This is a genomic window from Paenibacillus sp. GYB003 (assembly GCF_036577625.1).
GTDB lineage: Bacteria > Bacillota > Bacilli > Paenibacillales > NBRC-103111 > Paenibacillus_AB.
In genome coordinates, this window is sequence record NZ_JARBDC010000064.1 from 1 (window position 1) to 57,671 (window position 57,671).

49 protein-coding genes and 2 riboswitches (1 of these 51 running past the window's edge) are annotated in these 57,671 nt (G+C 59.2%); of the genes, 34 read left to right on the forward strand and 15 right to left on the reverse strand.

The window, feature by feature from the left end; genetic code table 11:
• Positions 1-360 precede the first annotated feature (360 nt).
• The 4 genes from PV407_RS20055 (at position 361) to ltrA (ending at position 5,728) form a co-directional block, all read left to right on the forward strand.
• Positions 361-1,659 (forward strand): ABC transporter substrate-binding protein, encoded by a 1,299-nt coding sequence (locus PV407_RS20055; RefSeq protein ID WP_332091765.1) that lies wholly within the window; start codon positions 361-363, stop codon positions 1,657-1,659.
• A 48-nt stretch (positions 1,660-1,707) separates the two neighbouring features.
• On the forward strand, positions 1,708-2,541 hold the full coding sequence (locus tag PV407_RS20060; protein ID WP_332091766.1) for an AraC family transcriptional regulator: 834 nt from the start codon (positions 1,708-1,710) through the stop codon (positions 2,539-2,541).
• A gap of 98 nt (positions 2,542-2,639) precedes the next feature.
• Positions 2,640-3,872: an MFS transporter gene (locus tag PV407_RS20065; protein WP_332091767.1), complete on the forward strand. Its 1,233-nt coding sequence runs from the start codon at positions 2,640-2,642 to the stop codon at positions 3,870-3,872.
• A 464-nt stretch (positions 3,873-4,336) separates the two neighbouring features.
• Positions 4,337-5,728: a group II intron reverse transcriptase/maturase gene (ltrA, locus tag PV407_RS20070; protein ID WP_332091768.1), complete on the forward strand. Its 1,392-nt coding sequence runs from the start codon at positions 4,337-4,339 to the stop codon at positions 5,726-5,728.
• A 120-nt stretch (positions 5,729-5,848) separates the two neighbouring features.
• On the opposite strand, the gene PV407_RS20075 is transcribed toward ltrA, so the two are convergent.
• Positions 5,849-6,166: a hypothetical protein gene (locus PV407_RS20075; RefSeq protein WP_332091769.1), complete on the reverse strand. Its 318-nt coding sequence runs from the start codon at positions 6,164-6,166 to the stop codon at positions 5,849-5,851.
• Between the two features lie 115 nt (positions 6,167-6,281).
• Here PV407_RS20075 and PV407_RS20080 point away from each other — a divergent pair, with 115 nt between their 5' ends.
• The gene (locus tag PV407_RS20080; protein ID WP_332091770.1) at positions 6,282-6,458 is read left to right on the forward strand and encodes a hypothetical protein; all 177 of its coding nucleotides are present in this window, start codon (positions 6,282-6,284) and stop codon (positions 6,456-6,458) included.
• 201 nt (positions 6,459-6,659) lie between these two features.
• On the opposite strand, the gene ribD is transcribed toward PV407_RS20080, so the two are convergent.
• The 3 genes from ribD to PV407_RS20095 all read right to left on the reverse strand — a co-directional run bounded on the left by ribD (position 6,660) and on the right by PV407_RS20095 (position 10,071).
• On the reverse strand, positions 6,660-7,850 hold the full coding sequence (ribD, locus tag PV407_RS20085; RefSeq protein WP_332091771.1) for a bifunctional diaminohydroxyphosphoribosylaminopyrimidine deaminase/5-amino-6-(5-phosphoribosylamino)uracil reductase RibD: 1,191 nt from the start codon (positions 7,848-7,850) through the stop codon (positions 6,660-6,662).
• A 14-nt stretch (positions 7,851-7,864) separates the two neighbouring features.
• Positions 7,865-8,623 (reverse strand): GTP cyclohydrolase II, encoded by a 759-nt coding sequence (locus tag PV407_RS20090; protein WP_332091772.1) that lies wholly within the window; start codon positions 8,621-8,623, stop codon positions 7,865-7,867.
• Positions 8,624-8,727: 104 nt separating this feature from the next.
• The gene (locus PV407_RS20095; RefSeq protein WP_332091773.1) at positions 8,728-10,071 is read right to left on the reverse strand and encodes a pyridoxal phosphate-dependent aminotransferase; all 1,344 of its coding nucleotides are present in this window, start codon (positions 10,069-10,071) and stop codon (positions 8,728-8,730) included.
• Between the two features lie 323 nt (positions 10,072-10,394).
• Positions 10,395-10,489: riboswitch (cyclic di-GMP riboswitch) on the reverse strand.
• A gap of 157 nt (positions 10,490-10,646) precedes the next feature.
• On the opposite strand from PV407_RS20095, the gene PV407_RS20100 reads away from it, so the two are divergent.
• The 5 genes from PV407_RS20100 (at position 10,647) to PV407_RS20120 (ending at position 16,048) form a co-directional block, all read left to right on the forward strand.
• A complete protein-coding gene (locus PV407_RS20100) occupies positions 10,647-11,174 on the forward strand; it encodes a GNAT family N-acetyltransferase (protein ID WP_332091774.1) in 528 nt (175 codons plus the stop codon).
• A 126-nt stretch (positions 11,175-11,300) separates the two neighbouring features.
• The gene (locus PV407_RS20105) at positions 11,301-12,299 is read left to right on the forward strand and encodes a LacI family DNA-binding transcriptional regulator (protein WP_332091775.1); all 999 of its coding nucleotides are present in this window, start codon (positions 11,301-11,303) and stop codon (positions 12,297-12,299) included.
• 61 nt (positions 12,300-12,360) lie between these two features.
• Positions 12,361-12,528 (forward strand): hypothetical protein, encoded by a 168-nt coding sequence (locus PV407_RS20110; protein ID WP_332091776.1) that lies wholly within the window; start codon positions 12,361-12,363, stop codon positions 12,526-12,528.
• The gene (locus PV407_RS20115; RefSeq protein WP_332091777.1) at positions 12,522-13,859 is read left to right on the forward strand and encodes an ABC transporter substrate-binding protein; all 1,338 of its coding nucleotides are present in this window, start codon (positions 12,522-12,524) and stop codon (positions 13,857-13,859) included. The genes PV407_RS20110 and PV407_RS20115 overlap by 7 nt, the downstream gene beginning before the upstream one ends.
• Before the next feature lie 26 nt (positions 13,860-13,885).
• On the forward strand, positions 13,886-16,048 hold the full coding sequence (locus PV407_RS20120) for a glycosyl hydrolase family 28-related protein (protein WP_332091778.1): 2,163 nt from the start codon (positions 13,886-13,888) through the stop codon (positions 16,046-16,048).
• Between the two features lie 34 nt (positions 16,049-16,082).
• Here PV407_RS20120 and PV407_RS20125 read toward each other — a convergent pair whose 3' ends face one another.
• Positions 16,083-17,222, reverse strand: a complete 1,140-nt coding sequence (locus PV407_RS20125) for a THUMP domain-containing class I SAM-dependent RNA methyltransferase (RefSeq protein ID WP_332091779.1) — start codon at positions 17,220-17,222, stop codon at positions 16,083-16,085.
• Between the two features lie 194 nt (positions 17,223-17,416).
• On the opposite strand from PV407_RS20125, the gene PV407_RS20130 reads away from it, so the two are divergent.
• Together PV407_RS20130 and PV407_RS20135 are read left to right on the forward strand one after the other, a co-directional pair.
• Entirely contained in the window at positions 17,417-18,073 is a 657-nt protein-coding gene (locus PV407_RS20130; RefSeq protein ID WP_332091780.1) for an O-methyltransferase, read from the forward strand.
• Positions 18,073-18,873 carry a polysaccharide deacetylase family protein gene (locus tag PV407_RS20135; protein WP_332091818.1) on the forward strand — a complete coding sequence of 267 codons (801 nt, stop codon included), beginning with the start codon at positions 18,073-18,075 and terminating at the stop codon, positions 18,871-18,873. The genes PV407_RS20130 and PV407_RS20135 overlap by 1 nt, the downstream gene beginning before the upstream one ends.
• Before the next feature lie 67 nt (positions 18,874-18,940).
• On the opposite strand, the gene PV407_RS20140 is transcribed toward PV407_RS20135, so the two are convergent.
• On the reverse strand, positions 18,941-20,155 hold the full coding sequence (locus PV407_RS20140; RefSeq protein ID WP_332091781.1) for an MFS transporter: 1,215 nt from the start codon (positions 20,153-20,155) through the stop codon (positions 18,941-18,943).
• 304 nt (positions 20,156-20,459) lie between these two features.
• Here PV407_RS20140 and PV407_RS20145 point away from each other — a divergent pair, with 304 nt between their 5' ends.
• The 3 genes from PV407_RS20145 (at position 20,460) to PV407_RS20155 (ending at position 25,224) form a co-directional block, all read left to right on the forward strand.
• Entirely contained in the window at positions 20,460-22,001 is a 1,542-nt protein-coding gene (locus PV407_RS20145) for a PAS domain S-box protein (protein ID WP_332091782.1), read from the forward strand.
• 827 nt (positions 22,002-22,828) lie between these two features.
• Positions 22,829-24,538, forward strand: a complete 1,710-nt coding sequence (locus PV407_RS20150; protein ID WP_332091783.1) for an ABC transporter ATP-binding protein — start codon at positions 22,829-22,831, stop codon at positions 24,536-24,538.
• Positions 24,539-24,642: 104 nt separating this feature from the next.
• A complete protein-coding gene (locus PV407_RS20155; protein ID WP_332091784.1) occupies positions 24,643-25,224 on the forward strand; it encodes a spore coat protein in 582 nt (193 codons plus the stop codon).
• Positions 25,225-25,316: 92 nt separating this feature from the next.
• Here the strand turns inward: PV407_RS20155 and PV407_RS20160 are convergent, their stop codons facing one another.
• Positions 25,317-26,174 carry a helix-turn-helix transcriptional regulator gene (locus PV407_RS20160; protein WP_332091785.1) on the reverse strand — a complete coding sequence of 286 codons (858 nt, stop codon included), beginning with the start codon at positions 26,172-26,174 and terminating at the stop codon, positions 25,317-25,319.
• Positions 26,175-26,407: 233 nt separating this feature from the next.
• Between PV407_RS20160 and PV407_RS20165 the strand changes: the two genes are divergently transcribed.
• Positions 26,408-27,733, forward strand: a complete 1,326-nt coding sequence (locus PV407_RS20165; protein WP_332091786.1) for an extracellular solute-binding protein — start codon at positions 26,408-26,410, stop codon at positions 27,731-27,733.
• A gap of 52 nt (positions 27,734-27,785) precedes the next feature.
• Here the strand turns inward: PV407_RS20165 and PV407_RS20170 are convergent, their stop codons facing one another.
• The 3 genes from PV407_RS20170 to PV407_RS20180 form a co-directional block, all read right to left on the reverse strand.
• A complete protein-coding gene (locus PV407_RS20170) occupies positions 27,786-28,379 on the reverse strand; it encodes a response regulator transcription factor (protein ID WP_332091787.1) in 594 nt (197 codons plus the stop codon).
• Complete coding sequence (locus PV407_RS20175) at positions 28,366-29,640, reverse strand: sensor histidine kinase (protein WP_332091788.1); 1,275 nt, start codon at positions 29,638-29,640, stop codon at positions 28,366-28,368. The genes PV407_RS20170 and PV407_RS20175 overlap by 14 nt, the downstream gene beginning before the upstream one ends.
• A gap of 120 nt (positions 29,641-29,760) precedes the next feature.
• The gene (locus PV407_RS20180; protein WP_332091789.1) at positions 29,761-30,753 is read right to left on the reverse strand and encodes an alpha/beta hydrolase; all 993 of its coding nucleotides are present in this window, start codon (positions 30,751-30,753) and stop codon (positions 29,761-29,763) included.
• A 252-nt stretch (positions 30,754-31,005) separates the two neighbouring features.
• On the opposite strand from PV407_RS20180, the gene PV407_RS20185 reads away from it, so the two are divergent.
• The 11 genes from PV407_RS20185 to PV407_RS20235 all read left to right on the forward strand — a co-directional run bounded on the left by PV407_RS20185 (position 31,006) and on the right by PV407_RS20235 (position 43,678).
• Entirely contained in the window at positions 31,006-31,485 is a 480-nt protein-coding gene (locus PV407_RS20185; RefSeq protein WP_332091790.1) for a DUF3574 domain-containing protein, read from the forward strand.
• Positions 31,486-31,569: 84 nt separating this feature from the next.
• Positions 31,570-32,277 (forward strand): hypothetical protein, encoded by a 708-nt coding sequence (locus PV407_RS20190; protein WP_332091791.1) that lies wholly within the window; start codon positions 31,570-31,572, stop codon positions 32,275-32,277.
• Positions 32,267-34,063, forward strand: coding sequence for an NPCBM/NEW2 domain-containing protein (locus PV407_RS20195; protein WP_332091792.1), 1,797 nt, complete (start codon positions 32,267-32,269; stop codon positions 34,061-34,063). The genes PV407_RS20190 and PV407_RS20195 overlap by 11 nt, the downstream gene beginning before the upstream one ends.
• A gap of 50 nt (positions 34,064-34,113) precedes the next feature.
• A riboswitch (ZMP/ZTP riboswitch) is annotated at positions 34,114-34,197 on the forward strand.
• 67 nt (positions 34,198-34,264) lie between these two features.
• Positions 34,265-35,134 (forward strand): bifunctional 5,10-methylenetetrahydrofolate dehydrogenase/5,10-methenyltetrahydrofolate cyclohydrolase, encoded by an 870-nt coding sequence (locus PV407_RS20200; protein ID WP_332091793.1) that lies wholly within the window; start codon positions 34,265-34,267, stop codon positions 35,132-35,134.
• Positions 35,131-35,778, forward strand: coding sequence for a cyclodeaminase/cyclohydrolase family protein (locus tag PV407_RS20205; RefSeq protein WP_332091794.1), 648 nt, complete (start codon positions 35,131-35,133; stop codon positions 35,776-35,778). Before PV407_RS20200 ends, PV407_RS20205 begins: the two co-directional genes overlap by 4 nt.
• A gap of 11 nt (positions 35,779-35,789) precedes the next feature.
• Positions 35,790-36,398, forward strand: coding sequence for a phosphoribosylglycinamide formyltransferase (gene purN / locus PV407_RS20210; RefSeq protein ID WP_332091819.1), 609 nt, complete (start codon positions 35,790-35,792; stop codon positions 36,396-36,398).
• 338 nt (positions 36,399-36,736) lie between these two features.
• The gene (locus PV407_RS20215) at positions 36,737-37,546 is read left to right on the forward strand and encodes an AraC family transcriptional regulator (RefSeq protein WP_332091795.1); all 810 of its coding nucleotides are present in this window, start codon (positions 36,737-36,739) and stop codon (positions 37,544-37,546) included.
• A gap of 165 nt (positions 37,547-37,711) precedes the next feature.
• Positions 37,712-38,593: a phytanoyl-CoA dioxygenase family protein gene (locus tag PV407_RS20220; RefSeq protein ID WP_332091796.1), complete on the forward strand. Its 882-nt coding sequence runs from the start codon at positions 37,712-37,714 to the stop codon at positions 38,591-38,593.
• A 398-nt stretch (positions 38,594-38,991) separates the two neighbouring features.
• Positions 38,992-40,014 (forward strand): alpha/beta hydrolase family protein, encoded by a 1,023-nt coding sequence (locus PV407_RS20225; protein WP_332091797.1) that lies wholly within the window; start codon positions 38,992-38,994, stop codon positions 40,012-40,014.
• 181 nt (positions 40,015-40,195) lie between these two features.
• Positions 40,196-41,989, forward strand: coding sequence for an L-fucose isomerase (locus PV407_RS20230; RefSeq protein WP_332091798.1), 1,794 nt, complete (start codon positions 40,196-40,198; stop codon positions 41,987-41,989).
• 21 nt (positions 41,990-42,010) lie between these two features.
• Positions 42,011-43,678 (forward strand): ribulokinase, encoded by a 1,668-nt coding sequence (locus tag PV407_RS20235; protein WP_332091799.1) that lies wholly within the window; start codon positions 42,011-42,013, stop codon positions 43,676-43,678.
• 200 nt (positions 43,679-43,878) lie between these two features.
• Here the strand turns inward: PV407_RS20235 and PV407_RS20240 are convergent, their stop codons facing one another.
• Entirely contained in the window at positions 43,879-44,121 is a 243-nt protein-coding gene (locus PV407_RS20240; protein ID WP_332091800.1) for a hypothetical protein, read from the reverse strand.
• A 251-nt stretch (positions 44,122-44,372) separates the two neighbouring features.
• Here PV407_RS20240 and PV407_RS20245 point away from each other — a divergent pair, with 251 nt between their 5' ends.
• From PV407_RS20245 to PV407_RS20260, 4 genes are all read left to right on the forward strand, one after another.
• Entirely contained in the window at positions 44,373-45,941 is a 1,569-nt protein-coding gene (locus PV407_RS20245; RefSeq protein ID WP_332091801.1) for a sensor domain-containing diguanylate cyclase, read from the forward strand.
• Positions 45,942-46,078: 137 nt separating this feature from the next.
• A complete protein-coding gene (locus PV407_RS20250; protein WP_332091802.1) occupies positions 46,079-47,131 on the forward strand; it encodes an aldo/keto reductase in 1,053 nt (350 codons plus the stop codon).
• Positions 47,132-47,313: 182 nt separating this feature from the next.
• Positions 47,314-48,390, forward strand: coding sequence for a Gfo/Idh/MocA family protein (locus PV407_RS20255; RefSeq protein ID WP_332091803.1), 1,077 nt, complete (start codon positions 47,314-47,316; stop codon positions 48,388-48,390).
• A 64-nt stretch (positions 48,391-48,454) separates the two neighbouring features.
• A complete protein-coding gene (locus tag PV407_RS20260) occupies positions 48,455-49,297 on the forward strand; it encodes a sugar phosphate isomerase/epimerase family protein (protein WP_332091820.1) in 843 nt (280 codons plus the stop codon).
• A gap of 66 nt (positions 49,298-49,363) precedes the next feature.
• Here PV407_RS20260 and PV407_RS20265 read toward each other — a convergent pair whose 3' ends face one another.
• A complete protein-coding gene (locus PV407_RS20265) occupies positions 49,364-50,254 on the reverse strand; it encodes an AraC family transcriptional regulator (RefSeq protein WP_332091804.1) in 891 nt (296 codons plus the stop codon).
• A 296-nt stretch (positions 50,255-50,550) separates the two neighbouring features.
• On the opposite strand from PV407_RS20265, the gene PV407_RS20270 reads away from it, so the two are divergent.
• The 3 genes from PV407_RS20270 to PV407_RS20280 all read left to right on the forward strand — a co-directional run bounded on the left by PV407_RS20270 (position 50,551) and on the right by PV407_RS20280 (position 54,257).
• On the forward strand, positions 50,551-51,558 hold the full coding sequence (locus PV407_RS20270) for a 2-oxoacid:acceptor oxidoreductase family protein (protein WP_332091805.1): 1,008 nt from the start codon (positions 50,551-50,553) through the stop codon (positions 51,556-51,558).
• A 36-nt stretch (positions 51,559-51,594) separates the two neighbouring features.
• Positions 51,595-53,904, forward strand: coding sequence for a thiamine pyrophosphate-dependent enzyme (locus PV407_RS20275; protein ID WP_332091806.1), 2,310 nt, complete (start codon positions 51,595-51,597; stop codon positions 53,902-53,904).
• A 62-nt stretch (positions 53,905-53,966) separates the two neighbouring features.
• Positions 53,967-54,257: a hypothetical protein gene (locus PV407_RS20280; protein ID WP_332091807.1), complete on the forward strand. Its 291-nt coding sequence runs from the start codon at positions 53,967-53,969 to the stop codon at positions 54,255-54,257.
• Between the two features lie 348 nt (positions 54,258-54,605).
• On the opposite strand, the gene PV407_RS20285 is transcribed toward PV407_RS20280, so the two are convergent.
• The 3 genes from PV407_RS20285 to PV407_RS20295 all read right to left on the reverse strand — a co-directional run.
• Positions 54,606-55,094 carry an NUDIX hydrolase gene (locus PV407_RS20285; RefSeq protein ID WP_332091808.1) on the reverse strand — a complete coding sequence of 163 codons (489 nt, stop codon included), beginning with the start codon at positions 55,092-55,094 and terminating at the stop codon, positions 54,606-54,608.
• A 34-nt stretch (positions 55,095-55,128) separates the two neighbouring features.
• Positions 55,129-56,268 (reverse strand): MFS transporter, encoded by a 1,140-nt coding sequence (locus tag PV407_RS20290; protein ID WP_332091809.1) that lies wholly within the window; start codon positions 56,266-56,268, stop codon positions 55,129-55,131.
• A 343-nt stretch (positions 56,269-56,611) separates the two neighbouring features.
• A protein-coding gene (locus tag PV407_RS20295) for a helix-turn-helix domain-containing protein (protein ID WP_332091810.1) crosses the window boundary here: on the reverse strand, positions 56,612-57,671 show its 3' portion. Its footprint extends 122 nt past the window's final position; 1,060 of the gene's 1,182 nt are visible here — the last part of the coding sequence; its start codon lies off the right edge, out of view; it ends in the stop codon at positions 56,612-56,614.

Below are 57,671 nucleotides of genomic sequence, written 5' to 3' on the forward strand. Positions count from 1 at the left end.
AAAGGGCTGAAAAGTTTGCTTTCTCGTTATCTGGAACTTTGTTAACCTTTTGGAAACGCCTAGTGCGGACCCGCATGCTAGGTGTTGTGAGAGGACGGGGGTTAGCCGCCCCCTCCTACTCGATTGCTTCCGCAAGCCGCCGACGATCTGAGAATAATCCGGTTTTTTCGAAACTGGAGTTCATTTACTTTGACGGGGCGGGGACGTATATTCAGTTTACGATCGGCCGAATTTTTAAAAAAAGGATGCGCGAACAGTAGCGGCGGACTATCCGGCGCTGGACGGAATGCCGCGGGTTAACCGGTTACCCGGTATCCGACGGGCAAGTTCGAGATGACCATTTCAATGGGGGGGAGTACAATGAAGGTGTACGGGAAAATCGGGCGGCTGTCGCTCGGCGCATTGTTGACGGCGTTTTCGTTAAGCGGCTGCGGCGGCGGTAAAGACGGGGGCGGCGGATCGGGCGGGGAAACGGCGGCCGCGCCCGTGACGCTTACTTTTTTCGACAAGGCGAACATGACGGAGCCGTTTTTCAAATCGAATGTGGCCGATCCGGTTCGCGCCAAATATCCGCACATCACGATCACGTATATCAAAAACGAGAAGGGCACGACGCTCGAGGAGCTGCTGGCGGCCGGAACCGTTCCCGACATCATTTACAGCGGCTTCGGCGACATGCAGCATTTTCAAAAGCTCGATCTGCCTGCCGATTTGACGCCGCTGATGAAAAAGCACGGCTTCGATCCGGGAAAGCTCGACGCTTCGGCCATCGAAACGGTGAAAGCGTATTCGGACAAGGGCGAGCTGCTCGCGCTGCCGGGAAGCTTCAACGGAGCGGCGCTGTATTACAACAAAGATTTGTTCGACAAGTTCGGCGTCGCTTATCCGAAGGACGGCATGACCTGGGAGCAGACGCTCGAGCTGGCCAAAAAGCTGACGCGGACCGACGGCGGCGTTCAATACCGGGGCTTCCACGCCAACTACGCTTACCTGCTGCAGTACAATCAGCTGTCATTGCCGCTCGTCGATCCGAAGACGGATAAGGCGCTCGTCGGCAGCGATTCGTGGAAACGGTGGTTCGGGACGATGAAAGCGTTTCACGAGATCGAGGGCAACCAGGTGAACGAGAAAACGGTCGACGCGGAGCGGGATTTGTTTTTGACGGATAAGACGGTCGCGATGCGGGCCGGCCAGTTTTTTTTCGCCGCCATAACGCCGACCGGCATGAATTGGGATATGGTATCGCTCCCGACGTTTCCGGAAGCGCCGGGGACGGGCATACAGCTCAACTCGCCGTTTTTCGTCATCGCGAAATCGAGCAAGCATCCGGATCCGGCTTTTCAGGCGCTCGCCGTCGCGCTGTCCGAGGAGGTGCAGCTGAGCAATACGAAAGGCGGAAGGGCGTCCATCCTGAATCTCCCCGAAATCAAAAAGCAGTTCGGCGCGGAGTCCGTCGATTTGAAAGGGAAAAACACGCAGGGCGTCATCAATCAGAAAATCGCCAAAACGAGACCGATTTCCAAGTACGATTCGATCGCGAACGGCGTCATGACCGCCAGGCTCAAAGACGTTTTGACCGGCAAAAGCGACGTCAACACGGCGCTAAGGCAGGCGGAAGAAGAAATAACGAAAAAAATCGCGGAAGAGAAGGCGAAATGACGTCGGTCGCGCCGCGCTTCCGTCGAGCGGTAAGGGAGCTGGAGCAGCGTGGATTACGAATTTTTGTCCGGATTCCATCCGAAAATCATTAACGTCCTGGTGCGCGACCCCGCCTTTTGGGAGGCGGAGCGGTACGTTCGCAAAAACGATGTCACCCAGCTTCACGTTCTCGCGTACGTTTACGGCGGCGAAGGGACGCTCGAGCTCGACGACTTCTCGGGCGCCTTGCATGCGGGATGCATCTTTCAAATTTATCCCGGGAGGCGCATGTGCATAACGAGCTCCCGGGAGCGGCCTTTGTCGTTCTACTCGATCCACTTCCAGTACGGGATCGTTCGCTGGGACGGTATGGAGGGCAGCTTCCGAAGCTCCGCGGCCGGGCCGCTCCCGTTCCCCGATCTGCTGCGGGCCGAGGACGGCTTCGACCTGCAGGACGCTTTCGCTCGCGTGTTTCGCACGTGGAACGAGATGAAGGTCGGATACGAATGGTATGCCAAAACGGCGCTCATGACCGTTTTGGCCAAGCTGAGCTCCGCGTTGTCGTCGCCGGACGGCGCCGAAGACGATTCGAAGCGGCAAATCGCCGCCTCGATCGCCTATATCCGCGACCATTACAAGGAGCCGCTGCAGCGGGGCGATTTGGCGGCCGTGGCCGCCCTGTCGCCGGGCTACTTCAACGTCATGTTCAAACGGCATACCGGCTACACCCCCGTCGAGTACATTACGAAGGTGCGCATCGACAAAGCGAAGCAAATGCTGCACGGGAGCCGCATGCCGGTTCAAAAGATCGCCCAAGAGGTCGGCTACGCCGATTCGTACTATTTTTCCCGGGTGTTCAAGCAGGAGGTCGGACTTACTCCGCGCGAATACCGGAAAGCTTAGCCGAGCGGAACGTTATATCCAAATTCGGTATTGACGGCGAACCGCACTGTCGTGCTATAATCGCACAATCATTCGTTCGCCCGAACCCGGATAAGGAGATGACCCGCTTGGCCCGAAACGCCGCTCCGGCAGCAACGGCTTCGTCCGCTGCCGTTACCGTATTTCCGATCTTGTTCGCCATCAGCATCGTCCATTTGCTCAACGATACGATGCAGTCGACCGTGTCGGCGCTGTTTCCGATATTGAAAGACTCGCTGCAATTGTCGTACAAGCAGATCGGGTTTATCGCCTTCGCCATGAACATGACGGCCTCGATTTTGCAGCCGATCGTCGGCACGTACGCGGATATACGCCCGCGGCCGTACATTTTGCCGATCGGGGTATGCTTTACGCTGGCCGGCGTCGTGGCGCTCGCGCTCGCCCCGAATTTCGCGCTCATCGTGCTGGCCGTCGTCGCCATGGGCATCGGCTCGGCCGTCTTTCACCCCGAATCGTCCCGGGTCGCCTACTTGGCCGCCGGCGGCAAGCGGGGGCTCGCCCAATCGATTTTCCAGGTCGGCGGCAATATCGGCAGCTCGCTCGGACCGATCATGACGGCGGTGCTGTTCGTCCAGGTCGGCCAGCTCGGCGTCATTTGGTTCGCGTTCGCGGCCGTCGCCGGCATCGCGATCCAATATTACGTGGCGGGCTGGTACAAACGGCAGCCTGTCGAGCCGCGCTCGCCCGCCAAGCGCGCCGGCGGAGCGGGACAGCGTCTCGGGACGCTGACGCGCTTCCAAGTGACGGCCGCCATCGTCATTCTCGTGTTTCTCGTTTTCTCGAAGCATGTGTATATGTCCAGCATTACGAGCTTTTACTCGTTTTATTTGATCCACGACTACGGCGTTACGGTCGAGCATGCGCAGTGGTTTTTGTTCGCTTTTCTCGCCGCCTCGGCGGCCGGAACGTTTTTCGGCGGGCCGCTGGCGGACCGGTACGGCCGACGCAACATCATTTGGCTGTCGATCCTCGGGACCGCGCCGTTTTCCATCCTGCTGCCGTACGCCAGCCTGTTCTGGTCGGGCGTGCTGTGCGTCTGCGCCGGCTTCGTGCTGTCGTCGGCGTTTTCGATCATCGTCGTGTACGCGCAGGAGCTGCTGCCGGGCAACGTCGGGCTCGTCTCCGGGCTGTTTTTCGGCCTCGCGTTCGGCCTCGGCGGCCTCGGCTCGGTCGTGCTCGGCTGGGTTGCCGACGCGACCAGCATCGCCTTCATGATGAAGCTGTGCGCCTATTTGCCGCTGCTCGGCCTGCTCGCCGTGCTGCTGCCGAAGGACCGGCAGGCGGCGGCTTGAGCCGGATCGAATATTATATGCGAAAGGCGCAGCCCGAGCGGCTGCGCCTTCTTGTTGTACGCCCAGCATGGGCGTCATCTTTAGGGTGTAAGTCCTGAACGGGGGCTGGCGAGCGCCTACCGTTAGCTAAGGGCAAGGGTGTCTGTCGTGAGGCAGAATCTGAAGGAAGCCGGAGGCAAATGCACGGGCCAAGGTACACGAACCCAATTTGAGGCAATGTCAGTCGGATGAGTTGCCAATACACAACAAAATCCAAAGCCGCCAAGGGCTGGCGTTGTAAACTTGGGTGGTCGCGGGCAGAAAGATGACGTTCTTATCTGGGGAGGCCTGCAGGGTACGCGAAGTGTTTTCGTAACCGCGGTTGAGAAGCCGCGCTGAATCTGCAGGAGTCAGCAGAGGCCATAGTACGGAAGTACGGGACGCCGGAAACCGGAAGGGCCGAACCGAAAGGAGAGAGGAAACCGATGCGTTCGCGTGAAGAGCATAGACAGCCGAATATCTCGCAAGAGAGCTCACAGCAGAGAGAAGCGGTGAAGCCGTCAGGGTATGCTGGAGCGCCGAGTTCTTCACCGGCACAAGTCGCCCCTTCCTCTCGCGAAGTGAAGAACGACTTGCTAGAGAAGATGCTCGAAGGAGAAAACCTTCGGCTCGCATACAAGCGAGTGGTCCAAAACGGAGGAGCACCCGGTGTGGACGGTGTAACGGTAGCCGAGCTACAAGCTTACTTGAAAACCCACTGGGAACAGGTGAAAACCGACCTCCTGATGGGAACCTACAGACCCATGCCAGTCAAACGGGTGGAAATCCCCAAACCTGGAGGCGGCGTGCGGCTGCTCGGCATCCCGACGGTGATGGACCGATTTCTTCAGCAGGCTCTTCTGCAAGTGATGAATCCGATTTTCGACGCACATTTCTCGTGGTACAGCTACGGCTTTCGCCCGGGAAAACGGGCACACGATGCCGTGAAGCAGGCGCAGAGGTATATCCAGAGCGGCCTCAGGTGGGTCGTGGATATGGACCTGGAGAAGTTCTTTGACCGGGTGAACCACGACATGCTGATGGCGAGAGTAGCGCGGAAAGTACAGGACAAGCGTGTCCTTAAACTGATCCGCTCCTACCTGAATGCCGGAGTCATGTCGCACGGAGCGCTGGGGCGAACGGAGGAAGGAACGCCGCAGGGCGGTCCGTTAAGTCCGCTGCTGGGGAACATCCTGTTGGATGATCTGGATAAGGAATTGACAAAACGAGGACTGCGGTTTGTCCGCTACGCGGACGACAGCAACATCTTTGTCGCCAGCAAACGTGCCGGAGAACGCGTCATGGAATCGGTGATTCGCTTTGTGGAAGGAAAGCTGAAACTGAAAGTGAACCGGGACAAGAGTGCCGTGGATCGGCCATGGAACCGTAAGTTCCTTGGCTTCAGTTTCCTGTCGAACAAACAGGCGACGATTCGGCTGGCCCCGAAGACGATTTCTCGTTTCAAAGAGAAAATACGGGAACTGACGAACCGAACCAAACCTGTTCCGATGGAAGAACGGATCCGCCGCTTAAACCAGTACATGCTGGGCTGGATAGGATATTTCCGTCTAGCCTCGGCGAAGAAACATTGCCAATCCTTCGACCAGTGGATTCGGAGAAGACTCAGGATGTGCCTATGGAAACAATGGAAACGGGTACGTACACGTCTCCGCGAACTGCGTGCGCTAGGCGTTCCGGAGTGGGCCGCCCGAATGATGGCCAACTCTCGCCGAGGTCCGTGGGAAATGTCCCGGAACATAAATAACGCCCTTCCAACTCCCTATTGGGAAGTGAAAGGGCTGAAAAGTTTGCTTTCTCGTTATCTGGAACTTTGTTAACCTTTTGGAAACGCCTAGTGCGGACCCGCATGCTAGGTGTTGTGAGAGGACGGGGGTTAGCCGCCCCCTCCTACTCGATTACCGGGAAAACATACCCAAATGAAACTCCGCTGCTTGTCCTTAACGTATACGTGCGTTGGCATAATCGATGATGACGATCTCATTTTCCTCCGATAAACGAACGTTCCCCATCTTCGGTTTTATGCCGTCCCGTGAGATGACATCGGAAAGTTTCACGCCGTATTGACGAAACTTGTCACTCATGACCTTCGTTTTTTTATAATATTCATCCTTGCGTGGAGCCTTTCGATCCATCTTCTTCATTACGACCCAGCCTTCTCCGTAATCAGCGATTTTGCAAAGATGGTTTTTCAGCTCGGAAGGGACGCTGTGGTATAAGTTGACTTCGTTTCGATTGCGCTGTATGCCTTTCCTCATCCTGGCCACTTTTAGCACATAACCGTTATCCAGATCATAGACGATTCTGCATCCAACGGGGCGAATAACGGATTTCGATTACAGGAACATTAAATGCGGGAAGGAAGGAGGGCAAATGAAAACAAAAAATGAAATTAACGAATGTATTGGGGAGTGCGAACGAGCATTTACGAATCTCCGCAATGCTTTGGCACAGGTTCCGGACGGTCCGGGAAAAATCGTATTGGGAAATGCCGCCGATAATTTAGGTGCGTGCATTCAGGAGTGCCGCAATGCGCTGAATCAAATGTAAATTCAGTGTGGACGCCACGACCAGGCGTCTTTTTGCGCATTGGGTATGCCCCACGGGGTCCCGATGCCCGGACAAGAGGCTGGGGGACAGGTGCGGATTCGGCCCGTTCCACAGCCGCTTGCACCGATCCCACATCTCACGGTATAGAGGAAAAGCAAACCCATTGCTCCGAGGAGAATGTGCTTGCTTTTCCGGGATCCGTTAACGCTGCATGATTGGATCGTGGAAGATCCGCTCCATCGCATTCATTCCGGCAAAGTCCCCGGAATCATGACAAACGGCTTCATGACGGGAAGAGCGGTTTGCCGGATATGCGGTTATGCAAAGATCATCTCCCGCCTTTCGGATGGAGTGAATATGAACGTCCAAGGCGTCATCCATTTTTTCGACATCGGCACCGCCGAAAGGAGTCAGGGAATTCCTTCCTCCCAGAAGCTTCGGAGCGATGTAGATCACCCATTTGTCTATCAGACCGGCGCGAAGAAGAGAGCCGTTTATTTCGCTTCCCCCTTCCACCAACAGATCGGTGATCCCCTTTTCGTACAATAGGTCTGCCAAAGCGCGAAGGTCGAGTCCGTCCCGCCCTTCCGGAACAAACAGGATTTCGATCCCTCTCTGCCTTAACTCGTGCGCTTTGGCCGAATCGGCCCCTTCCTTCGCCGCGACCCATGTTTTCGCTTCGGTGCAATCGGCCACATGCGCGCTGACGGGCAGCCGCAAGTGCGAATCCAGTATAACGCGGACGGGATGCTTCCGATTGTCCGGCAATCGGGCGGTGAGCCGGGGATTATCCGCCAAAACCGTTCCGATTCCGACCAGTATCGCGTCGACTTCGCTTCGCAACCGATGGACCTCACAGCGCGCCTGCTCGCCCGTTATCCATTGCGAATGACCGGTTTGCGCAGCCAGTTTGCCGTCGAGAGTCATCGCCACCTTGGAAATAATGAACGGCCGCCGTTGCGTCATATTCAGCACAAAACGTTCATTGAGCCGTTCAGCCTCCGCCTTCATTACCCCTACCTCCACTTCGATCCCATGCCGCCTCAATATTTGAAATCCGCGCCCGGCCACAAGAGGATTCGGATCCTCCATGGCCGCAACTACGCGACGGACTCCAGAGCCGCAAATAAGCTCTGCGCAGGGCGGCGTTTTCCCGTAATGGGAGCACGGTTCCAGCGTAACATACAAGGTAGCGTCTTTGGCATGCTCGCCGGCCATGCGGAAGGCGTGTACCTCGGCGTGGGGTTCACCCGCCTTTCGATGGACTCCCGTGCCGACAATTTGTCCTTCTTTGACCAAAACGGCGCCGACAACGGGATTCGGCGATGTTTTTCCTTTGCAGGTTGCCGCCAGATCGAGTGCGATCTTCATAAAAGGCTCGTCCGTCTTCATTCCCGTTACCCCCCTCACGATCCGTGATCCAGGCTTTGCATCTGTATGCCGGGGGGGAGATGGCCCGATTTGGCAATTTTGGTTGCCAAATAACGTCTATTGTATTTGGACGGCTTTCCCCAAATCGGGTAATGATCGTTGGTGGACAGCCCTTGTTCTTGCAACGATTGCAATTTTTTAGGATTGTTCGTAATCAGGGTCACGGGCTTGGGCCGCAAGTAGCGAAGCACCCGTATCGCTTCGTCATAGGAGCGGTGATCGTCCGAAAACCCTAGTGCGACATTGGCTTCCACCGTATCGTACCCTTCTTCTTGAAGCACGTACGTCAAAGATTTGGCGAATAAACCAATTCCGCGTCCTTCGTGGTCGGCCAGATAGAACAGGGCACCGCTTCCGTTGTTCACCATCATGGACATGGAACGCCGCAATTGAAAGCCGCAATCGCACCGCTTGCTGCCGAATATATCTCCCGTATGGCAAATACTGTGCATCCGAACGAGCGTTTGCTCCGCGTTGGCGAAATCGCCGTAGACTAATACGGAGGATTGCTGATAGGACGCGAGATTCATCTGGGGAAGCACGGCGAGAAGATCTTCTTTTTGCAGCATGCTTTTCTCGATCTTTAACCATGCGTACCACTGGAACATTATTTCCCGATCGTCCAATTGAACGGGAAGTCGAACCGGACCGACCAGGCCGATATCCGGGCGCCCCGGTTCCCTAAGAATGGTCAGCTTGTCCGCCAACACGCTTCTGACTAGTCGTTTCATCATTGAATGTTCCGCTCCTTTATGAAGGAAAAGGAAGCAAGCGTTCCATTTTCGTCTCCTCCATGGATATGAGAATATCTCCGCAATCGGTTCCGGGGTACTAAGAGCTACGACATGACCAACGGGCGGAATTCCTGTTTTTGAAGCGGCTCGAACAATGCCGCCTTGCCGGGAAACCGATCGGACTGGCAGTAATGGAGGCCGGCGACCTGCCAGCGCCGCAGAAACTCGTCGATCACGTCGTAATGGCTGCCCAGATGAAGGCGCACATACGGCGCAGGCGCAGCCTGATTGAAGAGCGATGCGCATAAAAGCGTACCCGTGGCATAAAACAAGTCGTCGCGGAACAGGTCGATGCCGTTTTCGAGCGCTTGATATACTTTCGGCACCTCGAATAGCATGTAGGAGGTCGAGGGACCGACGCAAACGCTCTCGTTCGGCCAGCCCATTGCCTCGACCAGCTTTTGTCGCACGCGCTCCTTCTGGCGGGTGTAGAACATCCCGGTTTCCAATGTCCATTCGGCGGCTTCCCGGGTTGCAAGCCATGCGCACATCACTTCGGCGTTGTGAGTGTTGCAGTGGTACCGGTTTATCCACGACTCCCGGGCCAACCGGCGCAGCAGCATGGGCGAAGTTGTAATCGCGGCGACACCCATCGTGTTGCAGCTGAACTGTTTGCCGAAAGGTCGGGTCGCCATCCATCTCTCGAACATTCCGGATTGCACGATAGGGTTATCGCCTTCATTCTCGTCAAACAGATTCAATACGCTTTTCAAGGTGTTGACCACCGGAACACGCGGGTCGTGGACGTTGTAATAGGCGTCGTCGATCAGCAAATATCCCGATTCCTCCGCGCAAAGCCGGAGCAAATAGGCGGTTGCATCCGTCGGCCATTGCATTCCGGTCGGGTTGTGCTGCGGATTGCTCACCGCAATACCGATATGGACGTCGCGGCGCTGTCTGAGCTCCTGGACGACCGAGTCCCACTCGTTCAGATCGGGGAGCCATCCGTGTTTGGGACGAATCGGAAGATAGACGATGTCAAATCCGACATCCTTGAAAATCCCCCTGTAGTCCCACGACGGAGTAGGCACAAGCGCGACCGGTTTTTTGCCGGGATGCAGCTCCCGGGAATGGCGGATCGCGATTTTGGCCAGATCGTACATCGCCATTCTCGTGGTCATCGCCAGGCATCCGACATCGATGTCAAGCCCATTGCCGGCCCGGCGGTCTTCAAGCTCGTGTTCACTGATAATCAGATTACGCATGAACGTACGATGCCGCTGAATTCCGTAGCCGCACTCGGCATATCCCATCATCTCGCGCGTGAAGGTAAACTTGTTGAGAAATTCCAGGAAGCGGGGACTTACGCCGTTCCAATGCTCGCCTTTGACGGCGTAAAGAACCGGTCCGTGAGGCGATCCCGCTTTGACATACTCGTCGTAAAGCACTTGCTCCGGCGAACATTTGCGAAGCTCGTCAGACTCGTTGGCGAGATGATCGGCCGCTCCCGCGATATGGCTCCGAAGATGCGACGGCTGTACGCTTGCATGAATTTTCATATGAATATCCCTCCCTTGTTTTAGGCCAGGCCGTCGCCTGGCGGCTTGTCCGGAAAACGGATTTTCCCGGCTGCTTGTTCCTCCTCCGTATTATGGCGTTTTTAACGCGAGCGGCGCATCCCCCCTTTCAATGTCTTGGCAGAAAACGCAAAAAGCCTCCGTCCACTTTAATAAATCCATAAATAGAAAGATAGACGGAGGCTTCCGTCGTATTCGGCAGCTGGCTGGCATCGCGGCGGCAGATCGGCCCGCTTTAGCCCCTGTAGCTTTGCGTCGCCACTTTTCAGTGGGTTTGCTATTATCGTACGAAGTATTCAATTGTCAATCTATTCAGAATATACTACGTTTTCCATTGAGAATCGATAGGTCTTGTGTTTTATATTTCTGAGAGTTATTGTAAAATATAATTTTCGTTGCTCCGGTATGGTTAAGAACTGAAATTTACGTTCGGGAGGAAAAGTCCGATGGGAAACGAGCTGCGACTTGTAAGGCCGTCCGCCGAATACCGCGACGCTTACCTATCGTTTTATAACGAATGGCTGGGGAGCGGGGAAAAGATGGTGCCGTGGGTGATCGCAAGAGACCCGTCCGATTTCGCGGCGATGCTCGACTATTTGTTTTCGCAGGACAGCGAGGAAAAGCTCGACGACCCGAATTGGGTGCCGCATTCGACGTACTGGCTGATCGACGGGAGGAACGAAGTCGCGGGCGTAACGAACATTCGCCATCGGCTGAACCGGAAGCTGCTGAACAGCGGCGGGCATATCGGCTACGGCATTCGTCCGTCCGCGCGGCGGAAAGGGTACGCGACCGCTCTGCTTGCGCTTGCGCTGCAAAAGGCGAGGGAACTCGGCATTTCCGACGTTCTCGTCTGCTGCGACCGGAACAACGTCGGCTCGGAAAAAACGATATTGAAAAACGGGGGCGTATTCGAGTCGGAATATACGGAGGAGGACGGCGGCGCCGTCAAACGGTTTTGGATCGGTCCATAAGGCGCAGGAGAAAATACAAACAAACGTGTGAGTATATTTATGCCTTTATATTAAGCAATGGATTGATTATTACGCAAACGTGTGCTATTTTGAAATTGTACAGAAGCTGCGGAGGCTTGGAAAACGATGGTTACTATCAAAGATATTGCGAGAGCCGCAGGCGTCACGCATTCGACCGTATCCCGCGCTCTCAACAACGAAGCCGGCGTCAGCGAGAAGATGAGGCAAAAAATCGCCGATATCGCGAGGCAGATGAACTATGTTCCGAATGTGGCGGCCAAACGGCTGATTCGTAAAAAAACGAATTATATCGGTCTTATTTGGCCGAGAATGGAAGGGCTTTTCTTTTACAATTTGAGTCTGGCGTTGCATAAAGAGGGCAAAAAACGAGGCTACGATGTCATCATGACGATGGCCGATCCGGTAGAAGCGCTTCGCAGCTTCAATCAGTTGATGGTCGATTACGTCGTCTATTGGACCGGCTTCATCGACTGGGTCCCTTCGTTCGACTTTATCAAGGAGGCGGAACGATTCGACGGAAAAATGATTTTGCTTGGCGGAGGAAAGATGGAAGGGGCTCATTCGATCGAAATCAACCGAAGAGGCGGGATATACGAAGCCGTACGCTATTTGGCGGAACTAGGGCACCGTTCGATCGGGTTTGTCGGTTACCCGTCATTGGACAAATTCAACGGCTATATGCAAGGGATCACGGAATTCGGGCTGAATTACCGTCCGGATTTCATTGTCAATTCGACCGAATCTTCGAAGGAACAGGCATTCGAAGCGTTCATCGACAAGTCGGACAGGCCGTCCGCGCTAGTCGTCGATTGCCAAGGTACGCTCGTCTGGCTTAACCGGCTGTTGAAGCGGCATCGCTTGCACATTCCGGACGATATGTCGCTCATCGTTTACGATGACGTACCGGAGATGGAGATGTTCGATATTCCGCCCACGACGGTCGGTCCTTCGATCGATCGGCTTGTCGACCGCTCGCTGGAACTGCTGCTTCCGGGCGCTGCTACGGAACGGGCGGATGGGGACGAAGACGGAGCATGGACGCACGAAACGATGGAGCCGACTTTGACGGTGCGCCAATCGACCCGCGAAATCCATAACGGATAAGAGGGAAGTCGATAACGGCCATGGCCGTCTTTTCAGCCGGTCGGAAATCGATTGCTACCGTATGGAAGCGGTTGCAGAACAATTGACGCGCTTTGCCGCGAAAGGGGGGATGCCCGGCATTCAATACGATGATGACTGGCTGTCTTCAATCGAAAACGCGAACACCATGCAGGCGGAAAGTGATATTGCAATTCGCCACTTCGGAACGAACGGAGGACGACTATGTTGAACAGAAAGGTATCGGCCATAGCTGCCGGAACTGCGCTGATCGCGCTGCTGTCTTCTTGCGGAGGAAGCTCGGGCGGCAACGCCGGCGACGCGAACCCGAAAGAGGCCGGACCGGCGCCATCCAAGATCGATACGGACAAGCCGCTTGAAATCGTGTTTCATACGAACAGCGGCGATTCGGAAGAAGCCTTTAACGATTTGTACGGAAACGCACTGCGAAAAAAGTTCCCGAATTGGACGATCCGGTATGTTCAGTCCAAAGCGGGACAGACGCTTCCCGAGCTTCTTGCCCAAGGGCAGCAAATCGACGTGCTGTACGCATCCGCTCCGTACTTTTTCCAGCTCGTAACAAACGTCAATATGCAGTACGACATGACGGAGCTGGCCAAGACGCGGCAAGTCGATTTAACCAAATTCGAGCCGACGTTAATCGACGGTATCCGTTCGTCCGGCGACGGCAAGCTGTACGGATTGCCGATCACGAACATGAATCAGGTGTTGTTTTATAACAAAGGGATATTCAACCAATTCGGCGTGCCGTATCCGAAAGACGGGATGACTTGGGACGATGCGCTGGAGCTGGCGAAAAAAGTAACCCGGCGCGAAGGCGACCGGCAATACATCGGCTTGGCGGCTTCGCCGGCCCACATACTTGGTTCGAACCAGCTGTCCAAGCCCTATACCGATCCGGTCACGGATAAGCCGACGTTTCAGGACGACGCCTGGAAGCAGTTGATTCGGACATTGTTTCTTGCCCCGGCCGAAGACGAAGGATATAAGGCGAGGGCGACCGAGCTGAAGCGGATTCCGTACCGGCTGGAGCTGACGAACTCGCAGGAGCTGGCGATGTTTGTATTCAATTCGCAATTTCCGTTCATCGTGCCGAAAGATATGGAAAAAATCGAGTGGGACCTCGTCTCGCTGCCGACGTTCAAGGAAAAGCCGAAAGTGGGCTCTCAGGCGGCGCCGGTCGTGATGGGCGTTACGAGCTCGGCCAAAAACAAAGAAGCGGCAATGGAGGCGATCGCGTATTTGACCGGCGCCGACATCCAAATGTCGTACTCGAAGAAAGGCATCATGCCCGTCATCGACGAGGCTGCGGTCAAAAAAGCTTATGGTTCGGAATCCGCCTTCAAGGACAAAAACTGGCAAGCCGTCTTCTACAACGAATTCGCGCCGATGGCCAAAAAATCGAAGTACCAACTGCTTGTCGAAGGCAAGCTGACCCCGAATATCGTCGACGTTGTAACCGGCAAAACCGACCTGAATACGGCGCTCCGCAAATCGGCGGAAGAAGCTGAGAAAGCGATCGCCGAGGAAAAGCAAAAATAATTTCAATGTTGCCTGGAGGTGCAGCGATGGATCAGACAAGAAGAAAGCTGCTTGCTTCGCTGGGTATGGCGGGGGCTGGCGCCTTGTTTTCCAGCTCGATAAGCGGGGCGGCGGACGGGGTGTTCGGAAATTCGGTAACAGCCGTCGTATACGGCGGAGGCGGGTGCGCTCCGATACCTGATGCGGAAACGTGCGCAGCGATGTTTGTTGCGGACATTCGGTCGATGACGGACGTATGCGCATCCGCGGCATATTACGTACTTGACGGCGGAAAGGAAGGCTTTTTTCGATACGATGCCTCGGACACGAACTCTGCCGACAACGGAGGAACCGTATTGGTGACGGCTGCCGGCCATAGACTGAAGCGGGTCGTCACCGATGGCATCGTGCAAGTATCGTGGTTCGGCGCACGCGGCGACGGCAATGCGGACGACACCGATGCGATCCAGGCCGCGATCGATTTCGTGTCCGGGAAGAAGGACGGCGGTACGGTATATTTCCCGCCGGGTACGTATATTGTCTCCCCGACGATGACAAGACGGATCGTGCTTCGCAGCAACGTGCATGTAACGGGAAGCCGCAATGCAATCGTCAAAGTAAAGCCCGATGCAGGCAACTACTTGACGGTTTTCGGGCCGCAGAGCAATTCGACGATGTTGAAGAACGTATCGATTTCCCAAATATGCATCGACCAGAACGGAACGAACAACACGACGGGGTATGTGCAAGCGGGGGCGAATGCGGGGGCGCAGTTTGCGGTTATGGCTTTCCGATTCGAGGGCGTTACGATCGACAACGTCCGGTTCGAAACGGCATCCGGCATCAATACCGTCGTGTTGAACGGAAGCGGCTCGCGAGAGGCGGTTGTCCGCAACTGCTACTTCAAATTCGTTCGGGCGAACGGCGCGCCGAATTACGACCATGCTACCGTCTATTTCAACTGCGATAATCATTATGCCGTGAATAACGTATTTGTCGCGGACGTTGGCGATAAGGCATATGCTGCCATCGAAACGCATAACGGACTGAGCGTAATATCCGGCAATGTAATGGAAGGGTACTGCACGGGTGTAAACGTATGCAGCGCCAGCACCGGCCAGCCGATGGCGCGGGCGTCGTCCGATATTACCGTAGTCGGAAACACTATCGGTCGGACGAATCACGGCATCCGGTTATGGCCGTTTACCGGGCAACGTTTAAGCAATGTGACCATTGCCGCCAATACGATATCCGTCGCTTCCGCCGATCACCGGGAAATGACGAGTTCTGCGATCAGTATCGTTCCCGAAGGGGTGAATCAAACGTTAAGCGGCACGGTCGACAATTTGACGATATCGGACAATACGATCCGATTTCAGGTCGAGCCTGAAGCCAGGACGATGTCGGAATCGTTCGTCTATGCGATCGGGTTGGCGTCGTACGGTCATGTTCGAAATGTAAGCGTATACAACAATTCGATCGTCGGAGCGCCGCTCACCGCCATTCGGGTCGGAATCCGCAGCGTCCCGTATACGTACGAGAATATTCAATTGAAGCACAATATGATCGTCGATGCGGGAATTTACGCATTTGCCGCCAATGCCGGTTTTCGTAGCGCTATTTTTTTGGACGGACATTTAAGTCGCGTATACGCCGATGACAACGTCATTGTCGACACCGGCGAAACGATGAGAGGCTTTCAATCGTTTTATACGAATTCGATGAACGGCGCTTCGTTCAACGACGTTTCGATCCGAAACAATAAAGCGACTGCCAAACAAGGCGGCTACCTTCTAGCAATCCAGGCAGGGCAAGTCGATACGGGAAGCAAAACCGCGACGCATTACAGCGAGTCGATCCCGCCTTCGGCGAAAATGTCCGTCGAGTTGGGAGACGTAATCGTCCTTACGGGTCCGCTGACGACCGGACAATATTACGGTTACCGCGTCGGGAAAGCGGGAACGTTCGGAACGACCGGAAGTCTGACCGCTACCGGCGCGGGCGGAAACCGATATATCTCCGTAAGCGACGCGAGCGTGCTGGGTGTCGGCGACGTAATCCGGATAGCGGGTCTCGGCACAACGGATTTCAAAGTCATTTACGCTTCCGGAACGACCATCATGCTTGACACGGTTTTGAGTGCATCGGTCACCGACGCCTTCGTTACATATTCGGCGCCGGTATTGAATCCGTTCGGTCAGCTGGCTTGACGGTATACGTACATGCGAGCTACTACGGCCTCTCTCAATCGCGCCGCGGAGGAAGAGGCCCGTGATACATATTCAGGTTGCATTCGATCCGCCCGTTGAACAGCTTCCGCTTCTTGTCGGCGTGTTTGCCGAAATAATGCTCGAACTGCTTGCTCGGGCTCAGGGCGAACAGCGACCAGGTCGGCAAGTTGGCGAACACCGAGCCGAGCTGCCGGACCGCCTTCTCGACCTCGTCCTTCGAGCCGATCCGTTCCCCGTACGGCGGATTCGTGACGATGCAGCCGTAATCGCCGGCCGGCCACAGCTTCGCGACCGGAGCTTGATGAAACTTCAGCTCGCCGGCGAGGCCGGCTTTTTTCGCCGCCGCTTCGGCGACCTCGATCGCCGCCGGATCGATGTCCGAGCCGACGATGTCGAGCGGCTCGTCGTCTCGCAGCAGGTCGTACGCTTCTTCCCGCGCTTCGTCCCACAGCGCCCGGTCCAGCGTCGGCCACGCCTCGGCGGCGAATTCCCGGCGCAGCCCCGGCGCGATGTTCCAGCCGATCATGGCCGCCTCCACCGGTATCGTCCCCGACCCGCAGAACGGATCGACGAGCGGCCGGCCGGGACGCCAGCGGCTGAGCAGCACCATCGCGGCCGCCATCGTTTCCTTCAGCGGCGCTTCGGTGATGAGCTTGCGATAACCCCGCTTGTGCAGGCCGGGTCCGGTCGTATCGATCGTAAGCGTCGCGATGTCGCCGAGCAGCGCGACTTCGATGACGTAACGCGGGCCGTCCTCCGGAAACCACTCCGTCCCGTAGCGCGTTTTCATTTTTTCCACGACCGCTTTTTTCACGATCCCTTGGCATGCCGGCACGCTCGACAATTGCGACTTGTGCGAGCGGCCTTCGACGGGAAAGGCGGCGTCTTCCGGAATCCAGTCCGGCCAAGGCAGCGCCTTCGTTCCTTCGAACAGCTCGTCGAACGTCGTCGCCGGAAACTCGCCGAGCTTCAGCAGCACCCGGTCCGCCGTCCGCAGCCATAAATTGGCCCGGGCGATGGCCGACTTGTCCGCCTGAAACATGACTTTGCCGTTTTCGACCATGACGTCGTCGTAGCCGAGCTCGCGCACCTCGCGGGCGACGATCGCCTCGAGTCCCATCGGCGCGGTTGCGATCAATTGCACTTTATCCACGTGACAGCTCCAATCCATCCTAGATGTTTAACGGCGCCGGGCGCGCTCCCCCGGGCGACGCGGGCGCCGATTTTTTCGGGAGGCGATATCGGTACAATGTATTGTGTCCGTCCGGGCGAAACCATACAATTAGTATAGGCGAAACGCCGGAAGGATACAAACGCCGCGGAAGGCGGCGGGGAGCGGAGGACGACATGGAGGATCGGTATTTTCAAACGGCGGACCGGTACGTCGAATCGCTATACGAAGCCGATGGCGATCTGGAACGCGTGGCCGAGTCGATTCGGGAGCGCGGAATGCCCGAAATCAGCGTGGCGCCGGGCTACGGCAGATTGCTGACGATGCTCGTGCGCTTGTCGGGCGCAAAGCGCGTGCTCGAAATCGGAGCGCTGGGCGGCTACAGCGGCATTTGTCTCGCCAGAGGGCTCGGAGCGGACGGCAAGCTCGTCTCGCTCGAATTGAAGGAGGAGTTCGCCGCCGTCGCGCGCGCGAACGTCGAGCGGGCCGGCTTCGGAGGGAAGGTCGAATACCGGATCGGCGAGGCGCTGGCGAGTCTGGAGCGGCTTAAGGACGAAGGGGCGGCGTTCGACTTTTTTTTCATCGACGCGGATAAAGGGAATTACGTCAATTATTTGGACTTCGCGATCCGGCTGGCGAATCCGGGCGCCTTGATTCTGGGCGACAACGCTCTGCTGCACGGGAAAACGTTCGATCCGGGGGCGAACGGCGAATCGGCTCGAGTCATGCGCGAATTCAACCGGCGCATCGCCACCGATCCGCGGCTGGAAAGCACGATTTTGCCCGCCTACGACGGCTTGTGCATCGCGCGGGTGAAAGGGGCGTCGTCGTGATGCGCATCCGCTACGATCGCTTTCCCGGAGGCAAACGCAAGGCGGTCGCGCTGAGCTTCGACGACGGCCGGATCCACGATCGCCGGCTCGTGGCGCTGTGCAACGAGTACGGCCTGCGCGGCACGTTCCATTTGAATTCGGGCTTTCTGGGCCGGGACTCGTACGTCGAAGCTTCGGAAATCGCGGCCTTGTACGCGGGGCACGAAATATCGGCGCATACGGTCGATCATCCGTTTCTCGACATGTCGCCGCCGGACCAGATCGCCAGGGAAATTACGGCGGACCGGGAGGCGCTCGAGGCGCTGGCCGGCTATCCGGTGCGCGGCATGAGCTATCCGTTCGGCACGTGGAGCGAACGGCTCGTCGGCATGCTGCCGGCGCTCGGCATCGAGTACGCGCGCACGACGAGAAGCCACGGCGCGTACGACCTGCCGTCCAACCCGCTGCTGTGGCATCCGACCTGCCACCACAAGCAGATGGTCGAGCACGCCGCGGCGTTCGTCGAGCAGCAGCCGCGCCATTCGCGGATGCAGCTGCTTTACGTGTGGGGCCACAGCTACGAGTTCGAAAACGACGGCAACTGGGATTTGGTGAATCGGTTCGGCGAAACGATCGGCGGCCGGGACGATATTTGGTATGCGACCAACGCCGATATCGTCCATTACATGCGCGCCTTGAACGAGCTGCGCTTCTCCGTTTCGTGCCGGCTGATCCATAACCCGTCGGCGATCCCGGTATGGGTGAGCGCGGAAGGCGATGCGGTCGAAATCGCCGGCGGCGCGACGGTCAATTTGTCCTGACCGAAGCTTGTACATGGCTACGGCAGAAGGGGCACCCCACCGTTTGGAGCTATCGAACCCGCAGCGGTCAAGGGCGCCCTCTGTCGACGGCCGCCGTCCGTTTGATCAACGTTTGGCGCACCCACAGCGCATTGGCGGCCAGCATGACGGTCGCGATCAGGAAAATGCCGCGAATCGTAATGAGGCCGGACAAGGCCCCGCCGACGGTCGGGCCGATCATGTTGCCGAGGCTCAGGAAGCTGCTGTTGAAGCTGTACGACCGGCTCTCCATGCCTTCCGGCGTATATTTGCGGATCAGCGCGTTCACCGAAGGCAGCAGGCCGCCCATAAACATGCCGAGCATAAACCGCGCCGCGAACAGCTGCCATACGTTTTGGACGAGCGCCTGCGGAACGAACATGACGGCCGCGCCGACAAGCGACAGCCCGAGCACGCGCTCCTGGCCGATCCGGTCTCCGAGACGGCCGAGCAGCGGAGAGGCGATCATGTTGGAAAAGCCGGTGATCGAGCCGACGAGTCCGGAGAAAAACGCCAGCATTTCCCCTTCGCCGTGCAAATGCTGCACGAACAGCGGAATGAGCGGCATCGAGCTGAGCATCGAAAACTGGATCAGAAACGTAACCGTAAACAGCGACGTCAGCTGCGGAATTTTGCCCAGCTCCTTCAGGCCGGCCACGATGGAGACGTTCGGCTGCTTGGCGGCTTTGCCGGCATCGAATTTTTCTTTGACGACGACCATCGCCAGCACGGAGGCGACGAACAGCAGCGCTCCGGTTATGTAAAAGATCGGCCGGAAGCCGACCCATTCCGCGAGCAGCCCGCCGATAAACGGTCCGAGAATGCTGCCGGCCGTCCCCCCGGATTGCAGCGTCCCCATCGAAAAGCCCATTTTCTCCCGGGGCGTGTTCGTCGACATAAGCGCGACCGCGGCCGGCACGAAGCCGGATATCGTACCGTTCAGCATGCGCAGCAGGAACAGGTGCCATACGTTTCCCGCGAAGCCCATCAGCGTCATGACGAGCGCCATGCCGAAGCCGGAGCGGAGCAGCATCACTTTGCGCCCGTGCCGGTCGGCGAGCTTGCCCCATAGCGGCTGAAACAAAAACGAGGTGACGAAGTTGCCGGCGAAAATGACGCCGGACCAAAAGGCGACTTTGCCCGGATCGGTAATGCCGAGCTGCTGAATATAGAGGGGCAGGAACGGAATAATCATCGTCATCCCCGCCATGACGAGAAAGTTTCCGAACCATAATACAATCAAGTTTAGCTTCCAGTTGTTCATGGCGATTCACTCCTTGCCGTTTACCCGATCGCCGGTTGCGGCATTTAGTCAGTTCCGGACCCCCGCGCGGCGCTTTGCGGGGTTGCTTCGCATACCGTCCATTATAGCATGTCCGGCGCGCGGAACCACCTTCGTGAATGGTCGATCGAAAAACATAGATATTGCTAAAATAGTTATAAAGTCCTATCATAGGAAAGTGACAAATAGCGCCAAAGATCGGGCGAGACCGACCTGTTCCGTCCGGTAACGGTGCAGGGAGCGCCGTATTTTCGAATATGCTGTCGGCTGTGGAGAGGAGTCGCATATGGCCGGGAACAACACTATGTCGAAGGAAGTCGGACCGCTTCTTGACGGCGCCTTCGACCGCGCCGCGGGCGGGCAAGCCGATGCGGCTTGCGTCGGACAGGACAACAGACCGTTTCGCAAATATAAGGAGATGCGGAGCCTGCTGGCGGAAAAATCGCTCAACTTGATCGCCGTCAGCTCGTCCGATTGGATGATCCGTTACGTTTCCCCGGCGATACGCAAGCTGCTCGGATTCACGGCGGAGGAAGTCGTCGGACGAAAGCATACCGACCTGCTGCATCCCGACGATGCGCCCGACGCGGACCGTTTGCGGGAAGGATCGGTTACCGTAACGAGCCGGTACCGGCACAAGGACGGACGATACATCTGGTTCGAGTGCACGTATCGGACCGTTCCGGCGGCCGACGGAACCGTCGAGTCCGTATTGTCGTTTTGCCGCGACATTACCGAGCGGAAGGCGGCCGAGGAACGGATGGAGCTGCAGACGGAGCAGTACCGGCGGCTGATCGATCATTTTCCCGATGCGGTGCTCATCTCAAGCAGGCGCAAAGGGCTGTACATGAACCGGGCCTGCATCAAGCTGCTCGGCGGCGTTACCGGGGAAGACGAACGGACGCTGCTGCGCGATCCGTTCCGCTTCGTGCCGCTTCCCGAGCCGCAGCCGAACGCGGCTGCGCCGGAAGCGGGCGCCGTTTCCGACGAAGGCTTCCGCGAAATCCGGCTCACCCGGCTAGACGGCCGGACGATCGAAGCCGAGGCGCGGTCGGCAGCCGCGGCGTTTCAGAACGAGCAGGCCGTCGTTACGATTATCCGCGACATTACCGAACGGAAAAAAACGATGGAAATGCTTTACCATTCGGAGCGGCTGTCGGCAGCCGGACAGCTGGCGGCCGGAATCGCCCACGAAATCCGCAATCCGCTGACGGCGATTCGCGGCTTTCACCAGCTGATCCAGTCGAACGGGCCGAAGAAAGACTATTTCGACATCATGTCGGCCGAGCTGGACCGGATCGAAATGATTTTGACCGAGCTGCTCGTCCTGTCCAAACCGCAGGAGGTGAAATTCCAGCGGGCCGATATCGTGGCGCTGCTCGCGCAGGTGATCGCTTTGCTGGAGACGCAGGCGATCATAACCGGCGCCAGACTGCTCATCGAATGCGAGCACAGCGCGCTGTACATCCGGTGCGACGCAAATCAGCTCAAGCAAGCGTTCATCAACCTGATCAAAAACGCGATCGAAGCGATGCCGGACGGGGGAGACGTGACGATCGCGATCGTGCCGGAACGAAGCAAGCTGGTCATTCTCGTGACGGACGAAGGACCCGGCATACGGGAGGAGGAGCAGTCCCGGATCGGCCAGCCGTTTTATACGACGAAGGAGAAGGGGACCGGACTTGGGCTCATGATTACGCAGCGCATAATCGAAAATCATCGGGGAACGATGAAGATCGAAAGCGTCGCGGGCGAGGGCGCCACGTTCCGAATCGAGTTTCCGTTCGGAGAGGAGCCGCGGAGCGGCGAAGACGGTGCGGGAGGATGACGTTTCATAACGAGGCCGGGCGGGTTCCGCGTCCGGCCTTTGCCGGGCCATTGGAATAAAACCGAACGGGAAAATGACAGTCCATTCGCTCTCCCAGCGGCGTCGTTTCGAAATACCGGGGAAAGCTCCGGTTCAAATGGCGCCGTATCGGCGTGCAAAAGGATCGGTTGCGCGGAAAAGCCCTCGGTTCCGGCGCTCTTTTTTAAGGATCGCTCGGCAACCGGGTTCCGCGCCGGTTGATGCGGGATGGAACGAATCGTAGTATGCTTATCGGCGGAAAAAACGATCGTTTTCGGGCTAACGAATCCGGACATCGCTATTCAGCCGAAAATGGGAGAAAACGATCCGGTTTGCCGGCAATAGCGATACCGGAGTTCGTAACCCCATTCAAACCCTCGCATTCGGCTCCGATAACGATTGCCCGGTTCGTTAGCCGTATGATCGAAAACCGGAAGAAGCGAAGTGAAGTCGAAAACAGCTCTCAGGAGCTCAACAGGGAATGGGCGGCAGAGCGGAACGATCATGGGCCGACTATGATGTCGTGTCGGTAACTCCAAGCCATAAGGACAACACGACTTTAACCAGCGGTTGCAGCCTACTCCCTATCTCCAGTGCACCTGGGTTTGAGTTTGGACATAAGAGGAACGTCCGGTCTACTGCCGGATGGCCTTGCTTCTTGTCGGCGCAAGCCGAACCCCTGCCCCGCATCGCCCGCGACCGACCGGATCAAACGGTTGAAAGCGGTCCTCTCCCTTGCCCGCGCGGGCGAAAGCCTAGTATAATGGGCACGACTCGACTACGAAGAAGCGGATGGGAGCCATAGAGAGATGGGCGTCATCAAACGATTTTTCACCTATTACAAGCCGCACAAACGGCTGTTTATGCTCGATTTCGGCAGCGCCTGCGTCGTGGCGGTGCTGGAGCTCGCGTTTCCGCTCGCCGTGCAGTGGTTCGTCGATACGCTGCTGCCGGAAGGCGAATGGCGGACGATCGCGCTGGCCGGGAGCGCGCTGTTCGCGCTGTACGTGGTCAGCACCGGCCTGCAGTTCGTCGTAGGCTACTGGGGCCACAAGCTCGGCATCAACATCGAGACCGACATGCGCCGCCAGCTGTTCGAGCATGTGCAGAAGCTGTCGTTCCGTTTTTTCGACAATACGAAAACCGGGTACCTGATGTCGAGGATGACGAACGACTTGTTCGATATCGGGGAAATGGCCCACCACGGGCCGGAAGATTTGTTCATCGCCTGCATGACGTTCGTCGCGTCGTTCGCGATCATGCTGTCGATCAATCCGCCGCTCGCGCTCGTCACGTTCGTCGCCGTGCCGGTGCTCGTCTGGCTCGTAACGGTCTGCAACAAGCTGCTGCACGAGGCGGCGGGACGCATGTACGCCGAAATCGGCGAAGTGAACGCGCGCGTCGAGGACAGCATGTCCGGCATCCGCGTCGTCAAATCGTTCACGAACGAATCGTTCGAGATCGAGAAGTTCGCCCGCGACAACGCCAATTTCCGCAAGGCGAAGCTGCGGTCGTACTGGATCATCTCGTTCAGCTCGTCGGGCATTTACTTTTTGACCCGCCTGTTCGCCCTGCTCGTGCTCATGTTCGGGGCGTGGTTCAGCTTTCGCGGCGAGCTGACGTACGGCGAGCTGATCGGCTTCCTGCTGTACGTCAACCTGTTTTTCAAGCCGATCGAGAAAATCAACGCGCTTTTGGAAATGTATCCGAAAGGGATGGCCGGGTTTAAACGGTTTACGGAGCTGCTCGACACGGCGGTCGACGTGGCGGACGCTCCCGACGCGATCGACGCGGGGCAGCTGAAAGGAAACATCGTCTTTCGCGACGTGACGTTCGGCTACGAAGACCACGCGAAAGTGCTGCGGCATATCGACCTGACCGTCCGCGCCGGGGAAACGGTCGCCTTCGTCGGGCCGTCCGGCGCCGGCAAAACGACGCTGTGCAGTCTGATTCCGCGCTTCTACGAGGTCGACGGCGGCTCGATCGAAATCGACGGCATCGACATTCGCCGCATGACGCAGCGGTCGCTCCGGCGCAATATCGGCATCGTGCAGCAGGACGTCTTCTTGTTCACGGGCACGATTCGCGAAAATATCGCCTACGGCAACCTGAACGCCACCGACGCGGAAATCCGCGACGCCGCCAGGCGGGCTCATCTGGACGCGTTCATCGAGGCGCAGCCCGACGGCTACGACACGCAAATCGGCGAGCGGGGCATCAAGCTGTCCGGCGGGCAAAAGCAGCGGCTCGCCATCGCCCGCATGTTTTTGAAAAATCCGCCGATCTTGATTCTCGACGAAGCGACGTCGGCGCTCGATACGGAGACGGAGGCGATTATCCAGCAATCGCTCGAGGAGCTCGCCGAAAACCGGACGACGCTCGTCATCGCGCACCGGCTCGCGACGATTCGCCATGCCGACCGGATCGTCGTCGTCACCGAGGACGGCATCGCGGAGCAAGGGCGCTACGACGAGCTGATCCGGCTCGGCGGCGTGTTCGCCGGACTGCACCGGGCTTGATCGGGAACGCCGGCGGCTTGCTCATAATTTCCTTCGGCCTGGGAACAGTAAGACGGGCATAGAAGTGACCCGATATGTTTCGATACCGAAGGAGATGAATGCAGATGCCGTACGGCGCACACGAAACGATGGAAGTGCACGAACTGCTGAACGAGAAAATGAACCTGATCAACCATTTCTCGTTTTACGCGCAGCAGGCGCAAAACCCCGAGCTTCGGGACATGATCGACCGCCATTTGCAGACGGCGATGCAGTCGTACGACCAGTTGGTCGCCTATACGCACGACTATAACGCGGCGACGATGCGCCAGGCTCCGGCCGGCATGCCGGCGGTGCAGCCTCAGCAGGTGCAGTACGGTCTTCACCAGCCTGCGCCGCAAGCGCCGGTGCACGGACAGTTCGACGACCGGCAAATCGCACTCTCGATGCTGTCGTGCCATAAAAACTCGGCGAAAAACCATATGGCCGGCTCGCTCGAATGCGCCGACCCGAACGTGCGGCAAATGCTCGTCAACGGCGCGGTCGTTTGCTCCAATCAGGCGTACGAAGTGTTTTTGCTGCTCAACCGGATGGGCGCGTACCAGGTGCCGACGATGCAGGATCAGACGGCGAAAACGTTTTTGCACGCTTATCAGCCGTCGCAGGCCGGCATGCCGGCGGCGCCGATGGGCGGACGCTACAATTGATTCGGAGAGCAGGCTAAACGAAACGCGGAAAGCGGCACAGAGCGGATCTGTGCCGCTTTTCGTCGTCCGGATGCCGGGGGCCGGCGCCCGCATTACGCCCAGCGGGTGCTCTCCCGCACCATTTTCCGGTACTGGTCCGGCGTCATGCCCACCTGCTTCTTGAACACCCGGCTGAAGTGGGACAGATGCTTGAAGCCGACCTGGTAGCCGACGTCGGTCACCGAATGCCGGTCGCTTTGGTAAAACAATATTTTCGCCTGATTCACCCGGCGTTTGTACAAGTAGTCGAACACGGTCATGCCTGTCACCTCGCGGAACACCTTCATCAGATGAAACCGGTTCATATGCAGATCGGCCGCCATGCGCTCCAGCTCGATATTTTCCATATACGTTTCTTCGATGTAGTCGATCATGCTCTGGACGTACCGCTGCCGATCCGACGCCGGTTGCCGCGCGGCCTTCATCTCCGGGCGGCATTGCTCATAGATGAGCATGAGCAGGTCGTAAAACGCCGAAAGCAGCCGGTTCCGGTGAACGACGTCGTTCGAGTAGTAAAACCGGTTGATTCGCGCCAATATGTCCTCGCATTCTTCCTTCGCTTTCGGATCGAGCCGAATATGATGGTTTCGCAGCCGCTCGAACGGCTTGAGCGGGTCGCACGCCAGCAGATCGGGACCGAACAGCTGCACGAGATGCGGCTCGAACGAAAACATCGTGCGCACGTACTCGCTTTCCCGCTCCACCTTCGGACAATGCCGGGTCATGCCGTTCATGATGATCAGATCGCCCGACTGCAGCGGAATGACGCGGTCCCCGAGCAAATAGTCGCAGCGCCCTTCGTGGAAATAGTACACCTCGTACTGCGGATGCGAATGAAAAGCCGGCGCTTTCGGCACGACGCTCCATTTGTAGTAATATTCGGCGAACAGGCGAAATGGGTTCGATTTCAAGTGAAACCCCTCCACTCTCGGACGGTGCGTAGTCGAATTTATTATAACATAGAACGTACCGGTTTGAGACCGCTTCCATTTTCGTCCGGCGTCCGATGCAAATCGCCACTGACAGATAACGGATCGCGGCAGCTTCCCAGTCTCGGTCAAACCGCAGGCGCCGCGGCCGTGATATATTTTGGTGTGAAATCGCTTCACGACAAGCGACAATTTACAACAGAGGGGTGCCCAGCATGATGAAAAAAGCGGCAGGCTGCGCATTGGCGGCGGCTCTCGCGTCCGGAGCGCTGGCCGGATGCGGTGGAGGAACGGGCCATTCGGGAGCGCCGGCGGACGAGACGCCGAAAACGGTTCAGAAAGAAACGCCGGTCGAGCTCGTCTTTTACGACGGCGGCGGCGACTGGCCGGCGGAACGGTTCGAGCGGGAGTTCGGCGGCCCGATCCGGCAAAAGTTTCCGCACGTTACGCCGAAATTCGTGCCGTATACGAACGGCAGCAAAGTGCAGGACATGATTACGGCAGGCGAGCCGCCGGATATCGTTTTCGCTTCGACCGGTCTCGTCTACGCCCGGTTCATGCAGTACGAGCTGCAGCAGGACATTATGCCGCTCATAACGAAGCACAAGTTCGACCTGAGCAAGCTGGAGCCGGTCGTCGTCGACCAGATGAAGCAGCTGGCGGGCGGCGGCGGCATGTACGGGCTGCCGGTGTTCATGTCCCCGGCCACGATGTACTACAACAAAGATTTGTTCGACAAGTTCGGGGTCGCGTACCCGAAAGACGGGAATACGTGGGACGAAACGTTCGACATGGCCAAAAAGCTTACGCGCGACGACGGGGGCGTCAAATACCGGGGGTTGTTCGTATCGGCGCAGCATTTGATCCGGCTCAACCAGTTTTCGCTCAAGACGCTCGATCCGGCGACGAACAAAGCGTCGTTCGCGGACGACAAGTGGAAAACGTTTTTCGACAACGCGACCCGCTTCTTCACGATTCCGGGCTACGACATGACTACGGCGTTGACGAGCGTGACGAACCAGCGGGCCGCCTTCATCAAAGACCGCAACGTCGCCATGTGGCTGCCGGTCAGCACGCAGCATACGGCCGAGGAGCTGGCGGGCATGAACTGGGACATCGCTTCGTTCCCGTCGTTCGCGAGCATGCCGGGCGTCGGGCCGCAGCCGTATCCGAACGCCTTCTGGCTGGCGCGCACGAGCAAGCACCCGGACCAGGCGTTCCAGGTAATGGCGTATCTCGCATCCGAGGAGTTCCAGCTGTCCGGCGTCAAGCGGGGCGAGTTTTTGTCGGCGCTGAAGAGCGATACGCTGCGCAAGTCGTTCGGCCAGGACGCCGCGATGTACAAAGGCAAAAACATCAAGGCGATGCTCCCCGAGAAGTTCGCCCCGGCGGCGCCGATCGGCAAATACAACAGCGTGGCGGAGGGCAACCTGCTTACCGGGTTCAACAACGTCATTCTCGGCAAAAAAGATACGAACACCGCGCTTCGCGAGGCGGAGGAAGCGACGAACAAAAAAGTCCAGGAAGAATTGAGCAAATAAAAGCGAGCGGCCGCCGTCCGAACCTTGCGGATCGCGGCCGTTTATCCATCGTTCATCGTCGCTCGTCGGAATTCAATTTGCTATGGATCAGCTTCAACTGCTTTTTGACCGTTTCTACGGATTTGTACAGCTTTTGCGCAATTTGCGCCTTGCTGAACCCCCGATCTTTCAACTCGTACACTTCGCGCTCCGCTTGCGTCAATATTTTAAGTTTCCGCTCCTTGCGCAGTTCGGCCGTAACGACGCCCGACACGTCGGAATGCAGCCTTACTTTTCCGGCGTTCGCTTCGCGAACCGCCTGAGGGATATCTTTGTAGGACGATTTCGTAATATAATTGATCGCCCCTCTGTCGAACGATTCCAGGATGACGTCCGGTTCATCCCGCGAAGTGAGCATGATCATTTTATCCACGCCGATTTCCGCCAATCGGCTTGCGACCTGGAGACCGCACAATTCGCCGCCGTCTTCGGAAAGCTGCAAATCGATCAAGACGACGTCAACGTCGGACGAGGTTATGCCGGATGCTTCTTCCTTGGCGAACGCCTGCCTCACGACGACGATATCGCCTTCTTGCTCGATATATTCGGTCAAGCCTTTCATCCATACCGGATCGTCTTCGACGATCATCAATTTAATTTTGTCCATATGCCTTCTCCGGATGATGTAGTCGATCGGACGGAGGAGCTGCGGAAGCGAAAGCCACCACTCTTCTCATCGGAAACGCCAGCGTGAACGTAGTTCCTTGGCCGGGCCGGCTTTTGACCGAAATCGATCCCCCGTGCTTTTGCATGACGTTATAGCAATATGTCAATCCGAGTCCGTAATTTCCCGCCCTTCCTTTCGTCGAATAGAACGGATCGAACACGAGCGCGCGTTTGGCTTTTTCGATCCCTTTACCCGTGTCCGTAATGTCGAGATAAGCGTCTCTCCGCGTACGGTACGTTTTCAATAAAACGGTCCCGCCGTTGTCCATCGCCTCCAGCGCGTTTTTGACGATGTTCGCGATCGTCTCTCGTATATGCACGGAATCCCCGACCACCTTCAAGTCTATGTCAAACTGCTTGACGATGCCGGCTCCTTTCGATTCGAGAAGGGGCTCCAGCAGCTTGACGGCTTGCTCCGCGCAATCCGATATCCAAAATTCGGACGGCTCGAGATCCAAAATGTCGAGCTTTTGCTGGATGCGCGCGGACAGCTCCAATACGTGCCTCGTCGAACGGAGCACAAGATCGATATCTTCGTGAGGCTTCGCGTAAAATTCCGGAACGTTGTTCTTCAGCCGGCCGGCCAAAAGATCGATTTTGGCGATTTCGTTTTTGATCGCATGATTCAGCAGCAGCGTTCCCGAGGCGACGGCCTTCATCGTCGAATCGCGGCGCTGCTTCTCGACCCGCACCTGAACGCCGAGGAAGCCGTACCGAATCGCTATGTAGACGAACAGCAAAAACTGCACGCCGATAATCCAAGGGTTGTAGTTCCACACCCCGGCGATGCCGATCGCCTCAAGCCAAATATTCGTCACGAGCGCGAACGAAGTCATCGGCACGACGACGATCGTGGTAAGCAGCTTCTGGCTTTTGATCGCCGGCCGTTTTTCCCGCCAAGTCGAGACGATCATGAGCAGATTGGCTCCCAATATATACGGGGTGACCCATAGCGCCAGCACTTTGTAATCGGCCTTCAGTTCCGGGTAAACGGGATATATCGCGCACATGGCGACGACGGGAGCGAAGAAAGACAGCTTGCACAATCGTTTTTGCAGCGGCGTTTTCAGCACATCGGCGAATACGAGGCCGAAGATGAGAATCGCGTACGGAGTGCCGTAATGTCCGATCGAAGACAACAATCCGTCAAGAAGCAGAATCCAGGAAGGACGGTCCAATTCATGGCCGAGCAATACGGTCAACCCTCCGCATCCTCCACAAAATGCCACGATGCACGTCCATCGAATTTTTTCGTTTCTCGGGTCGGCGAAAATGAGGATCGCGCAAATCAGCCAAAGCGCAGCCCAAAGTACAACCATGCGTCACACCTTTGCATCCGTTATTGTTTGGCGCACGAACGATAACGCGTCCCGCGCGATCGTTCGTTTGCGAAGAACGATTCCCGCGTGACCGCAATTGTAAACGTAGCGTTTAGGCCGGTCCCACGATTCCCACAACAGGTCGGCGTCCTCCCGATGCACGTACAAATCGTGTTTCGCCGACAGCAGCAAAATGCGGTCTTTACTCATTTTCGGCAGCGCGGCGCTCGGCTCCGTTATTTTCCACGATCGGGCCAAAGAGGCGTAAGTCATGCCGTGATGCTCCAAGTCGGCTTTAATATGCTTGCCCGGGATCGTGTTCCAGATCGAATAGGACAGCCGGTTCGCGTAAAAGATCGACACCATCGCATCGATGTCCGGCTCGACCGTGGCGGTCAAATTCGTCACGAAGCCGCCCAAGCTGACTCCGATCACGACGACCGGTCCGCGTTTGTTCGTCTTCATCCAGCGGATCAGCGCTCGCAAATCGACGACCGCCTGTCTGACGGACCGAATCGTTCGGCCGATGTCGGCGCTGATCATATACTCTCCGCTATACAGCGATCGTTCGGGTTTTCTCCTAAAATGATAGGGCAGCGTCAAATAGTACGAATTCCAGCCGAGCTCGTCCGTCAGCCGCCTTTGAAACATTCGTTTGATCCGATCCAGCGAACTCATCCGCCAGCCGTGTACGAAAATGACGTTAGGCGCGGCTTCGTCGGGATGGACAAACGCCTCGCCCGACATCGTATCGTTCGACGGATCGCCCGACGGCATCAAGCTTCGGTATGCGAACATACCTGCGTTATACCCGTCTGCGCGGCGATGCAGGTCGAACGCGATATTCGGCGTGGCGCCGGCATCGTAGAAGTCGTCCGGCTCCGACGGTTCCGGAACGGATTCCGGCACGGGGCGGAACTGATAGTCCTTGCTGCGGGTTTTATGAAGGGCGTGCAAAGCGCAACGGTCTATCGCCTTGTGAAAAACGGAGCTCAATCTGTTCGTCCCTCCCTGCAGTCTTTAAAAAGGGTAGTCGATTCCGCTCCGAAAGTCACGGCTCTAATTAATCATTTTTTCGACAAAATCGATAAGCCGATCGTCGCAATAAAAATATAAATATTACCATATCGGGAGACGTGCGGGAAGGGGTATTTTTTGGACCCTCCCCATAACGCGCCGAACCTTTTACCATTTAGTTGTCGTTTGACGGGATGAAATCGAACTTCGCGAGGAGGAACGGAAAGGAAGATGAAAAAAATCGGATACGGTTTGCTCGGCTTGCTGGCGGTTGCGCTTTTATTGCTTCCGCTTCAACCGGCGTCGAACCCGCTGCAGGTTTTCGCCGAGTCGGCGGCTGCCGCGGAAAGCGGCGCAAGCGAATTGCAAAAGCAGACGAGCCTGAATCACGTCGTCAAACTATATGTGCCTTCGACGGTAAACGGATCGATTCCGATCGCGGATGAAGCTCACGTTCGATTCGTCGACGAGGCGCTGGCGAAATTTTCGAACTTGTTCGGCGGGGCGACCGCCATCGAAGGGACCGGCGGCTGGGTCGACGACAACAAGAGGCTGATCAAAGAAAAAGTGACGATCGTTTACAGTTTCGCGGACAAACTCGACAATCCGTCGCTGAACGAAGTCGTCGCATACGCGAAACAGCTGAAACAAGATTTGACGCAATCGTCCGTCTCTCTCGAAGTGGACGGCAAAATGTATTTCATCGAATAAACGAAGCGTGAAAACGATTGCTCGTATCGTCGGTAATCCTTGGTCAAGGAAAGCCGATTTTTCTTTTGGAAAGGGGAACGCAGGGTGAAACGATACGTTATAGGAATGATGGCGATCCTCCTATTTCTCGCCGTTACGGGATGCGGTCGATTGGACATTACCGTCCGCGACGACGGTTCGGGGGAAGCGAACTATACGGGAGAGCTTGCGGGCAAGGTCACGGCTCGCGACATAAGGGGCGAAATCGAGAAGCAGATCGAGAAGGCCAACAAGAATGCCGGCGGAGAAGTCATCAGGCTGGATCGATTCGAGGAGAAGGACGGAAAAATGTCCGCGAAGGTCAAGTTCGACCGCATTTCGGCACTCGGCGGAACAGACGATTCGCTGCTCGTGACGGTCGACGATTTGAAGCGGATTTATCCGGATCGGATCCGAGAATTGACCGACGTCAAAAACCGATCGGCCATCGGGCCGGAGACGATCGCGAAAATCGGAGACAAGCCCGTCCTGTATCTCGACGACTTGGACGACGATATGGAAATTACCGTTACGGTGCCCGGCAAAATCGTATATGCTTCGGGAGGAACGGTTTCGGAACAAAATTCGCGAAGCTTGCTTGCAAACGACGATCGCGTCGTGATCGTCTACGATCCCTCCAACGGAATGTCGGCCGCGGTTTGGCTAGTCGTATTGGCGGTCGTTGCCATCGTTCTATTCGTCCTTTACAGGATCGGGTTGTTCGACAACATAATGTCCGGCAGGAAAGGAGGCGGCATTCCGAATGCGCAATAAAGGACGCATGAAGCTGATCGGCTTGTTAGGCTGTTTGTGGCTCGTGTCCGGGTGCGGCGGCGGAGACAGGGAGTACGGCAAGCTGATGGCGGCCGCCGACAAGGCGATGGAAAGCTTGGACGCGGAGACGGCCGCCGCTCAGTACCGCAAAATAACCGAGATGGACCGGGAGAAGCTCGAGTACGGGGAAGGGCGGATCGCCATCGCCAAGAAGCTTTTGGCGGACGCGGAAAGCTTGAAGCTAAAGCTGGGCGAACTGAAATCGCGTGCGGAAACGGCGAAGCAGAAGCTCGCCGGACTGGATACGGGGAAAGCGACGGCGAAGGAAGTGGTCGACGTTTACCGGGAGCTGGGCCGTATTCATTCGGAGCTCGAGGCGTTTCCGACCGCGGCGTTGTTCAAAGAAACGGGCGATATGCTGACCAAGCTCGCAGGCGACGCGAAAAGCGGCAAAATCGATCCGCTCCGCAAGGAAATCGAAGACCATATGGGCAAGCTCGCGTTCGACAAGGCGGAAACCGGCACGGCGGAGCTTCGCGTATATGAAGACGGCCTGTCCGGCGTCGCAGGGAACACGGCCGCCGATTATTCGGCGAAGATCAAAGCGGAGAAGGCGAAATATATCGAGCTGCCGGCCGTATACAACCAAAGAAACGTGACGTTGCTTGAAAATGCTGCCGGTAAAATCACGTTTCTTGGCGAAGGCGTCAAAAACAACCGGCTTGCGCTGTTTTACAAATACGAAGGCCCGATCCGGTTTGCGGCCAAAACGCTCCCGCCCGCAATCCAAGCGGTGTTCGCGGACGGCAAATCCGCGAACGCGGAAAAAATGACGCTCCGCCATTACCCCGATTACGCCGTCGGCTACCAATACGTTTCCGATACGCCGACGAAGACGCTCGTCCGGCTCGATTACCGTTTCGGTCTGCAGCCGAAAGAGGAGTTTGCGAAGGTCGATATCGGTCCCGCCGGTGCGACGGACACTTTGAAGGAAGTGCTCGCTTTCCCGGACAAGGAGCTGTCGTCGTCCGCGAAAGCAACGAACGGCGGGCTGACCGTGGAAATCGGCAAAGTGAAGGCAAGCAAAAACGCGGTCGAAATTCACGGGAAGCTGACGGCCGCGGCGGACACGAAGCTGAAGGACGAGGCGAGTTTGTACGTGCCGGCCATAGACTTGCGCATAGACCGAGCGATGAACGAAAGTTTGTTCGCGGGGGTCGCGAAGGAATTCAATGTTTCGTTCGATCTGAACGGAAGCCTTTCCGCCGACGCCAAATATGCGAAGTTCCGGATAGGCGGGGTTCAGATGAACGTCGATTTGGGAACGGGAGGCGAGTATAAGCCGGACCAAGAGCTTTTGGCGCAGCAAATCGTCGTGCCCGGTCCGGATACGCAAGTGTGGGAAAGGTTCGACGATTGGGACAACCGGTTTTTGCAGGACGCCTCTGGCAATATTTACGTGAACGCCATCGGCTTTACGAGCGACTATTCGTGGACGAAGGAGGCAGCGGTTGCGTTCGGCTTGAACGGAGCGTTCAAACGGTTCGCGGCCCAAATCGGCGTCGCCAAAACGACCGTCGGAGCGGATTTCGGAACGAGCGAGCTGAAGGTGATCGGCGACGGCCGACTTCTGCAAACCGTCTCGTTCGATTCCTCCGCCCCCGCTGCGGTAAACATCGATTTGGACGTAAGCGGCATCCATACGCTGCAGTTCGCGGCGAGCCAAACGAGATCCCGCGGCGACGCCCAGACGTTGATCGTCGGGGACGGGGTTCTGTCTCCGTAAAAAGGGCGCTTCTCTTTCGGGAGCGATTTTGGTAAGATGAGAACGAGAGGAAGTCCGCGCGTAACTGGCGAATCGGTGGAGTACCACGAGGGAGCGCGCGGAAAACGGACATACCGCTCGCCTGGGTAAAGTGTCCGGAGCTGCCGCCTGCGCGGTCGCTTCGGATGCTTTTTCTTTGTTCGTGTAACAGGAGGGATGGGCATGGGGATTTGGATGCATGCGAAGGAAGCCGCCGATCGGGTGCGCGAGGAAGTCGCGGCGGAAGCGGCGGCGCTGCGGGCGGAAGGGATCGTCCCGAAGGTAGCCGTTCTGCTCGTGGGCGGGGATCCGGCATCGGCGTATTACGCGGAATCGAAGCGGAAAATCGCGGCCAGGCTCGGCGTCGAATACGAGCTGCGCGCCTTGCCGCGGACGGCGACGGAGGAGCAGGCGATCGCGGTCGTCGCGGCGTGGAGCCGGGACCCGGCGGTGCACGGCATTATGGTCGAGCTGCCGCTGCCGTCGCATCTATCCGCTTCGAAGGTGTCGGCGGCGATCGACCCGCTCAAGGACGTGGACGGCGTGACGCCGGCGAACAAGCTGGCGGTCGTCGCGGGGGAGCCCGGGCTGTACCCGGCGACGCCGCAGTCGTGCATCCGCCTGCTGCACGCTTACGGGCATTCGCCGGAAGGGAAGCACGTCGCGCTCGTCGGGCGGGGACAGACGGTCGGCCTGCCGCTGTTCCATATGCTGCAGCGCGAGCAGGCTACCGTCACCGTCTGTCATTCCCGGACGGCCGATCTGCGGCGGCACGTGGCCGCCGCCGACATCGTCATCGCCGCGGTCGGCCGGGCCGGGCTGCTGACGAAGGACATGTTCCGCAGCGGGTCTGTCGTCGTCGACGCCGGCATTAACGAGACGCCGGACGGCGGCATCGCGGGCGACGTCGCGCCGGACGCGATCGAAACGGCCGCGGCCGTTTCGCCGGTGCCGGGAGGCGTCGGCACATTGACGACCGCGCTGCTGTTCGCGAACGCGATGAAGGCGATTCGCCTGCAGCGGCAGGCGGCGAAAGGGGAGAAGCGAGAATGACGAAGCAGGCGATGTTCGACCGGACGATCCGGTCGTTTCTGGACGAAGCGTCGGCGGCGACGCCTACGCCGGGCGGCGGGAGCGTGGCCGCGCTCGTCGGGGCGCTCGGAGCGTCGATGGTATCGATGGCCGCCCGTTTTACGCAAGGGGCGAAATACGCCGAAGCGGAGCCGGCGATGAATGAGGCGGCAGCCCGGCTGCGGGACTGGACCCGCGACTGCGAAGATATGCTCGAGGCGGATATCGTCTCCTTCGAGCGCTATATGGCGGCGCTGAAGCTGCCGAAGGCGACCGAGGAGGAGAAGCGCGTCCGCTCGGACGCGCTGCGCGAAGCGGCGCTGCAGGCGATCGAGGTGCCGCTCGGCCTGATGCGCATTTGCCGCGACGCGCTGGAGCTGACCGCGGGCATCGCGGCGTCCGCCAATCCGAACGTCGTCTCCGACCTCGGCATCGGCGCGCTGCTGTTCGAATCGGCCGCCCGGTCGTCCTATTTGACCGTGGAGATCAACCTGGCGTCGCTGCAGGACGAGGGGACGGTCCGCGAGCTGGACGACCGCGCCTTCGGACTGCTGCAATCGTGCGCGGAGCTGAGCGACCGGACCGCGGTCGCCGTGCGAGGCGTCATTTGGAAAGGAAGGCGGTAAGCGTGGCTGCGATGAACATCGCTCTGTTCGCCTCGCACGGCGGCTCGAACGCGCAGGCGATTATCGACGCCTGCGCGGCAGGCAGGCTCGACGCCGCCGTCGCCGCCGTCATCAGCAACAATTCGCAGTCGGGGGCGCTCGAACGCGCGCGAAACGCGGGCATCCCGGCTTATCATCTCAGCTCGAAGGCGTACCCGGAAGAGGATCGGCTCGACGAGGCGATCCGGGATACGCTGCTCGGACATCGCGTCGACCTGATCGCATTGGCCGGCTATATGAAGAAGCTCGGTCCGCGCACGCTGCGGACGTATGCGGGCCGCGTCGTCAACGTGCACCCGTCGCTGCTGCCGAAGTTCGGCGGCCGCGGCATGTACGGGATGCGGGTGCACGAAGCGGTGCTCGCCGCCGGCGAACGGGAAACGGGCATAACCGTCCATCTGGTCGATGCCGAGTATGACGAAGGGCCGATTTTGGCGCAGTGCGCGGTGCCCGTCATGGCGGGTGATACGGTCGAGACGCTGGCGGAGCGCGTGCTGCGGAAGGAGCACGAGCTTTACGTCGAGACGCTGCGGCGCATTGCGGCCGGGGAAATCCGGCTCGGTCCCCCGGGATTACGGTAATGTTTTGGCCGCCTGTGTTTTACACGAATAGATGGAAAACATCCATCTAAAAACGTCATGATAGGGCAAAAGTTGGATTTTAACTGGAAATGCTCCTTTTAAAAATCCACGGTAGAGCGACATAGGAAGAAATTGCAGCGATTAACGGGACTTTTTCCCTTTATAATCGCAGCCATTCAAGCGCCATTGTGATTAGCCTGAACATTTCCCGTTATTTCGCCATAATTTCAGTCGTCCCCCTCTCGCTCGGCTTCCGAGTATCAAGAGAACAAGATGCAGCGTGAGATGTCTAGCTGTTTAGGTACAATAAGCTTACATAACGAGGGGGAATGAGAACGATGTGGAAAACGGTCGACCGCGTACAGGTGAGCACGGCGATTATCGGACACGAGGACGGCTGGAACATGCCGTTTCACCGGCACGAAAGCTTCGAATGCTCGGCCGTCCTGGAAGGGGACGGATTTTTCCAGGCCGAAGGCGAAGCGCCCGTTCCGATCGAGGCGGGCCATGTCGTCCTCATTCCGCCGGACGTGCTCCACAGCTACCGGACGGAAAGCTCGATTCGTTTCGGCGTGCTGCAGGCGGGGAAGGCGGAGCCGGAGACGGTGAAGCTGTTTCGTTCGGTCGCGGAAACGGACAAAGCCGCCTACCGGCTGCTGTACTTGTCCCCTCACGAGCTCGGCGAGTACGAGACGCTGTTCCGCAGCTGGCTGAGAGCGATCTCGCGGCCGCTGCGGGAGCGGGAGCGGGTCGCGAATACGTGGATCCGCCTGCTGCTGCTGACGCTGATGCAAAGCGCCGATTCCCGCGTAAAGCGGCTGTCGATCGCCGGCAGCGCGGACTATATCCGGGACAACGTCGCGAGGTCGGTGCCGATCCGGGAGCTGGCCGCGATGGCCGGCGTGTCGGAATCGTCGTTCCGGCGGCAGTTTCACGAGACGTACGGCGTTTCGCCGAAGCAATATGTGCAAAACTGCCGGCTCGCCGAGGCGAAATGGCTGCTTCGCGCGTCGGACAAGCCGATCCGGTTCGTCGCCGAGCAGGTCGGATTCGCGAGCATTCACGCGTTCAGCGCGTGGTTCCAGAAAACGGCGGGGACGGCACCCGCCGAATGGCGGAAGCGGCAGCGCGGCGGCATGGACTTGTGATCTCTTTCGGGGGATCCGGGAGAAGCTGGGGGACCCGAGGCTCGACCCGCGCCGACCGTTTTCATTAACTTTTTCGGCGTTCGGAATAAATACGGGGCGCGGCCGACCCCGCTATAATGAGGGCGATGCCAGGCAAATCCATTATGGCGGGGGAGGTGTCCATCGATGAAAGTGAACATTTGCGGCAGCGAGTTCGAAATGGGCGGTCCGCATTTGACCGAGCTGCGCAGCTCGAACGACATTTTCGGCGATCCGGAGGCGCTCCGCGAGCGGATGCGGGAAGACGGTTATATTCTCATCCGGGGATTCCACGACCGGGAAAAGGTGCTGAAGGCGCGGGCGGACATTTTGGACAAATTGAACGCGATGGGCAAGCTGGACCCATCTGCGACGTACGATAATCCGGTTATCGCCGCCGGCGGAAAGGGAGCGATGTTCGGCGGCCCGAACCGCGATTTGCCGTCGTTTCTCGACGTCGTGAACGCGCCGGAAACGATGGGCTTTTTTTCCAGCTTTCTCGGCGGCCCGGCGCTCACGTTCGATTACAAATGGCTGCGCGCGGTCGCAACCGGCGGATTTACCGGCGCCCATTACGACATCGTTTACATGGGCCGCGGCACCAAAAACGTGTACACGCTGTGGACGCCGTTCGGCGACACGCCGGTCGAGCTCGGGACGCTGGCCGTCCTGCTCGGCTCGCACCGGCTCGACAAGCTGAAGGCGACGTACGGCGAGATGGACGTCGATCGCGACCGTATGGACGGCTGGTTTTCCCGCGATCCGGGCGAGCTGATCGACAAGTTCGGCGGCAGGTGGGCGACGACCGACTTCCGCGCGGGCGACGCGATCTTCTTCGGCATGTACTTGCTGCATTCGTCGACGGAAAATACGACGAACCGGTTCCGCATCAGCTGCGACACCCGCTATCAGCTTGCGAGCGAGCCCGCGGACGAGCGCTGGATCGGCGAGTCGCCGAAAGGCCATACGCCGCATAAGCCGGAGGAGCGCGCCGCGATCGAGGAAGCGCGCAAACGGTGGGGGCTGTGACATGTGACGGGACGGGCGGGCCGCGATCCGGCCGAGCGCTAGACGCCACGGCGGGATGCGATTCCGATTCGCGCGGAATGCCGGCCGGCGCGGAACGGATATGGCCAAGCGCGCGTGATAGAAGCTGCGCGGTAGAGGATTTCCCCGAACCGGGGATGCCTTCGATCAGGATCAGCTTCGTATTTTTCATGAGTATGCCTCCCCGCACTGTATTTTTAGCACTCAACAATGTAGAGTGCTAACAAAAGTCAATCCAATCATAGCGTTCGGTCTTGTAATCGTCAATCCCCATTAGGCGGCCGGAAGCCGTTCCAAATCGATCCTTAGCGAAAGCGCTTCGATATGTTCAATCGGACGATTATATGACAAAATAAGGTAAACGGGAAGGAGCGATCCGAATGAATGGAAATCCGCAGCAATATCTCGAACGGCTGTACGCAGGCATAACGCCCAAGTACGCGTTCGCCGCAGCGAACGAGCAGGAATGGGCGCGATGGCGGGAGACGCTGAGAGCGGTCGTCGCCGAAACTTTGGGCCGGTTTCCGGAGCATAAAACGGAGCTGCAGCCGGACCTGATCGAGGAAACGGATATGGGCGACCATATTCGGCAGCGGGTCGTTTTCGAGTCAGACCGGGACTTGCAGGTGCCGACCTATATCCTCGTTCCGAAAAACGCGAAAGGAAAGCTGCCGGCGGTGATCGCCTGCCACGGACACGGCTACGGGAGCAGGGCCGTCGTCGGCCTTCGTGCCGACGGAACGCCGAATGCGGACGACCCGGACTATCACAACAATTTTGCCGTCGAGCTCGTTCGCCGCGGTTTTCTGGTGGCGGCGCCGGAATTGCTCGGTTTCGGGGACCGCAGGCTGGCGGACGTCGGCTACAACAGCCCGAACGAAAATTCGTGCCATCCGATCGCCGCCCAACTGCTGATGATGGGCAGGACGATCGCGGGCGCGCGGGTGTACGACATTTTCCGCACGATCGATTATTTGCAATCCAGAGCCGACGCGGACGGGGAACGGATCGGCTGCATGGGCATTTCCGGCGGCGGTCTCGTCGCCGCGTTCGCCTCCGCTCTCGACGACCGGATTAAGGTCGCAGCGATCAGCGGGTACGTGAACACGTTCAAGGACAGCATTATGTCGATACGCCACTGCATCGACAACTACATCCCGAATATGCTGCTCCATGCGGAAATGCCGGATATCGTCGGGTTGATCGCGCCGAAACCGCTGCTCGTCGAGTCGGGGACGGCCGACCGGATTTTTCCGGTCGGCGCGGCGAAGGAAGCCGTATCGAAGATCGCCCGCATTTACGGCCTGCTGGGCGAAAACGACAAGCTCGGCCACGATGTTTTCGAGGGAAAGCACCAAATATCCGGTAACATGGCGTACGACTGGTTCGTCAAATGGCTGTGACGGTTTCTCCGCGGGGGAAGCCGTCTCCTCCGGGGGCTGCACGCCGCATCGAGGGCGAAGCGAAGGGCGCGATGCCGCAAAAGCGGAAAAAGAGCTTGCGCGTTTTTCCGTTTCGGCATAAACTGAAATCGGAGCAAAAATGTTATCGATAACTCAACTTCGATATTGGGAGGGAACGACGATGAATCAGCCTTTCGTCAACCGGTACAAAAGCAGCCTGCCGAAAATCGGCATCCGGCCCGTTCTGGACGGCCGGCAAGGAGGAATTCGCGAGTCTCTGGAGAATGTTACGATGGAGATGGCGCGATCGGTAGCTCGTTTGTTGACCGAACGATTGAGACATTCGAACGGCATGCCGGTGGAATGCGTCATCGCCGACACGACGATCGGCGGCGTAGCCGAAGCGGCCCGGGCGGCGGAAAAATTCGCCCGCGAAGGGGTCGGCGTTTCGATCAGCGTGACGCCGTCCTGGTGCTATCCGACGGAGACGATCGACACCGATCCGACGATCCCGAAGGCGATCTGGGGCTTCAACGGCACGGAGCGGCCGGGGGCGGTCTATCTCGCGGCGGCGATGTCGGCGCATAATCAGAAAGGGATTCCCGCATTCGCCATATACGGCAAAGACGTGCAGGACATGGGCGACAGCGAGATCGCGCCCGACGTCGAGCGGAAGCTGCTGCAGTTCGCCAAGGCGGGACTCGCCGTCGCCACGATGCGCGGCAAATCGTATTTGTCGATGGGCAACGTATCGATGGGCATTGCCGGCTGCATCGCCGACGAGCCGTTTTTCCAAAAATATCTCGGCATGCGCAACGAATATGTCGACATGACCGAGTTCGTGCGCCGCATCGAGCTGGGCATTTACGACAAAGCCGAGTTCGAGAAAGCGCTTCAGTGGGTGAAAGAAAACTGCCGGGAGGGCGAAGACGTCAACCCGCCGCATTTGAAGCGGACGCGCGAGCAGAAGGACGCCGATTGGCAGACGGTCGTGAAAATGGCGCTGATCGCCCGCGACTTGATGGTTGGCAATCCGAAGCTGGACGAAATGGGCTTCGGCGAAGAAGCGCAGGGCCGCAACGCGATCGCGGCCGGGTTCCAAGGACAGCGGGCGTGGACCGACTATTTTCCGACCGGCGATTTCATGGAGGCGATGCTGAGCTCGTCGTTCGACTGGAACGGCATCCGCGAGCCGTACGTCGTATCGACCGAAAACGATACGCTCAACGCGGTGACGATGCTGTTCGGCCGGCTGCTGACGAATACGGCGCAGCTGTTCGCCGACGTGCGCACGTACTGGAGCCCGGAGGCGGTCGAACGGGTGACGGGCAAACGGCTCGAAGGGCTTGCCTCCGGCGGCGTCATCCATCTGATCAATTCCGGTCCGGCCGCGCTCGATTGGACCGGGGCCGCGAAGGCGGCGGACGGCTCGCCCGCGGTGAAGCCGTTTTGGGATTTGTCGGAGGATGAGGCGAAGGCGTGCCTCGAGGCGACGCAGTGGCGTCCGGCCGTCGACTTTTTCCGCGGCGGCGGCTTCTCGACGGACTTTACGACGCGCGGGGGCATGCCGGCTACGATGGCGCGCGTCAATTTGATCGCCGGTATCGGACCGGTGCTGCAAATCGCCGAAGGCTTCACGGTCGAGCTGCCGGACGACGTCCACGACAAGCTGGACGAGCGGACGAACCCGACGTGGCCGACGACCTGGTTCGTGCCGAATTTGACCGGGGAAGGGCCGTTCCGCGATGTGTACTCGGTCATGAACGGCTGGGGCTCGAACCATTGCGCGGTCAGCTTCGGCCATGTCGGCGGCGATTTGATTACGCTGGCCTCGATGCTGCGCATCCCGGTCAGCATGCACAACGTGCCGCCGGAGCGCGTGTTCCGGCCGGCCGCATGGAACGCGTTCGGCACGAACGATCCGGAAGGAGCGGACTACCGCGCCTGCGGCGCGTACGGGCCGCTGTACAAATGACCCGGGAGGTAAGGTGAACGAATGAAAGGAACTTACGCGATCGGCATCGACTACGGAACGGAATCCGGGCGGGCGCTGATCGTCGATACGAAGGACGGGCGGGTGCTGGCGTCGCATGTGACGCCGTATCCGCACGGCGTCATCGACAAGGAGTTGCCCGGCGGCGCCAGACTCGGCGAAGATTGGGCGCTGCAGCATCCGGACGACTATTTGGAGGTGCTGCGCCGCTCCGTGCCGGAGGCGCTGCGTCTGTCCGGAGTTTCCGCGGACGAGATCGTCGGCATCGGCATCGACTTTACGGCGTGCACCGTCTTGCCGATCGACCGGAATGGCGAGCCTCTCTGCTTCCGCGAGGAATGGAAAGGGCGTCCCCACGCTTACGTGAAGCTGTGGAAGCATCATGCCGCCCAGGAGGACGCGGACCGGCTGAACGCGCTGGCGACCGAGCGGGGCGAGGCGTTTTTGAGCCGGTACGGCGGCAGCTTGTCGTCGGAATGGCTGCTGCCGAAGATCGCCCAAACGCTTCGCGAGGACCCGGACGCGTTCGCGGCGGCGGACCGTTTCGTGGAGGCGGCGGATTGGGTCGTCTGGGCGATGACCGGGGTGCTGGCGCGGAACAGCTGCGCCGCCGGCTATAAAGGGACATGGCACAAGACGGCGGGCTACCCGGGCCGGGACTTCCTGAGAGCGGCCGATCCGCGGCTGGAGACGCTCGCCGAGACGAAGCTGCGGGGCGACGTGATCGCCTCCGGGACGAAGGCGGGGGAGCTGACGGCGGAAATGGCCCGGCTGACCGGACTTCGGCCCGGCATCCCGGTCGCGGCGGCGATCATCGACGCGCACGCCGCCGTCCCGGGCGTCGGCGTCGTCGCGCCGGGCACGATGGTGCTGGCGATGGGGACGTCGCTGTGCCATATGGTCATCGCCGACGCGGAGCGTCCGGTCGAAGGTATCCGCGGCATCGTCGAGGACGGCATCGTGCCCGGCTATTTCGGCTACGAGGCGGGACAGCCGGCGGTCGGCGACATGTTCGCCTGGTTCGCCGGGCAGGCGGTGCCCGCCCATGTCCGCGACGCGGCCGTGCAGGAAGGCGTGACCGTTTTCGATTATTTGGGACGCGGAGCCGCGGCGCTGGCGCCGGGAGAAAGCGGATTGCTCGCGCTCGACTGGTGGAACGGCAACCGGTCCGTGCTCGCCGACGAAAGCTTGCGGGGCTTGATCGTCGGGCTCGGCCTGCAGACGAAGCCCGAGCATATATACCGGGCGCTGCTGGAGGCGACCGCTTTCGGCACGAAGCGGGTGATCGAGGCGTTCGAACGGAGCGGCATCGGGATCGCGTCGCTGTCGGCGAACGGCGGCATTCCGCAGCGCAACGCGCTGCTTATGCAAATATACGCCGACGTGACCGGCAAGCGGGTCGACATCCCGGCGGCGGAGCAGTCGACCGCGCTCGGCTCGGCCATGATGGGCGCGGTCGCGGCGGGCTCGGCCGGGGGCGGCTACGACACGATCGCCGAAGCCGCGGCGCGCATGGCGCCTCCGGTGAAGGCTTCGTACGAGCCGAACCCGGAGCATGTGCGGATTTACGGGGAGCTTTACGCGGAGTACGTGAAGCTGCACGATTTTTTCGGCAAGCAGTCGAGCGGGATTATGCACAAGCTGCGCGCGCTGAAGGAACGGGCGCGGTAAAGCGCGGGAGCGGAAGCGAGCCCGGCCGCGATTGCGGAAGCCGGTCCGCCTCCGATTGTGGCGCCAGTCCCGACCATCATGAGCAGCCGCCGAACCCCGGAAGGGAGCCTCGGCGGCTTGCTCTCATGAATAAGAGTCCTTGAAGCCTCGTATCGCGCGCTTCCCTCGCGAAAGCTACAATGAGCGGACTTCGGGGGCTCTTATTTTGCCTGAAAAGCGTTCGGCAAGACCCAAGCCGGCGAAATATGATGCCCAAACGTCTTCCATTCCGCTTTTCGGCTGCAATGCCGATTATCGACGAAACAAAAGACCGTGAAGCTGATCCCTTTGACCGCTTCCATCAGCTTGCGCTCCCGGCTCAGCAGGCTCCGCACGGCGGCGAAGCGGCCGGTTTTCGCGACCGGCACCCGAAACGTTTTGCGAATATCCTTTACTTCGATCATGGCTGCGCTCCCGTCCCTTTCGTTTTATACTGCCTCCGCATCAGCTTCCCGTGCTTTGATACTCCGTGACGCCGTACCGCCAAAACGCCAAAACGCCAAAACGCCAAAACGCCAAACCGGCGACCAACAGAAAAGGGAGCGAATCGGTAAAACAAATGTCTCCTTTTGCCGCATAAGCTGGAGGAAGTCGGCAGGTCGATGTCGAATGATGTCGGCACGGATACATCTACGCATACAAAGAGGGACACGTCATGAAACGGAAACAAGGCTTTACCCTGCAGCTGATGGTCGGCGCTCTCGTCATCTTGTCCGGCTTGACTACGCTTGCGGCGAGCATGGTTATCGCTTACCGGAACGAGAAGAAATCGCTTTCCCGCATAGCGCTGGAAATGAATAAAATTCAATCCGACCGGATCGCCGATTCGGTGGACGGCTTGTTTTTCACGATGAAGACGAGCTTGTCCGAAACCGGCAGCCATTTGATGCGCAAGCAAGGCCGAACCGATCCGGCCGAGCTGCTGGATTTGTTTTTGCTGACGCATCCCGATTTCAACTCGATCGTCCTGGTGGACGCAAACGGCATTCTTCTGCACGCTTCGCCGAGAAATCCGAACCGGATCGGGCAGAAGGTGGAGAGCGCCGGAGTGAAGCAGTCGCTCGAGGAAAAGCGGCCGCTCGTGACCGAGCCGTACACGAGCGTGGAGAACAGATTGATCGTCATGGTCAGCGAGCCGCTGTTCGATGAGACCGGCGCATATCGCGGATTTCTCGGCGGGTCGATCCGGCTGCACGAGCACAATTTGCTCAGCAAAATCGTCTCCGGGCTGCCGAGCGGCGGCAGCGGCTCCTACGTCTATGTCGTAAGCTCCTCCGGCAACCTCCTGTACCATCCCGACAAAAACCGCATCGGGGAAAATGTAGCGGACAACGCGGCCGTGCAACACTTGATGGCCGGCCAATCCGGGGCGCAGCGTCTCGTCAATTCGCGCGGCGTCGATATGCTGGCGAGCTACACGGCGCTTAAAGGGGTAAGCTGGGGCGTCGTATCGCAGACGCCGACGGACGCCGTGCTGTCCGATTCCAAAAAACAAGTGTCGGCGATCGCGCTGTATACGCTCCCGATCATGCTCGCCGTCCTTGTCCTCATTCATTTTATCGTCGGCAAAGCGTCCGCGCCGCTCGTCAAGCTGGCCCGCTACGCCGCCAGGCTGTCGTACCGAACGGGAGCGCCCGAGCCGCTGCCGATCATTCACGGCTGGAATTACGAAGCGAACAAGCTGTACGGGGCGATGGAAATCGCGGTCCGCCAAGTGCGCGGCGAGTTCGACAGCCTGCTTCTCGCTTCCCGAACGGACCCGCTCACCGGCTTGTTCAACCGTCGGGTGATGGACCATTATATCGGGATATGGATGGCCGAGCGGATGCCGTTTTGCTTGCTGCTGCTCGACCTGGACCATTTCAAGCAGGTCAACGACGAGTACGGACACGACAAGGGAGACGAAGCGCTCCGGACGGTCGCGCAAACGGTCAAAGCGAACGCCGGGCCGGAGCACGTCTGCTGCCGGTTCGGCGGGGAGGAATTCGTCGTGCTCATGCCGGGCGCGACGCGCAAGGAAGCGGCCGGCTTCGCGGAAGCGATCCGCAGCCGCCTGGAGCGGACCGCCAGCCCGATCGGCAAACCGATTACGGTATCGATCGGATTGGCCGCGTACCCGGTATCGGCCGGCGACGCCGAAGCTTTGTTCCGGCTGGCCGACGAGGCGCTGTACCGTGCCAAGCGCGCGGGGCGCAACCGGGTTGAAATCGGCGGCGGGCCTTGATTTTTTGGCGAACGGTTCGAAGGAAAACACGGAACCTTCACGCAAGCTCGCCGGAATATGGTACGATCGAAGTGTCGCATACCGAACTTATACAACCGAAACGACGAAACGTCGAAACGACGAAAGGGAGTGGGACGATGGATGCGTTAACGCCGAATCCGGCGCTGTACAACGTACCGTTCCGGACGACCGAATTTGGCGGGATGCCTTACAGGAACCTCGGCCGTACAGGTTTGCGCGTTTCCAATATCGGGCTCGGCACATGGAAGGTCGGGTTCCCGGAAACGGGCGACGGCTCGCGCGTCGGCGAGGCGGCCGCGTTCGCCATTTTCGACCGGGCGCTCGAGCTGGGCGTCACGTTCTGGGATACGGCGAACCGGTACAACCTCGGCTCGGGCAACTCCGAGCGCGTCATCGGCCGATGGTTCAAGGCGAACGCGGCGCACCGGCGCGATATCGTATTGGCGACGAAGCTGTTCGGCGGCATGGACGGCACGACCCCGAACCATAGCGGCTTGTCGCGCCTCAACATTGTCGCGTCGGTCGAAGCCAGCCTGGAGCGTCTGCAAACGGACTGGATCGACGTCCTTTACTTTCACGGCTTCGACCCGGATACGCCGCCGGAGGAAAGCTTGACGGCGGTCGAAGATTTGGTGCGGGACGGTCGGGTCCGCTACTTCGCCGTCTCCAACTTTACGCGGGAGCAGCTCGAGCTGTACAGGGCCGCATCCGCCTCGTTGTCCGTCCGGTGCCGGATCGCCGCGGTGCAAAATCAGTTCGACGTGCTGGACGGGGAGCAGGCCGAGCGGCCGGGCGTGCTCGACTACTGCGCGGCGAACGGCATCGCGTTTGTGCCGTGGAGTCCGCTCGCCCGCGGGCTGCTGACCGACCGGTACCTGGACGCGTCCGCCGTCGGTCCCGGCGACCGCCGCTACGACGAGGGCGACCCGCAGATCGACGGGCGCACGGCGGACAAGCTGAACCGGCTCGCCGCCTTGTCCCGCGAGTGGGGCGTCCCGATCAACCAGCTCGTCATGGCGTATATGCTGACGCTGCCCGGGATGGGCCCGCTCATTCCGTCGTCGTCGACCGTGGCGCAGCTCGAATCGAACGCCGCCGCCGGCAAAATCGCGCTGGAGCCCGAGCGGCTGGCGCGGATTCGCGAAGCGCTGGCGGAGACGCCGCAGTGAGACTGTCCGCCGAAGCGGAACGCCCTTGTTTAAAATTGGGACAACGATCTAAAAAAATGAAATGAACTCGCTCCGTCCGCGCCTTATACTGATGTCGAACCGAGCATGAAAGCGTTCGGCGCGGGCGGCCAAGCGCCCGCCCGTCAAGAAGACGATCGCGCAAGACGAGAGGAGTTTGACCCATGAATCGGAAAACAAGGCTGGGCATTATCGGAGCCGGCAATATCGGAGCCGTGCACGCGACGGAATTCGGCAAGCTGAAGGAAACTTGCGAGCTCGCGGCGATATCGGACGTTTCCAAGCCGCTCGCGGAATCGCGGGCGAGGCAATTCGGCATTCCGGTCGTCGAGGAAAGCCCGGAGAAGCTGATCGCAAGAAGCGATATCGACGCGGTCATCATCGGCGTGCCGAACAAGTTCCACGCCGACCTGGCGGTTAGCGCCCTCGAATCGGGCAAGCACGTGCTGCTCGAGAAGCCGATGGGGCTCGACGCCGAGCACGCGAAGCGGATCGTCCGCGCGCAGCGGGCGACCGGCAACGTGCTGATGGTATCGCACCAGATGCGCTGGGACTGGGTGCCGCTGCAGGTGAAGCAGCAGGTCGAAGCGGGCGCCCTCGGCCGCATTTATTCGGCGAAAACGGGCTGGTACCGCCGCAAAGGGATACCGGGCTGGGGCACCTGGTTTACGCGCAAAGACATGTCGGGCGGCGGTCCGCTGATCGACATCGGCGTCCATATGCTCGATTTGGCGCTTCACCTGATGGGCGATCCGAAGCCGGTAGCCGTATCGGGCGCCGTATACGCCGAGTTCGGGCCGAAGAAGAAAGGGATCGGCACGTGGGGAACGCCGGATTGGAACGGCGTCTGGGACGTGGAAGATTTCAGCACCGCGCTCATCCGGATGGAGGACGGCAGCACGCTTACGCTGGAAGTGAGCTGGGCGGTCCATATGGATACGGACAGCAAGCCGTTCATTCATTTGATGGGCTCGGATGGAGGCGCCTCGCTGCGCGGCGGGGACGGCAAGTTTTTGACCGAATCGTTCGACCGCGCGATGGAGGTCGAGCTGAAGACGCCGGCCGGCGACGAAGGCGCGCGCATTCGGCTCAGCCGCCATTTCCTCGACTGCGTGCAAAACGGGAAGCAGCCGCTGACGTCGGCGATTACCGGTCTGACGAACAATTTGATCATCGACGCGATTTACGAGTCGTCCCGCACGGGCAGCGAAGTGAAGCTGGATTGGGACGGGCTTCGGTAAGAAAGCTTTCGCGGGAACGCTTCATGAAACGGATCGACGAAAGGAGAGCCTGCAATCGATGGCGATTTTGAGAGGATTGACCCGGGCCGGGCTCGGGAACGTCGGGAACGCCGAGCAGTTTATCGCGCTGGCGTCGAAATACGGGTTTCAGGCGGTCGATATCGACGCTGCGGGATTGGCCGAAAGCCGCGGCGTAGACGGCGCGGCGGAGCTGCTCCGCTCGCACGGCGTCGTCATCGGCGCGATCGGACTGCCCGTCCAATGGCGCACGACGGACGACGAGTTTCGAGCCGGGCTTCCCCAGCTCGCGAAACAGGCGGAGCTGGCACAGCGGCTTGGCTGCACGGCCTGCACGACGTACATTTTGCCTTCGACCGACGAACCGGCCGCGCCGTTCATGGCGGCCGCGATTCGCCGGCTGCGCCTCTGCGCGCAGCTGCTCGGCGCTTACGGCATCCGCCTCGGGCTCGAGTTCGTCGGGCCGCACCATTTGCGGACGCGGTGGAAAAACCCGTTCATCTGGACGATGCAGGATACGCTGGACATGATCGACGCGATCGGCGAACCGAACGTCGGCCTGCTGCTGGACTGCTACCATTGGTACACGAACGGCCTCGGCACGGAGGACGTCGCGCGGCTTCGCGCCGAGCAAATCGTCCACGTCCATCTGAACGACGCGCCGGCCGTACCGGTCGAGGAAGCGTTGGACAACGGCAGGCTCATCACCGGCGAAGGCGTCATCGATCTTGTCGGGTTTTTGAAGGCGCTGAAGCAAACCGGCTACAGCGGCGCCGCTTCGCAGGAAGTGCTGACCCAGCAGCCGCCGCAGGAGCCTGCGGAGGAGCTGGTGCGGCGAACGAAGACGCAGTACGACCGGCTGTTCGCGGCGGCGGGCATCGACGGATAAACCGGCCCGCGCCGATCCGTTCGAACCGCGTTCGGATCACGGCACGGCGTCCGGACGAGAGGCGGCTTAAGAGGAACGCTCGGGCGTTCCCGACAGCTTGCGGTAATCGTTCGGGGTCGTGCCTTTTTGTTCGCGGAAAATGCGCGAAAACGTATTGTAGGAGCCGTATCCGGCCTCCATCGCGATGTCGCAAATTTTCATGTCCGTCGACGACAGCAGGCCGCAGGCGTGGCGGAGCCGGACGTCGTGGACGTGCTGGAGAAACGTCCGGCCCGCCTTCTTTTTGAACAATGCGCTTAAATAGGCCGGGGAAATGCGAAAATGCCCGGCTACCGCGTTCAGCGTCAGCTCTTCCTTGAAATGATGCTGAATGTAGCGGATGACGTCCAAGTACAAGCTTTTGCCCGCGGTCCCTTCCTCCTTGATGTCGCTCCTCGCCGCCGCGGCGGCCCGCTTCCGGCTCCGGTCGAAGCCGATCAAAATGTCGATCAGCATCACTTTCATTTTGAGCCGTCTCCATGATTCGCTGCCGCGGTATTCGTCGTACAAGGCGTCGAACGACCGGTTCATTGCTTCCGCCCCCTCGCCTTCGAACGAATGGTACGAGGGGAGGGACGGATCGGAACCGACGAGCAGCCGCGCCAGCTCCGTTTTGCCTTCCATTTCCGCGAACAGTCCGTGACTGAACCGAATATTATACAAAGTGAGCGTGCAGCCCGGCTTCGTGTGCAGCTCGTGAATTTGATACGGCTGAATGAACGACAGCGTGCCCGGCTTCATCGGATGCGTGACGCCGTTGATCGTCTCCGAGCCTTCGCCGGCCGTGACGTAAGACAGCTCCAAGTAATCGTGCCGGTGAGCCGGATACCCTTGCCCGAGCCGGTTGATCGAAAAGTGCAGCGGGAAGGCGGTGTTCATATTCGGATAGTGATCGATATATTTGGGAAGGTAGGACACGGGCATTTCCTCTTTCTCGCTTTCTCGCGCATCGCGCCCGGTTTGTTCGGCCTGCGGACGCCGCGGGCGACGAATGGCTGCGAATGCTTGAACATACATTGATAGAAGCGGCTTGCAGCGAAAAAATGCGTAATCGGTATCGGATAAACCTATTATAAATCGTTATAGCCCGTTTGCGCGAAAATTCCGAAAAAAAGATTGCTGACGCCATTTTTGCTGTTACAATAAAAACAGACACAATTTCGACACAATGGACTTCGCGAGTCGCCGCATTCATCCCGAAAGGAGCAACTTCAATGGTATCGTTGCCGAAAATGAACGAGCTCGGTTTTTTCGAGATTCGCCTCGAATCGATCGGCGGACTCGGCGCCAACCTGGCCGGCAAAATGCTGGCCGAAGCGGGCGTCATGGGAGCCGGTTTGAACGGAGTCAGCTTTTCCTCCTACGGTTCGGAGAAGAAAGGCTCTCCGGTAAAAGCGCATATCCGCTTTTGCGATCCGGATACGAATATCCGCGATACGGCGCCCGTCGAACGGCCGCATGTGGTCGGCGTTTTCCACGAATCGCTGCACAAGACGGTCAACGTGATCAGCGGCATTTACGAGGACAGCCTCGTGCTCGTCAATTCGACGAAATCGACCGCGGAGCTGAAGGAGAAACTGAAGCTGAAGGGCGGCACGATCGCCGTCGTCGACGCGATCGGCATCGCGCTCGAGGAGAAAAACCGGGTCAACATGGCGATGCTCGGCGCGCTGTTCCGGTTATGCCCTTTCCTGGACGCGGAATTCATGAAGGGCGTCATTCGCAAGTCGCTGGAGAAGAAATATCCGCAGGCGGTCCAGCCGGCGATCCGCACGTTTGAAAGGGGTTTCAACGAAGTCGTGTTCGAGACGTTCGCGCTGCCGGAAGGCGAGACGATGCCCTCCTTCGTCCGGCAGGACACCCCGGTGCTCGGCTACGAGACGCAGCCGATCGGCGGAGTCATCACGAACCCCGGCAACAGCATCCTGAAAGATTTGAGCATCTCGCGCGCGGGGATGATGCCGCGGTTCGACGAAGAGAAATGCATTCATTGCGCGGCGTGCGACAACGTCTGTCCCGACTTTTGCTTCGTATGGGACGAACAGCCCGACAAGAAAGGCCGGCCGCAAATGTTTTTGCAAGGGATCGATTACCAGTACTGCAAGGGCTGCCTGAAATGCGTCACGGCTTGTCCGACCGAAGCGCTGTCCAAAGACCGCGACGACGACAAGTACGCGGAGCGGCATCGGGTGCCTCACCGGTTCGACCGGGCGATCGTGTAACTTTTACCATTTCCGAAGGAAGGGTGACAAGCATACATGGCTATTGACATCAAGCGCGAAGAGCGGAACGCGGGCAAAGTCGAGCAGCGCATCGTGTACGAATCCGGCAACGAAATGGCCGCCTACGCGGCGCACCAGATCAACTACCACATTATGGGATATTTCCCGATATCGCCGTCGACGGAAGTGGCCCAATTTCTCGATTTGATGAAGGCGAACGGCCAGCACGACGTCGTGCTCATTCCGGCCGACGGCGAGCACGGCTCGGCCGGCGTCTGCTACGGCGCGTCGGCGGCCGGCGGACGCGTGTTCAACGCGACGAGCGCGAACGGCTATTTGTACATGCTCGAGCAGATGCCCGTCCAGTCGGGGACGCGTTTTCCGATGGTGATGAACCTCGTCTGCCGGTCCGTGTCGGGGCCGCTCGACATTCACGGCGACCATTCGGACTTGTATTACGCGCTCAATACCGGCTGGCCGATCCTGATGTGCCGCGACCCGCAGGCGGTGTACGACATGAACATCATGGCGCTCAAGCTGGCGGAAGACCCGGAGGTGCGCCTGCCGGTGCTCGTCGCCTCGGACGGCTATTTCACGTCGCACCAGAAGCGCCGCGTCATGACGTTCGCGCATCGCCAGGACGTGCTGAACTTCGTCGGCGAGCGGCCGCCGGCCGGCTTCCCGGACGTGCTCGACCGCAGCAATCCGATTACGGTCGGCCCGTACATGAACGAGCCGGACTATATTAACAATTGCTACCAGCAATCGATGGCGATGTACCGGGCGGAAGCCGTTTACGAGCGCATTCGCAACGAATACGCCGAGCTGACCGGGCGCGATTATCCGATCCTCGATCTGTATCGGATGGAGGACGCCGAAGTCGCCGTGTTTTTGATGAACTCGGCGTCGGAAATCATCAAGGACGTCGTCGACCAGCTGCGCGCGCAAGGCATCAAGGCCGGGTCGATCGCCCCGAACATGATCCGCCCGTTCCCGCAGAAGCAAATCGCCGAGGCGCTGAAAAACGTAAGGGCGGTGACGGTCGGCGACCGCGCCGATTCGTACGGCGGCTACGGCGGCAATATGGTGAACGAGATCAAGGCGGCGCTGTTCACGTACGGCAACCGCGACACGCTCGTCATCAGCCGCGTCTACGGTCTCGGCGGCAAAGATTTTTACGCCGAGGACGGCCACAACCTGTTCAAGTTCGCGATCGACGCGGCGGAGAAAGGCTACGTCGAGAAGCCGTTCGACTATTACGGCCATACGCCGGGCGATCCGGCGAAAGCGCCGAAGCGCGTGCTCAATCCGATGAAATACGAGGATTTGAAAACGGGCTTGATCACCGTTACGCCGGACGCCGCGACGGGCAAGCTGAACGTGCGCATCCCGCCGCTCCGCTCGCTGACGAAAAAGCCGAAGCGGATCGCGCCGGGACACGGCGCATGTCCGGGCTGCGGCATTTTTTCCGGGCTCGAGCTGTTTTTCAAAGGCATCGAGGGCGATATCGTGGCGCTGTTCCATACCGGCTGCGCGATGGTCGTCACGACGGGCTACCCGTATTCGGCGCACAAGGCGACGTACATCCACAACTTGTTCCAGAACGGAGCGGCCACGTTGTCCGGAACGGTCGAAATGTTCTGGGAGCGCAAGCGGAGAGGCGAGCTCGACCATTTGAACCTGCCGGACGACTTCACGTTCGTCATGGTGACCGGCGACGGCGGCATGGACATCGGCATGGGGCCGGCGATCGGCGCCGCGCTGCGCAATCATAAAATGATCATCCTCGAATACGATAACGAAGGCTATATGAACACGGGAGCGCAGCTGTCGTATTCGACGCCGATCGGCCACCGGACGTCGACGTCCAACGTCGGCAAGAAGCAGGCCGGGAAGCTGTTCCATCATAAGGATACGGCGCAAATTATGGCCGCGACGAACATTCCGTACGTGTTCACCGGCTCCGAGTCGTATCCGCAGGACCTCGTCAAGAAGGCGGCCAAGGCGCAATGGTACGCGCAAAACGAAGGGCTCGTGTACGGCAAAATTTTGATCACGTGCCCGCTCAACTGGCTGTCGGACGACCAGGAAGGGACGAACATCGTCGATGCGGCCGTCAATTCGTGCTTTTTCCCGCTGTACGAGGTGGAGCGCGGCATCACGAACATAACGTACAACCCCGAGGAGAAAAACAAAATGGTCTCCGTCGCCGAATGGCTCGGCACGATGGGCAAGACGAAGCATATGACGAAGCCGGAAAACGCCGAGGCGCTCGCCGAATTCGAGCAGGAGGTCGCCCGCCGCTGGAACCGGCTGAAGGCGAAGCACGAGAACCCGTATTTGTAAAAGACGTCGGGTTGACCGCCGTCATGCGAAGCCGAACACCGTGCACCGTCAGGAGGGATGTTATGCCGTACGTGCTGAAGCATATCGTAAGCTCGGAGCTGTTCGCCTGCACGCTGCTGAATCGGTACGACCTGCCTTATTACGGCGTCAAGGAATGGGACGACGAGGCGACGGCGCTAGGCGACAAAAATCCGTTTCTGGCCGCCCGCAGCGTGGAAGATCCGCGAGCGTGGGACGTCGTCGAACTGGAGGAAATGAAGCTGAAGATGGCGAACGTGAAGCTGAAAAACGATCCGTCCAACCGGTTGTTTCTGGGCGAAGACGGCGCGTTCCGCCTGGAGAAGCGAGAGTAGGAAGCGGCGGCGAAGACGATTCGGAAGAAGCGGATCGTAGCCGATCGTGAGGAAGCGAAGCCGCGGGTACCGGCAGACCGGTCGCTCCGCGGCTTTTTGCCGCTCGGCGTATATCATTCTTTCGTAGGAGCGTTTCGCCGCTTGCGCGAAGCGGTGACGTCCGGCGGCAAAAGGGCGACGCGGGCTCGTTCGTTTAAGAGGCTTCAATGACCGCTATTCCCAAAAAAAAGAACCCGCCAAGCAACGGGCCGCGGGTCCAAATGTATATATATCAAAAAGGGGGTCGAGTACTATCGTACACGGATTTCATTAAGGGGAGATGAAAGGAATATTACAAGTTCATTACAATTATCGCGCGCTTCCGAGGGCAGGGAGCGGAGCTTTCGCGTAGCCGACCAAATGGCCGGCTTCGTCGAAGCTGAAGCGGTGGTCCATCGTTTCGCCATCCAGCATGCCCGGCAAAAATTGCCGGACGTTGTCCGCGATGCCGTCATTGTCCGGATGCAAAACCCAGTCCGCGCTTTTCCAATCGAGCACGCCTTCGTCGACCCGTACGGGCGTCGGAAACGAAAAGGACGGCGGCACGGAAGCGAGATATACGTACATCCCCGAAACGCCCGTCTTCGTCAACCACGTTACCGTTCCGGCCGGCTCCGGCTTGTCGATCCGGATGCCCGTCTCCTCCCGTATTTCCCGCACGATGCAGTCGAGCGGCGTTTCGCCGGGCTCGATTTTGCCGCCGATTCCGTTCCACTTTCCCATATTCGGCCGGGCGAACCGGTTCAGCAGCAGCAGCTCGCGCTCGCGTCTGACAAAACATAGCGTATAGGCGTACATGGACGTCGCTCCTTAAGTACAAGTTGAACATCGGTCAGGCGGACATCGCTCCGGAACGCGCTTTCGCGCGCCGTTCCAGCGTTTGGGCGATCCACATCAGCGCCAGCGCGGCGGCGACGAGAACGGCCGGAATGACGAAAATCGCAGGACTGTAGCCGGGCACGAGAAAAGGGAGCAAATAGCCGACAAGCGACGCCGTCTGGGTCAATACGACGTACAGGCTCGAGCCGAACCCGATCCGCGTATGAAACATGCGCTGCACGTAGCCCATCGCCACGCCGAACAGCACGGACACGTAAAACGAATACAGCGGCTGCACCGCGAAAAAGACGGCCAGAGGCGGACTGAGCGTATATACCGCATAGACGAACACGGCGAACAGGCTGGCGATCCGGATGACCCGCTTGCTGCCGTACTTGGCGGCCCAATACCCGGCCAACGTCATGAACAGCAGCTCGAACACGGCCTGGATGCTCCACAAATAAGACATCAGCTGCGGCTTGCCGAACAGCTGCACGACGACGAGCGGGAGGTACAGCCCGCGGAGCGCGTCCCCGCACGACAGCAGCAGCAGCGCCACGAGCATGAAAACGGAGAACGGCTCTCCGCGGCTAGTTCCCGCGGCGGGAGGGGCGTCCCCGCGCTCCTTGTACACGAGCAGCATGGCGAGCAGGCAGGCGTAGCCGAGAAAGTTGCCGATCAGGATGCCCCGGAAATCGGCGACCAGATAGACGTTCGCGCCGACGAGCAGCCCGGCGAAGAAGCCGACGCTCAGCGTCGACCGCAGCCAAATTTGGGCCATCTCGAAAAAATCGGCCGCCTCGTTCATAAAGTGGTTGCGCGCCATCGCGAACAGCTGGCCCATAATGAGGCCGGACGGTCCGACGATCAGCGCCATCCCGGTCAGCGTCAGCCCGTATCCGGCGGCGTTCATGTAAATCGCCAGGCCCAGCATGGCCGATGCGCTGGCTGCGATCGGCAGCGCTTTTTTGCGCTTGATCCGGTCGCTGACGAAACCGACGCCGAGCGTCACGATCATGTTGATCAGCAGCGCGATCGAAAACACCGAAGCGATCTGAACTTTGCCGAGTCCGATCGCGTCGCGCATATAGACGGCGTTCATCGGCGCCAAAATGCCGAGTCCGATCCCGTAGCAAAACATTCCGACTATCAAAGGGAGAGCCCCTCGGATACGGAAAAACGATTTGACGTCCGACAGCCATTTCACCCGGCATCCTCCATCCTCTGGTCGATCGGTCGGAGCGCACGTTTTCGCGAGTTTGCCCCGGATTGCCTCCGGACCGCGCGGCCGCCGTTTTTTTTCGGCTTCGCCCCGAACGAGTCCGCCCGTCGTTTCCTTCTCTAAATCTAACGCGCAAGCGGCCCGCTTTCAAGACGAAAATGGAATAAACCGGATTTCGTCCGCGCCGAGCCGCAACGAACGCATCGCCGTCATCGGAAAGAAGCCGCCCCTCGGGAGGGACGGCCTATTCGCTTGCCATGGACGATCCGGCGGCTTATACGGTTTTGTACGACAGCACTAAGCGTCCGAGCAGCTCATTCGGCAAAAACGGACCGAGTCCGGCCAAATGCTCGGGCGCGAGACGTCCCGCCCCGAGCGATTCGATCAGCATGACCAAGTCGGCTTGATCGAGGAAGGGCGCGAGCTTCACGATGCCCGACGGATCGAGCGTTCCGTCCAGCGTCCGCTTCACGAGGCGGGACAGCGTCGTCTTTTCCAGAAACGGGCATAAACTTCGAACGACGCTCCAATCAATCGTTCCCGCTTCGGCGGCTTCGACCAACCGGTCGAGCAGCTGCTTGCCGAGAAACGGGGCAAGGGCGACAATATGCTGCGCATCGATCGAGCCGTCGATCGCGCGGGCGACGAGCTTCTCCAGCGTCGCTCTTCCGAGAAACGGGGCCAGCGCGCGAAGCGACGCCCAGTCGTTTTCGATCGCGATCGTCTCGACGATCGATTCCAGCGCGTCCTTGGGCAGAAACGGGGCGAGGCTGCGAATGTGGGCGAGCGTGATCGGCCGCGGATTCGACTGCGCCTCGCGGTCGGCGTCGGCCGGCTCCGGCGTCGGCGCCGGCCGTGAGGCCTCCGCGGAAGCGGCATCGGCTGCGCCGTCTTCGGCGGCCGGAGCGGGTGCGACCGGATGCTTCGCGTGCCCGGCATGCTTCGCGTCGAGTCGCGAAAAGGCGCTGCGCAGGGCGCTGGCCATTTGCCGGATGTCTACGGCGGGCAAGCCGTCCTTCAATTGGCGGAGCTCCGCGAAGCGCTCCGTTTCCGTTTCTTGCCGGACGTCCGCCTCGCGGGCCGATTCCGGTTTGCCGGCGTCGCCTTCCGAGCTTCTTTCGTCCGCTTGCGGCCATGTGTCCGCTCCGCTCCCGGCGTCCGTCCCGTACGCCTCGTCCGTTCCGGCCGGTTCCGCCGCGCCGGCAGCGACCGTTTCTCCGGCCGCGATCGCGGGAGGCGCCGCCTGCGCCCGTTCGCCTTTCAGCAGCTCGTCGACCGTAATGCCGAGCAGGGAAGCGAGACCCGGAAGCAGTCCGATATCCGGAAGCGATTCG

Excerpts from the sequence above, each read along its gene's own strand:
- PV407_RS20230 (WP_332091798.1), top strand. The coding sequence starts at position 40,196 with ATGAATCAGCCTTTCGTCAACCGGTACAAAAGCAGCCTGCCGAAAATC.
- PV407_RS20255 (WP_332091803.1), top strand. The coding sequence starts at position 47,314 with ATGAATCGGAAAACAAGGCTGGGCATTATCGGAGCCGGCAATATCGGA.
- PV407_RS20275 (WP_332091806.1), top strand. The coding sequence starts at position 51,595 with ATGGCTATTGACATCAAGCGCGAAGAGCGGAACGCGGGCAAAGTCGAG.
- purN (WP_332091819.1), top strand. The coding sequence starts at position 35,790 with ATGAACATCGCTCTGTTCGCCTCGCACGGCGGCTCGAACGCGCAGGCG.
- PV407_RS20080 (WP_332091770.1), top strand. The coding sequence starts at position 6,282 with ATGAAAACAAAAAATGAAATTAACGAATGTATTGGGGAGTGCGAACGA.
- PV407_RS20240 (WP_332091800.1), bottom strand. The coding sequence starts at position 44,121 with ATGATCGAAGTAAAGGATATTCGCAAAACGTTTCGGGTGCCGGTCGCG.
- PV407_RS20205 (WP_332091794.1), top strand. The coding sequence starts at position 35,131 with ATGACGAAGCAGGCGATGTTCGACCGGACGATCCGGTCGTTTCTGGAC.
- PV407_RS20075 (WP_332091769.1), bottom strand. The coding sequence starts at position 6,166 with ATGAGGAAAGGCATACAGCGCAATCGAAACGAAGTCAACTTATACCAC.
- PV407_RS20120 (WP_332091778.1), top strand. The coding sequence starts at position 13,886 with ATGGATCAGACAAGAAGAAAGCTGCTTGCTTCGCTGGGTATGGCGGGG.
- PV407_RS20065 (WP_332091767.1), top strand. The coding sequence starts at position 2,640 with ATGACCCGCTTGGCCCGAAACGCCGCTCCGGCAGCAACGGCTTCGTCC.
- PV407_RS20200 (WP_332091793.1), top strand. The coding sequence starts at position 34,265 with ATGGGGATTTGGATGCATGCGAAGGAAGCCGCCGATCGGGTGCGCGAG.
- PV407_RS20235 (WP_332091799.1), top strand. The coding sequence starts at position 42,011 with ATGAAAGGAACTTACGCGATCGGCATCGACTACGGAACGGAATCCGGG.
- PV407_RS20105 (WP_332091775.1), top strand. The coding sequence starts at position 11,301 with ATGGTTACTATCAAAGATATTGCGAGAGCCGCAGGCGTCACGCATTCG.
- ribD (WP_332091771.1), bottom strand. The coding sequence starts at position 7,850 with ATGAAGACGGACGAGCCTTTTATGAAGATCGCACTCGATCTGGCGGCA.
- PV407_RS20140 (WP_332091781.1), bottom strand. The coding sequence starts at position 20,155 with ATGAACAACTGGAAGCTAAACTTGATTGTATTATGGTTCGGAAACTTT.
- PV407_RS20285 (WP_332091808.1), bottom strand. The coding sequence starts at position 55,094 with ATGTACGCCTATACGCTATGTTTTGTCAGACGCGAGCGCGAGCTGCTG.
- PV407_RS20270 (WP_332091805.1), top strand. The coding sequence starts at position 50,551 with ATGGTATCGTTGCCGAAAATGAACGAGCTCGGTTTTTTCGAGATTCGC.
- PV407_RS20250 (WP_332091802.1), top strand. The coding sequence starts at position 46,079 with ATGGATGCGTTAACGCCGAATCCGGCGCTGTACAACGTACCGTTCCGG.
- PV407_RS20215 (WP_332091795.1), top strand. The coding sequence starts at position 36,737 with ATGTGGAAAACGGTCGACCGCGTACAGGTGAGCACGGCGATTATCGGA.
- ltrA (WP_332091768.1), top strand. The coding sequence starts at position 4,337 with ATGCGTTCGCGTGAAGAGCATAGACAGCCGAATATCTCGCAAGAGAGC.
- PV407_RS20150 (WP_332091783.1), top strand. The coding sequence starts at position 22,829 with ATGGGCGTCATCAAACGATTTTTCACCTATTACAAGCCGCACAAACGG.
- PV407_RS20135 (WP_332091818.1), top strand. The coding sequence starts at position 18,073 with ATGCGCATCCGCTACGATCGCTTTCCCGGAGGCAAACGCAAGGCGGTC.
- PV407_RS20245 (WP_332091801.1), top strand. The coding sequence starts at position 44,373 with ATGAAACGGAAACAAGGCTTTACCCTGCAGCTGATGGTCGGCGCTCTC.
- PV407_RS20280 (WP_332091807.1), top strand. The coding sequence starts at position 53,967 with ATGCCGTACGTGCTGAAGCATATCGTAAGCTCGGAGCTGTTCGCCTGC.
- PV407_RS20110 (WP_332091776.1), top strand. The coding sequence starts at position 12,361 with ATGGAAGCGGTTGCAGAACAATTGACGCGCTTTGCCGCGAAAGGGGGG.
- PV407_RS20195 (WP_332091792.1), top strand. The coding sequence starts at position 32,267 with ATGCGCAATAAAGGACGCATGAAGCTGATCGGCTTGTTAGGCTGTTTG.
- PV407_RS20225 (WP_332091797.1), top strand. The coding sequence starts at position 38,992 with ATGAATGGAAATCCGCAGCAATATCTCGAACGGCTGTACGCAGGCATA.
- PV407_RS20115 (WP_332091777.1), top strand. The coding sequence starts at position 12,522 with ATGTTGAACAGAAAGGTATCGGCCATAGCTGCCGGAACTGCGCTGATC.
- PV407_RS20145 (WP_332091782.1), top strand. The coding sequence starts at position 20,460 with ATGGCCGGGAACAACACTATGTCGAAGGAAGTCGGACCGCTTCTTGAC.
- PV407_RS20090 (WP_332091772.1), bottom strand. The coding sequence starts at position 8,623 with ATGATGAAACGACTAGTCAGAAGCGTGTTGGCGGACAAGCTGACCATT.
- PV407_RS20185 (WP_332091790.1), top strand. The coding sequence starts at position 31,006 with ATGAAAAAAATCGGATACGGTTTGCTCGGCTTGCTGGCGGTTGCGCTT.
- PV407_RS20055 (WP_332091765.1), top strand. The coding sequence starts at position 361 with ATGAAGGTGTACGGGAAAATCGGGCGGCTGTCGCTCGGCGCATTGTTG.
- PV407_RS20130 (WP_332091780.1), top strand. The coding sequence starts at position 17,417 with ATGGAGGATCGGTATTTTCAAACGGCGGACCGGTACGTCGAATCGCTA.
- PV407_RS20165 (WP_332091786.1), top strand. The coding sequence starts at position 26,408 with ATGATGAAAAAAGCGGCAGGCTGCGCATTGGCGGCGGCTCTCGCGTCC.
- PV407_RS20155 (WP_332091784.1), top strand. The coding sequence starts at position 24,643 with ATGCCGTACGGCGCACACGAAACGATGGAAGTGCACGAACTGCTGAAC.
- PV407_RS20100 (WP_332091774.1), top strand. The coding sequence starts at position 10,647 with ATGGGAAACGAGCTGCGACTTGTAAGGCCGTCCGCCGAATACCGCGAC.
- PV407_RS20220 (WP_332091796.1), top strand. The coding sequence starts at position 37,712 with ATGAAAGTGAACATTTGCGGCAGCGAGTTCGAAATGGGCGGTCCGCAT.
- PV407_RS20170 (WP_332091787.1), bottom strand. The coding sequence starts at position 28,379 with ATGGACAAAATTAAATTGATGATCGTCGAAGACGATCCGGTATGGATG.